Source organism: Silvanigrella paludirubra (assembly GCF_009208775.1).
Lineage (GTDB): Bacteria > Bdellovibrionota_B > Oligoflexia > Silvanigrellales > Silvanigrellaceae > Silvanigrella > Silvanigrella paludirubra.
The window spans coordinates 524,338-582,008 of the sequence record NZ_WFLM01000001.1 but is presented as its reverse complement, the minus strand read 5'-3'; the positions used below and the strand labels follow the sequence as shown (position 1 = coordinate 582,008).

General features: G+C 27.3%; 51 protein-coding genes and 1 pseudogene (2 of these 52 only partly in view). 20 read left to right on the top strand and 32 right to left on the bottom strand.

Annotation, left to right across the window (positions count from 1 at the left end):
• Nucleotides 1-173: the 5' end (the start) of a substrate-binding periplasmic protein gene (locus GCL60_RS02690; protein ID WP_153418322.1), read on the bottom strand. It extends 613 nt beyond the left edge of the window; only the first 173 of its 786 coding nucleotides appear in the window; its start codon is at nucleotides 171-173; the stop codon falls past the left edge of the window.
• Nucleotides 174-462: 289 nt separating this feature from the next.
• On the opposite strand from GCL60_RS02690, the gene GCL60_RS02685 reads away from it, so the two are divergent.
• From GCL60_RS02685 to GCL60_RS02665, 5 genes are all read left to right on the top strand, one after another.
• Entirely contained in the window at nucleotides 463-801 is a 339-nt protein-coding gene (locus GCL60_RS02685) for a PadR family transcriptional regulator (protein ID WP_161998050.1), read from the top strand.
• Nucleotides 802-811: 10 nt separating this feature from the next.
• Complete coding sequence (locus GCL60_RS02680; RefSeq protein WP_153418320.1) at nucleotides 812-1,720, top strand: HAAS signaling domain-containing protein; 909 nt, start codon at nucleotides 812-814, stop codon at nucleotides 1,718-1,720.
• Nucleotides 1,721-1,787: 67 nt separating this feature from the next.
• A complete protein-coding gene (locus tag GCL60_RS02675; RefSeq protein WP_153418319.1) occupies nucleotides 1,788-2,312 on the top strand; it encodes a ZrgA family zinc uptake protein in 525 nt (174 codons plus the stop codon).
• A 246-nt stretch (nucleotides 2,313-2,558) separates the two neighbouring features.
• Nucleotides 2,559-3,335, top strand: coding sequence for an SDR family NAD(P)-dependent oxidoreductase (locus tag GCL60_RS02670; protein ID WP_153418318.1), 777 nt, complete (start codon nucleotides 2,559-2,561; stop codon nucleotides 3,333-3,335).
• Nucleotides 3,336-3,384: 49 nt separating this feature from the next.
• Nucleotides 3,385-3,933, top strand: a complete 549-nt coding sequence (locus tag GCL60_RS02665; protein ID WP_161998049.1) for a carboxymuconolactone decarboxylase family protein — start codon at nucleotides 3,385-3,387, stop codon at nucleotides 3,931-3,933.
• Nucleotides 3,934-3,966: 33 nt separating this feature from the next.
• Here the strand turns inward: GCL60_RS02665 and GCL60_RS02660 are convergent, their stop codons facing one another.
• Both GCL60_RS02660 and GCL60_RS02655 read right to left on the bottom strand, forming a co-directional pair.
• Nucleotides 3,967-4,752 (bottom strand): substrate-binding periplasmic protein, encoded by a 786-nt coding sequence (locus GCL60_RS02660; RefSeq protein ID WP_153418316.1) that lies wholly within the window; start codon nucleotides 4,750-4,752, stop codon nucleotides 3,967-3,969.
• Between the two features lie 38 nt (nucleotides 4,753-4,790).
• A complete protein-coding gene (locus GCL60_RS02655; RefSeq protein ID WP_153418315.1) occupies nucleotides 4,791-6,284 on the bottom strand; it encodes a HAMP domain-containing methyl-accepting chemotaxis protein in 1,494 nt (497 codons plus the stop codon).
• Between the two features lie 234 nt (nucleotides 6,285-6,518).
• On the opposite strand from GCL60_RS02655, the gene GCL60_RS02650 reads away from it, so the two are divergent.
• Nucleotides 6,519-7,382: a leucine-rich repeat domain-containing protein gene (locus tag GCL60_RS02650; RefSeq protein WP_153418314.1), complete on the top strand. Its 864-nt coding sequence runs from the start codon at nucleotides 6,519-6,521 to the stop codon at nucleotides 7,380-7,382.
• 3 nt (nucleotides 7,383-7,385) lie between these two features.
• On the opposite strand, the gene GCL60_RS02645 is transcribed toward GCL60_RS02650, so the two are convergent.
• Together GCL60_RS02645 and GCL60_RS02640 are read right to left on the bottom strand one after the other, a co-directional pair.
• Nucleotides 7,386-9,767, bottom strand: coding sequence for a putative inorganic carbon transporter subunit DabA (locus tag GCL60_RS02645; protein ID WP_161998048.1), 2,382 nt, complete (start codon nucleotides 9,765-9,767; stop codon nucleotides 7,386-7,388).
• 11 nt (nucleotides 9,768-9,778) lie between these two features.
• Nucleotides 9,779-11,332: a proton-conducting transporter transmembrane domain-containing protein gene (locus tag GCL60_RS02640; protein WP_153418312.1), complete on the bottom strand. Its 1,554-nt coding sequence runs from the start codon at nucleotides 11,330-11,332 to the stop codon at nucleotides 9,779-9,781.
• 164 nt (nucleotides 11,333-11,496) lie between these two features.
• On the opposite strand from GCL60_RS02640, the gene GCL60_RS02635 reads away from it, so the two are divergent.
• From GCL60_RS02635 to GCL60_RS02620, 4 genes are all read left to right on the top strand, one after another.
• Nucleotides 11,497-11,826, top strand: a complete 330-nt coding sequence (locus GCL60_RS02635) for a helix-turn-helix transcriptional regulator (RefSeq protein WP_153418311.1) — start codon at nucleotides 11,497-11,499, stop codon at nucleotides 11,824-11,826.
• A gap of 221 nt (nucleotides 11,827-12,047) precedes the next feature.
• A complete protein-coding gene (locus GCL60_RS02630; RefSeq protein WP_153418310.1) occupies nucleotides 12,048-12,719 on the top strand; it encodes a carbonic anhydrase in 672 nt (223 codons plus the stop codon).
• A gap of 209 nt (nucleotides 12,720-12,928) precedes the next feature.
• On the top strand, nucleotides 12,929-13,444 hold the full coding sequence (locus tag GCL60_RS02625; protein WP_153418309.1) for a hypothetical protein: 516 nt from the start codon (nucleotides 12,929-12,931) through the stop codon (nucleotides 13,442-13,444).
• A gap of 82 nt (nucleotides 13,445-13,526) precedes the next feature.
• Nucleotides 13,527-13,817, top strand: coding sequence for a hypothetical protein (locus GCL60_RS02620; RefSeq protein WP_153418308.1), 291 nt, complete (start codon nucleotides 13,527-13,529; stop codon nucleotides 13,815-13,817).
• 6 nt (nucleotides 13,818-13,823) lie between these two features.
• Here the strand turns inward: GCL60_RS02620 and GCL60_RS02615 are convergent, their stop codons facing one another.
• The 6 genes from GCL60_RS02615 to GCL60_RS02590 form a co-directional block, all read right to left on the bottom strand.
• Nucleotides 13,824-15,815, bottom strand: coding sequence for an ankyrin repeat domain-containing protein (locus tag GCL60_RS02615; RefSeq protein ID WP_153418307.1), 1,992 nt, complete (start codon nucleotides 15,813-15,815; stop codon nucleotides 13,824-13,826).
• Between the two features lie 307 nt (nucleotides 15,816-16,122).
• Nucleotides 16,123-18,135: an amylo-alpha-1,6-glucosidase gene (locus tag GCL60_RS02610; RefSeq protein WP_153418306.1), complete on the bottom strand. Its 2,013-nt coding sequence runs from the start codon at nucleotides 18,133-18,135 to the stop codon at nucleotides 16,123-16,125.
• Nucleotides 18,136-18,150: 15 nt separating this feature from the next.
• Complete coding sequence (locus GCL60_RS02605; protein WP_153418305.1) at nucleotides 18,151-18,699, bottom strand: superoxide dismutase family protein; 549 nt, start codon at nucleotides 18,697-18,699, stop codon at nucleotides 18,151-18,153.
• Nucleotides 18,700-18,711: 12 nt separating this feature from the next.
• Nucleotides 18,712-19,734 (bottom strand): NAD(P)/FAD-dependent oxidoreductase, encoded by a 1,023-nt coding sequence (locus GCL60_RS02600; protein WP_153418304.1) that lies wholly within the window; start codon nucleotides 19,732-19,734, stop codon nucleotides 18,712-18,714.
• Nucleotides 19,735-19,802: 68 nt separating this feature from the next.
• A complete protein-coding gene (locus GCL60_RS02595) occupies nucleotides 19,803-21,986 on the bottom strand; it encodes a carboxy terminal-processing peptidase (RefSeq protein ID WP_153418303.1) in 2,184 nt (727 codons plus the stop codon).
• Between the two features lie 10 nt (nucleotides 21,987-21,996).
• On the bottom strand, nucleotides 21,997-22,473 hold the full coding sequence (locus GCL60_RS02590) for a hypothetical protein (protein ID WP_153418302.1): 477 nt from the start codon (nucleotides 22,471-22,473) through the stop codon (nucleotides 21,997-21,999).
• Here GCL60_RS02590 and GCL60_RS02585 point away from each other — a divergent pair.
• The 5 genes from GCL60_RS02585 (at nucleotide 22,472) to GCL60_RS02565 (ending at nucleotide 29,556) form a co-directional block, all read left to right on the top strand.
• Nucleotides 22,472-23,263, top strand: a complete 792-nt coding sequence (locus tag GCL60_RS02585) for a DUF3025 domain-containing protein (protein WP_153418301.1) — start codon at nucleotides 22,472-22,474, stop codon at nucleotides 23,261-23,263. The genes GCL60_RS02590 and GCL60_RS02585 overlap by 2 nt on opposite strands.
• Nucleotides 23,264-23,681: 418 nt before the next feature.
• Nucleotides 23,682-26,123 (top strand): bifunctional aspartate kinase/homoserine dehydrogenase I, encoded by a 2,442-nt coding sequence (gene thrA / locus GCL60_RS02580; protein ID WP_153418300.1) that lies wholly within the window; start codon nucleotides 23,682-23,684, stop codon nucleotides 26,121-26,123.
• An 11-nt stretch (nucleotides 26,124-26,134) separates the two neighbouring features.
• On the top strand, nucleotides 26,135-27,085 hold the full coding sequence (locus tag GCL60_RS02575; RefSeq protein ID WP_153418299.1) for a homoserine kinase: 951 nt from the start codon (nucleotides 26,135-26,137) through the stop codon (nucleotides 27,083-27,085).
• A 4-nt stretch (nucleotides 27,086-27,089) separates the two neighbouring features.
• Nucleotides 27,090-28,361, top strand: coding sequence for a threonine synthase (thrC, locus tag GCL60_RS02570; RefSeq protein ID WP_153418298.1), 1,272 nt, complete (start codon nucleotides 27,090-27,092; stop codon nucleotides 28,359-28,361).
• Nucleotides 28,362-28,419: 58 nt separating this feature from the next.
• The gene (locus GCL60_RS02565; protein ID WP_153418297.1) at nucleotides 28,420-29,556 is read left to right on the top strand and encodes a DNA alkylation repair protein; all 1,137 of its coding nucleotides are present in this window, start codon (nucleotides 28,420-28,422) and stop codon (nucleotides 29,554-29,556) included.
• Between the two features lie 12 nt (nucleotides 29,557-29,568).
• On the opposite strand, the gene GCL60_RS02560 is transcribed toward GCL60_RS02565, so the two are convergent.
• The 4 genes from GCL60_RS02560 to GCL60_RS02545 are packed head-to-tail and all read right to left on the bottom strand — an operon-like array spanning nucleotide 29,569 to nucleotide 34,128.
• Nucleotides 29,569-31,284, bottom strand: coding sequence for a ricin-type beta-trefoil lectin domain protein (locus GCL60_RS02560; protein WP_153418296.1), 1,716 nt, complete (start codon nucleotides 31,282-31,284; stop codon nucleotides 29,569-29,571).
• Between the two features lie 40 nt (nucleotides 31,285-31,324).
• Nucleotides 31,325-32,881 carry a multicopper oxidase family protein gene (locus GCL60_RS02555; RefSeq protein WP_153418295.1) on the bottom strand — a complete coding sequence of 519 codons (1,557 nt, stop codon included), beginning with the start codon at nucleotides 32,879-32,881 and terminating at the stop codon, nucleotides 31,325-31,327.
• Between the two features lie 15 nt (nucleotides 32,882-32,896).
• Complete coding sequence (locus GCL60_RS02550) at nucleotides 32,897-33,679, bottom strand: SDR family NAD(P)-dependent oxidoreductase (RefSeq protein WP_153418294.1); 783 nt, start codon at nucleotides 33,677-33,679, stop codon at nucleotides 32,897-32,899.
• A gap of 23 nt (nucleotides 33,680-33,702) precedes the next feature.
• Nucleotides 33,703-34,128 carry an acyl-CoA thioesterase gene (locus GCL60_RS02545; RefSeq protein WP_153418293.1) on the bottom strand — a complete coding sequence of 142 codons (426 nt, stop codon included), beginning with the start codon at nucleotides 34,126-34,128 and terminating at the stop codon, nucleotides 33,703-33,705.
• A gap of 108 nt (nucleotides 34,129-34,236) precedes the next feature.
• Between GCL60_RS02545 and GCL60_RS02540 the strand changes: the two genes are divergently transcribed.
• Nucleotides 34,237-34,842, top strand: coding sequence for a DUF3575 domain-containing protein (locus GCL60_RS02540; RefSeq protein WP_153418292.1), 606 nt, complete (start codon nucleotides 34,237-34,239; stop codon nucleotides 34,840-34,842).
• Nucleotides 34,843-34,875: 33 nt separating this feature from the next.
• Here GCL60_RS02540 and GCL60_RS02535 read toward each other — a convergent pair whose 3' ends face one another.
• Complete coding sequence (locus GCL60_RS02535) at nucleotides 34,876-36,510, bottom strand: APC family permease (RefSeq protein WP_153418291.1); 1,635 nt, start codon at nucleotides 36,508-36,510, stop codon at nucleotides 34,876-34,878.
• Nucleotides 36,511-36,818: 308 nt separating this feature from the next.
• Here GCL60_RS02535 and bfr point away from each other — a divergent pair, with 308 nt between their 5' ends.
• The gene (gene bfr, locus GCL60_RS02530) at nucleotides 36,819-37,295 is read left to right on the top strand and encodes a bacterioferritin (protein WP_153418650.1); all 477 of its coding nucleotides are present in this window, start codon (nucleotides 36,819-36,821) and stop codon (nucleotides 37,293-37,295) included.
• Here the strand turns inward: bfr and GCL60_RS02525 are convergent.
• The 6 genes from GCL60_RS02525 to GCL60_RS02500 all read right to left on the bottom strand — a co-directional run bounded on the left by GCL60_RS02525 (nucleotide 37,240) and on the right by GCL60_RS02500 (nucleotide 43,953).
• Nucleotides 37,240-37,479 (bottom strand): (2Fe-2S)-binding protein, encoded by a 240-nt coding sequence (locus GCL60_RS02525; protein ID WP_153418290.1) that lies wholly within the window; start codon nucleotides 37,477-37,479, stop codon nucleotides 37,240-37,242. The genes bfr and GCL60_RS02525 overlap by 56 nt on opposite strands.
• Nucleotides 37,480-37,608: 129 nt before the next feature.
• The gene (locus tag GCL60_RS17505; RefSeq protein WP_153418649.1) at nucleotides 37,609-37,896 is read right to left on the bottom strand and encodes a DDE-type integrase/transposase/recombinase; all 288 of its coding nucleotides are present in this window, start codon (nucleotides 37,894-37,896) and stop codon (nucleotides 37,609-37,611) included.
• 89 nt (nucleotides 37,897-37,985) lie between these two features.
• Nucleotides 37,986-39,080: a glycosyltransferase gene (locus tag GCL60_RS02515; RefSeq protein WP_161998047.1), complete on the bottom strand. Its 1,095-nt coding sequence runs from the start codon at nucleotides 39,078-39,080 to the stop codon at nucleotides 37,986-37,988.
• A 2-nt stretch (nucleotides 39,081-39,082) separates the two neighbouring features.
• The gene (locus GCL60_RS02510) at nucleotides 39,083-40,210 is read right to left on the bottom strand and encodes a glycosyltransferase (RefSeq protein ID WP_153418288.1); all 1,128 of its coding nucleotides are present in this window, start codon (nucleotides 40,208-40,210) and stop codon (nucleotides 39,083-39,085) included.
• Nucleotides 40,188-41,438, bottom strand: a complete 1,251-nt coding sequence (locus tag GCL60_RS02505; protein WP_153418287.1) for a lipopolysaccharide biosynthesis protein — start codon at nucleotides 41,436-41,438, stop codon at nucleotides 40,188-40,190. Before GCL60_RS02505 ends, GCL60_RS02510 begins: the two co-directional genes overlap by 23 nt.
• Before the next feature lie 493 nt (nucleotides 41,439-41,931).
• Nucleotides 41,932-43,953, bottom strand: coding sequence for a sulfatase-like hydrolase/transferase (locus GCL60_RS02500; protein WP_153418286.1), 2,022 nt, complete (start codon nucleotides 43,951-43,953; stop codon nucleotides 41,932-41,934).
• A 188-nt stretch (nucleotides 43,954-44,141) separates the two neighbouring features.
• On the opposite strand from GCL60_RS02500, the pseudogene GCL60_RS17500 reads away from it, so the two are divergent.
• Nucleotides 44,142-44,671: pseudogene (locus tag GCL60_RS17500) on the top strand (YceI family protein); the annotation flags it as partial.
• Between the two features lie 156 nt (nucleotides 44,672-44,827).
• Here the strand turns inward: GCL60_RS17500 and GCL60_RS02485 are convergent.
• Nucleotides 44,828-45,394: a uracil-DNA glycosylase family protein gene (locus GCL60_RS02485; RefSeq protein ID WP_153418283.1), complete on the bottom strand. Its 567-nt coding sequence runs from the start codon at nucleotides 45,392-45,394 to the stop codon at nucleotides 44,828-44,830.
• 20 nt (nucleotides 45,395-45,414) lie between these two features.
• Nucleotides 45,415-45,552: a hypothetical protein gene (locus tag GCL60_RS02480; protein ID WP_202613986.1), complete on the bottom strand. Its 138-nt coding sequence runs from the start codon at nucleotides 45,550-45,552 to the stop codon at nucleotides 45,415-45,417.
• Between the two features lie 210 nt (nucleotides 45,553-45,762).
• Here GCL60_RS02480 and hemG point away from each other — a divergent pair, with 210 nt between their 5' ends.
• The gene (gene hemG, locus GCL60_RS02475) at nucleotides 45,763-47,226 is read left to right on the top strand and encodes a protoporphyrinogen oxidase (protein WP_153418282.1); all 1,464 of its coding nucleotides are present in this window, start codon (nucleotides 45,763-45,765) and stop codon (nucleotides 47,224-47,226) included.
• Nucleotides 47,227-47,627: 401 nt separating this feature from the next.
• Here the strand turns inward: hemG and GCL60_RS02470 are convergent, their stop codons facing one another.
• The 8 genes from GCL60_RS02470 to GCL60_RS02435 all read right to left on the bottom strand — a co-directional run bounded on the left by GCL60_RS02470 (nucleotide 47,628) and on the right by GCL60_RS02435 (nucleotide 55,911).
• The gene (locus GCL60_RS02470; protein ID WP_153418281.1) at nucleotides 47,628-48,416 is read right to left on the bottom strand and encodes a PhzF family phenazine biosynthesis protein; all 789 of its coding nucleotides are present in this window, start codon (nucleotides 48,414-48,416) and stop codon (nucleotides 47,628-47,630) included.
• Nucleotides 48,417-48,678: 262 nt separating this feature from the next.
• Nucleotides 48,679-50,121, bottom strand: coding sequence for an ABC transporter substrate-binding protein (locus GCL60_RS02465; protein ID WP_153418280.1), 1,443 nt, complete (start codon nucleotides 50,119-50,121; stop codon nucleotides 48,679-48,681).
• Nucleotides 50,122-50,631: a YbaK/EbsC family protein gene (locus GCL60_RS02460; RefSeq protein ID WP_153418279.1), complete on the bottom strand. Its 510-nt coding sequence runs from the start codon at nucleotides 50,629-50,631 to the stop codon at nucleotides 50,122-50,124.
• Between the two features lie 25 nt (nucleotides 50,632-50,656).
• Nucleotides 50,657-51,421: an aspartate/glutamate racemase family protein gene (locus GCL60_RS02455; RefSeq protein WP_153418278.1), complete on the bottom strand. Its 765-nt coding sequence runs from the start codon at nucleotides 51,419-51,421 to the stop codon at nucleotides 50,657-50,659.
• A complete protein-coding gene (locus tag GCL60_RS02450) occupies nucleotides 51,418-52,707 on the bottom strand; it encodes an MFS transporter (RefSeq protein ID WP_153418277.1) in 1,290 nt (429 codons plus the stop codon). The genes GCL60_RS02455 and GCL60_RS02450 overlap by 4 nt, the downstream gene beginning before the upstream one ends.
• Nucleotides 52,698-53,963, bottom strand: a complete 1,266-nt coding sequence (locus GCL60_RS02445; protein ID WP_161998046.1) for an ATP-grasp domain-containing protein — start codon at nucleotides 53,961-53,963, stop codon at nucleotides 52,698-52,700. Before GCL60_RS02445 ends, GCL60_RS02450 begins: the two co-directional genes overlap by 10 nt.
• A 28-nt stretch (nucleotides 53,964-53,991) precedes the next feature.
• Nucleotides 53,992-54,882 carry a TauD/TfdA family dioxygenase gene (locus tag GCL60_RS02440; RefSeq protein ID WP_153418275.1) on the bottom strand — a complete coding sequence of 297 codons (891 nt, stop codon included), beginning with the start codon at nucleotides 54,880-54,882 and terminating at the stop codon, nucleotides 53,992-53,994.
• A gap of 24 nt (nucleotides 54,883-54,906) precedes the next feature.
• Nucleotides 54,907-55,911, bottom strand: a complete 1,005-nt coding sequence (locus GCL60_RS02435; RefSeq protein WP_153418274.1) for an amino acid--tRNA ligase-related protein — start codon at nucleotides 55,909-55,911, stop codon at nucleotides 54,907-54,909.
• 1,079 nt (nucleotides 55,912-56,990) lie between these two features.
• Between GCL60_RS02435 and GCL60_RS02430 the strand changes: the two genes are divergently transcribed.
• Nucleotides 56,991-57,671, top strand: the 5' portion of a protein-coding gene (locus tag GCL60_RS02430) for an alpha/beta fold hydrolase (RefSeq protein WP_153418273.1). Its footprint extends 141 nt past the window's final position; only the first 681 of its 822 coding nucleotides appear in the window; it begins with the start codon at nucleotides 56,991-56,993; its stop codon lies beyond the right edge, outside the window.

Genomic DNA, 57,671 nt, shown 5'->3' with positions numbered 1-57,671 from the left:
CCTTCTAGTTCAAAAGCTCTTTTTAATATTTCTGCTAATGGTCCATTATTGTGCAATTTTTCGCCTATATAAGGTTCCCAATCTAATGAAGTTAAAATAATTTCTTTTGTTTTTGCAAAGGAGTAATTGCTAAATAATAATAGAATAAATACAATTTGAAAGTATTTTCTCATTTTTCCTCTTTTAACTTGTTTCTATAAAGTGACTTCATTCTCTAAATTCTAATATAATTTTTGTTAGTTTAAAAATAATTAAATATATTTTGATAGTTCAATGATTTTTTAACTGTATTCTAAAACTTAACTTAGCTTATACTTATTCTAATATTATGACTTTCTATTATTTTATACAATTATTTCAAATATTTAAAATTTTAGCTTTCTATAAAAAATAATTCTTGCATCACATTATACATAGTGATACTAGGTAATATGTGGTGCATAGAATGATATGGAGCTAAGTATGGATGAACTTAATTTGGATAATTGGAAGACTCAAATTCGAAGAGGGTATTTAGAATTGAGTATTTTAATGATTATCAAATTTAAAGGGAGAGTTTACGGTTTTGAGCTTATAGATGAGCTTAAAAAATACGATTTACTTATTAAAGAAGGTACGCTTTATCCCCTTTTAAATAGAATGACTACCGATCTTTTGCTGTCCTCTGTTTGGGAAACAGAAAGTTTATCAGGACATCCTAGAAAATTCTATTCTCTTACAAATAAGGGGACGCAAATTTTAAATTTAATGCAAAACGAATATGAAAAAATGTGGTCTATATATTGCGAGTTAAAAAAGTAAGGAGTGTATTATGACAGATGTTAAGTTAGAAAAATATCTTCATAGATTGGATAAAGCTTTAGGATCGATATCAGTTAGTGAAAAAGCTGAAATTATAACAGAAATTAAAAGTCATATTTTAGAAGCATTGAGTCGAGATCCATCACAATCAATTGAATCAGTCTTAAATTCCTTAGGAGAACCTGAGCAGGTTGCTTCAAGATATTTGCTAGAAAAAGGCTTAAAGCCCAATAAACCACCGTTTCATCCTATTTTTAAATGGCTCATAATAGGATTTTTAGGTACTTTATTAATTTTTGGAATTTTTTCATCTGTTTTACTTTGGAAATTAAGTCCAAAATTTGTCATGAATAATAATATTGGATATTTTGAATTATTAAATGGATCTTTAAAAGTTAAATTTAATTTAAATAATGATGATGATACATCAATCTATTTTTCAAAACCAGATCAAAATCTTTCAAAATCTATTATTGTAGATAAAAATAAATTTTCTGAAATTAATTTGAATTTTGCACAAGGTGATATTTTTGTCACATATACTGATAAAAATGAACTTTTTTGGAATTGTGAAAATACTCATTCAGATGACAAAATAGATATTAATGAGTCGGAAAAAGAAAAAATTCAAATTAATATGAGAAATATTTCTTTTGCTAAATGTAAAATTCAGGTTCCTATAGTAAATAAATTAGTGATCAATGGTTTAAATGGTTCAATACACATTGAAAATCCTGTATATATAACAGAATCTACTCTTGAAAATGGGAAAATATTTATCAAACCTGACACTAAATTAAAATACAATTTTAATAATAAAATTGTTAATGGTTCTATCGATAAATTTTCATCTACTAATAGCTCAAATGCCATTGATTTAAAAACTTCTGTCACAAATGGAAATATAATTAAAAATTAGTTTTGAATTTGTTCTTTAGGAATTGTTTTTAAGGAACATTATTAGCCAAGCGAGGAGCAATATAATTATGTCTTTTTATTCAAAAAAACTTATGATTGGTGTTTTATCAACAGCACTTATTTCTGTTTCTTTTCAAGCTTTTTCTAGTTCATCTTCAAAAGAGTATATGTTAAATAATGGAGCTTATGTACAAATTGATATTTCTAGTACACATAATAACAAAGCTGAATTAGAAGTTAAAATGCCTATCATGAATGCTTATGGCAATGATGGAAAATCTCAAAAACCTGAAGATCAAAATATTAGAAATGATGTCGATAATTATTTAAAAAACAATATCTCAACTATAGTATCTTTTGAAAAAGATTTAGCTTGTAAATACGAATTTAAAAAATTTGAATATGATGAACAAGATAAAGAAATTGAAGTTAAATTTAATTTGATTTGTAAGAGCGATTTGCATGGAAAAAAGGTTAATTTTGATTTTTCCAACAAGTTTAAAAATATTCAAAAAATTTATTATGAACTAGAAGGAAAGCATGAGGTCAAAAACTCATTATCCCAAAATAAAGGAAACGCTGTAATTCAATAGCATTAAATTTGGTTATGGAAATCAATATGTTGTTGATTTTTATTTTCTTTTAGAATGTTCTGTTTTAACTAATACATAATAATTTAATATTGTTATGTATTTTTTTTATTTAAAAAAGTCAGAAAAATATTCTTGACAGGCAGAAGAACTTCAATTACAAACCATCTAGTCGGTAGAATTATCTTTCTTACCGGATTTTCTTTCAAATAAAAACAAACCAATTAGTTGGTAGTTAAGGAGCTCTTTATGATGAATTTTAAAAACAATAAATTATTAGTCGTTGGTGGAACGAGTGGCATGGGCTTTGAAACTGCTAAAAAAGTTCTAGAAAACGGAGGCCACGTAATTATTACGGGATCTTCAAAAGAAAAAACTGAAATTGCTGTTCAAGAATTAAAAACATTAGGAACAGTTGAAGGATATACAGTTAATCTTATGAAACAAAATGAAGTTTCATTATTTTTAGAATGGATTGATAAATCGCATGCGGACATCAATTTACTTGTTAATGCTGCTGGGGTTTTTTTACCAAAACCATTTATAGATTATAATGTTTCAGATTATGATATGTATCAGGAAATAAATAAATCTTTTTTCTTTATTTCACAAAAAATTGCCCTAAATTTAATTAAGCTAAATAAACAAGGTTCATTTGTGAACATAGGATCTATGTGGGGAAAACAAGCAGTAGAAGCAACTCCTTCATCTGCTTATTCAATGGCAAAAGCAGGTTTACACTCTTTAACTCAGCATCTTGCAATGGAACTTGCTAAATTCAAAATTAGAGTCAATGCAGTTTCTCCTGCCGTTGTACAAACTCCAATTTATGAAAGCTTTATTCCTAAAGATCAGGTTCATAGTGCACTTCAAGGTTTTAATTCTTTTCATCCAATAGGAAGAGTGGGTACACCATCAGAAATAGCAGAAGTGATTTCCTTTTTACTCTCAGAAAAAGCTTCATGGGTAACGGGTGCTATTTGGGATGTAGATGGTGGAGTAATGGCTGGTAGAAATAAATATTAATATAAATAAATTACTGTATAAATAAACAAAACAGAAAGCGAGAATGATTATGAGTAGAGAAATATTTGTTGAAAAACTTATAAATGAATTGGCAATGAATAGAAATGGATTAATCATAAAAGACTTAAAAACGAATTTAGAAAAATATGTATTGTCTGAAAATTTAACGGATGAAGAAATTGCTTTGTTAATGATTTCTTTAAGTAAAGTATTTCGCAATAATACATTAAATCAATTTGCTTTAGAATTTGCTGACCAGTTAAATATTGATAACAATATTATTGAAGAAGCAAAACAAATTCCTGGAATTAACGGAATGCTAAATTCATACCATAAATTTCGCCATTATATAGAAGTAAATGATAAAAATGCTTCTTATGAATATGGAAGTGTTGGTTTAAAAATGGGAATTTTATCTAAACCACTTATGAATCCAGGTACATTTGAAATTATATTTATATCTATAAGTATTATAAATGGCTGTGAAAAATGTGTGATTGCTCATGAAAATCATGCTACACACATGGGAGTATCTAGAAATAAAATTCATGATGCCGTGCGAATTACTTCTATATTAAAAGGGTTTAGTGAAATTTAAAAGCTCATATCAGATATATAAATTTAATATGAACTAATTATTTTGAATACCCCATTTTTTCTGTAGTGAGAAAAAAATATGATTTTCTTTTAATTCTTTAAGTCCCTCATTAATTTTTTTGAGAAGATCATCTCCAGAAATGAGGTTTTTATCCTTATTTTTGGAGATTAAAAAAAAGTATTTTTTTGGTTTTATTCCTTTAATTTCAAATTCTGCTAGCCCAGAAAAATTTAATATTCCAATATTTTTTAAACTTGAAAATGTTTCTTTTTCTCCAATTATAAAATCACAACGATTTGCATTTAATAAATTGATCAATTGATTCTCATTTTTTGCATATATTTTTATGTTTTTCTCAAAATTTAAATCTTTATAATTTCTTCCGAATCGAGCACAAAATGTAAACAAATCATAATCTTTTATATTTGTAATAATTGGTTTCTGAGGAAATTTACTTATCTTGTAATATAAAACAGTTTTTGTAGTAAAAATTAAATCAGAGAAAAAATAATCGTTTCTTCTTTCTTTGTTTTCAGTCGCTCCTAAAACAATTTGATAGTTTCCATTTTTAGTTAATTCTAAACATCTTTTCCAAGGTAATCCTTCTACAATTGTATCAAAATTTTTTATCTTTGCAATTTCTTGGAGTAAATCAATTACAAATCCTCTACTAATATTTGGCTCTTGAGCTTCTGCAAAAGTAAAAGGTGGTCTATTTGCTGCATCCCAACAAGCTGTAATATTTAGTAGAGAAAAAGCTGGATAAGGCATAATTACAAATAAGAATAACATAAGTTTCGACAAAAATATTTTATTCATTTTCTAACCCTTTAATAAAAATAAACGCAAAAGATATTTTATGAAACCTTACCTTTAATAAGTTCTTCAATTTTCATTGAAGTTATTTCAAGATTTTCACTTTGTTTAGATACTCCTTCAGAGGACTCAGAAGTTAAAACAGAGGTCTCTTGACTTTTTTGTGTTACTTTGTCAATTTGGCTCATAGCAGATGATATTTGACGAATTCCAACTTCTTGTTCATGAGTAGCTTCTGCTATTTGCTGCATAACACGAGCAAGTGATAGTATGTCATCAGCTATTTTTTGAAACGTTTCTTGAGCTAATTCTGTGACTTTTTTTCCATCATCAATTCGATCTTTAGTAATTCCCAATATTTTATTTACTTGTTCTTGGCTAGTTGTAATAAGATCTTGTATTTCTTGTGCAGATTTTCCACTAATTTTAGCTAAATTACCAACTTCTTCAGCAACTACGGCAAATCCTTTCCCATATTCTCCTGCCCTAGCAGATTCAATGGACGCATTTAGTGACAAAAGCTCAGTCTTTGAAACTATATCATTGATTACCGTTGTTTTAGATTGAATTTGTCCAATAATACCAGAGATATTTTGTAATTGTTTGTTTGATTCATGAATGGTTTCCATGGATTTAACAAGATCATTCATTATTTTTTGTCCCTCTTCCGCTTTTTGAGAAGAGTTTTTTGCAATTTCACTTGATTCTTTCGAATTTTCTGTTGTTCTATTTATCATACTTGTAATTTCATTAATTGCAGCACTTGTTTCATGAACTGAGGAAGCTTGCTCAATAACAGATTCTGAAAGCACTTTTGAGCTTGATTTTAAAGTACCACCTATTGTTTTCATTTTACTACTTTGATCCTTTAACTCTTTAATTGAAAGTTCTATTGAATAAGTAGTCTTTCTTATTATAATCATAACAATTATTAAAATAATAAAGGATAAAAATATTGTTATAGCGACTGTTATAGAAGTCATAAAGGTTAAATTTTTTCCTTTTTTAGTAGACTCAATCGCTCCTTTATTATTAATTTCTGTAATTTTATTTAAAGAGTTTTCAATCGCAAGTTGAAATGGTCTGCCTTCAATATTAAATAACTTATAACCTTCTGTTTTTAATCCTTTTTTGGAAAGTTCCACCGTTTTATTTAAAATAGCTGAAAATTCTTTCCAAGAAGTACTAAGTGTTTCATAAGCTGCTTTTTCATCTGGATCAGAGATAAATTTTTCATAAATTTCTCTCTCTTTCATAAAATCTTCAATTGCTTTATTTAAAATTTTTATTCCATCATCTCTATCTTTATCAGTTTCATCTAAAAGTATTCGAAGAGGTCTTCTACTAATGGAAGAAAAAACTTTTAACATTTTTTGAGAAGAAACTATGCTTGGTAGCCAATTATTTTCTGTTTCTGCAGAATATACCTGAGTTTTATTAATCATTAAAATAGAGTAAATTGAAATAAATAAAATGAGTAAAAATAATATAATCATGGACAAATTTAATTTAAAAGAAAGACTTTTATTATTCATCAAATAATTCCATTAAAAAGTTTAAACCATATTCAATCCTTATAATTGTCGGTTGCTTCAAAAAAAAATAAAGACAAAAAAAATGTATAAAATCATATTGTTAAGGACTTGATAGAGCTTTACGCCCTTTTTATTCATTTTATTATTTGCTATATCTTTAATGAAAAACCATCTTTTTTGAAGGTGGCTATTTGAAAATGTATAATATTTAATATTAAAAAAAAGGAATATTATTTGAAAAATAATAACACTCTCAATTTAGATTCATTAAATTTAAAAATTTTTCCTAAAGATATTAATCTTACTTTAAGCATAGAGCATTTAAGTTTTTTTAATAATGAAATATCCGATTTTCCTGAAAATATTCTTAATCTAATAAACTTAAAAAGCTTAAATATCGCATCAAATAAGCTTACTTGTATTCCAAAAGAAATTAAAAATTTAAAAAATTTAGATATGCTTGATTTAAGCCATAATAAAATATCAAGATTTCCAAAAGAAATATGTGAATTAGTTAATTTGAGTTCCTATTTGTATATGAGTAACAATTTATTTTCAGTTTTTCCAGAAGAATTATGTAGCTTTAAAAAACTAAAGTATTTAAACATAACAGATAATAAAATAAGTGAATTACCTATCGAAATTGGAAACATGTCTCAACTTATAGAATTTAGAGCCTATAATAATTTAATTTCTAAAATACCCGAAAGTATTTTAAATTTAAAATTAATAAGAGAGCTTTATTTCATGAAAAACAAATTAGAATTCTTGCCAAAAGAAATTGGAAACTTATTTAATTTAAGAATTTTAGATTTTACAGACAATAAAATTCAAAATATTCCAAAAGAAATATCAAATTTAAAAAAGTTAAAAATTTTAAGTTTTCGCAATAATAAAATAGATTTTATACCAAAAGAAATTGGAAAATTATCAGATTTAATGTATTTAGATTTAAGAAATAATTTGTTCAATGAACTTCCCGAGTCTATTTGTGAATTACCAGATTTAGAAAAATTGGATTTGCGTTGGAATAAAAATTTAAATTTTCCAAGCTGGTTAAAGCATTTAGAAAATAAAGGTTGTATTGTTTTAACTTAGCTTTTAATTAAAAATATTTTCAAATTTATTTTTTGAAATTCTATATAAGATATTTTTAGTTTCTTTTTCAATAACAAAAATATGTAACCATTGATTATCAATTAAATCGCTTAAAACCTTATGCTTATCAATTATTTTCTCTATTTCAATATAAGGCGCTTCTATAAAAACACTTAATCGCAATGGTTCATGAACTAAATTTTTTCCGTCATGAACAGATTGAAAGGGCAAACCTATTTTAAGATCTCCTCCATTTCCTTCCAAAACTCCAAATAAACCAACAATATTATGAATTGTTTTGTCGCCAGATCCAAAAGTATTTCTTTCCACAGCAGATGCATAATATTGCATGTTAATCCAATTTGTTACTATCATAGGTGCAGTCATGATAAGTTCTAGTGTTTTCATTCCTTCATCTTGATCAAAATGATAGTCATGTAAAAAAGAACGGCCTTCTAAATTTAAATTTTTAGTGCGTTCCCTTGGTGCAATTATAAAACATGCATTATTTACAAGAGCCCATTCGGGCCGCACTTCCGACCAATTTGTTGAACGTAAAGATGCAGATATAGAATAATTATTAAAATAATGAGATCGTTCTTTTTGTGAAGATTCTGCTATTTTTGAAAGTTTATTTTTCAAATTTAAAAGTGCTGGATTTTCAATTAAACTAATATCTTCTTCTAAAATACGAATTTCATCACTTACTGTCTCATGTAAAGCGGGTAAAAATAATGTTTCTTTTAATAATTTAAATTTATTTTTTTCAATTATTTTTATTCGCACTTCTTTATCATTCAAAGTTTCACAAATAACCCTAGCATTTAAATCTCCAGAATAGCCACCACAAGCACCGCAATTTAAAGATGAAGCAAAAGCATTATTTGTAGTTAAACTACCGTGTCCGCAAATAATAACGATTTTGCTAAATTCAGCAATTCCAAAATGAGTAAGAACAAATTCAGCAATTTCAACTTTTTTTTCAAGGTTTAAATTTTGATTTAATTTTGAATTTTTAAAATATTTTTTATTGAATAAAATATTTGATTTATTATTATTTGAGATTGATTTTGATAAAATTTTAAAACCAGATAGAATTCCAAATAATTCAACATAAGCAAATGAAGAAGCAAGACCTTGTTTTAAACCAGTTGTAAACTTATTTAATGATGTTATTCCTAAAGCTTTTTTTTCAAAATTTTCTTCAAGAATTTCATTTACGGCTATTTTAGGTTGCATTAAAACAGGACAGCGATAAGTAGAAATTTCATTAATAACCTGATTACATTCAAGTGATACTCCAAAAAAACCGGCAAATCCATGAGTTGAGACTTCAGGTATTGTTTCTTCTATTTTTCTTCGAATAATTTCAGAACGAACATCAATACAAAAGATCATTTGAATATCTTTTTTAATTATATCAGAAGAGTTAAATCCATTTTTTGTTAAGTTATGAGACAATTTTCTTTGATAAGATAGTTCAAAAGCTCTTTGCCATATACAAAGCAATTTAAAAATATGATCTACTTCGTTTTTAGAAAATAGACTTTCTTGGTGTGTTAAAAATTTAGCCCAAGCTTCATCCCAATGCTTTTTTGAATTTTTAATGACACATTCATATGCCATAAAAATTGCAATGATATCTTCTAATTTTGTTCCTTTATAGTTCTTATTTAATTCAAGATCATTTTGCCATATTTGGTATTTTATATGTGAACACCATCCCATAATGTGTTTACAAACTTTCATTAAATAATTTTTAAAATTATTTTCATTATTAATATTCAAAATAATAAGACATTTATTTATCATTTCTTCGGGATTATCAGGAATATTTTCTTCAATTAAAAAATTATTTTTATATCCTAAATAAGAAATTGTTTTATCGTAAATAATAAGTTCTTTCCACTCAGAATAAAGTCTTTTTTTGGTATTTTTAAGACTAAAAGCAGCTTGACCAAGGTCAAAATAAGAAGAACAATATTTTGTAATTTCATCAACAATAATTTCTTTTACGTTAATATTTTCTAAATTTCCCAAAAATTCACTATAAGTGTTAAAACTTAATAAGTGTTCTTGCTCTTCTAAACTTTCTCTTAAAAAGGACTGAATATCTTGATTATATTTAATATTAAAATGATTTAATAATTCAATAGATTTTTTAATATCATGATATGTTATAACTCCATTATTATATTTATCTAAGAAATAATTAATTGGTAAAAATAAATTTTCTCCATTTATACAACTCAATTCAGATAATGTTAGATAAAATGGTTTTTCTTTTAAATTCCAAAATGGGTTAACACCAACAAATGAATGTAAGGGCCAGGATGGGCTGACAACATTTAAAGAGTCTTTTATTATATTAGAAATAGGATTCATAATTGATAACCTCATTCTTTTTTAAATAGTTTTGATGAAATTGCTGGAATATAGCCTCCATTCCAAAAGAACACCCATATTTTTTTAGAATTAGAATTTGATATGTCTTGAATTAATTTTGCTAAATAAATACCAAATGAAAATAAAACAAATATAAATATGGTAGAAATCATATTTATAATTCCAGAGTCAAAGTCTGATGGAAATATGTATTTAAATTTTTTAGAAACTTCAAATTCAAAAAATAAATATAAAGAAATACTTATTACAAAAAATAGTCCCGAGTATAATGGGTTTTTTTTAAGTGCAAAAATAAGTTCTTTTCTTGAACCAATAACTTGTGTCAAAGCTAAAATTAGTATTCCCACATAAATAAATTGAGCTGAATTAAATGGGAGTTCTTTTTGAAAAAAAGCTATTAAAATGAAAAATAAAGAAACAGAATAAGAAAATATTAAACCAAAATTTGATAAATTTCTTTTAGGAGCTTTATTTTCCTCTAAAATACTAGGTGTTGATAAAAATGAATAGGCTTTATAAAAGCCGTGAGCTATCATATGAAATAATGCAAATGTATATGCACCAATTCCACATTGGATCATCATGAAACCTAATTGACTAATTGTGGAATAGGCAAGCTGTTTCTTTATATCTGTTTGAGTCATCATTACTAAAGCAGCAAATACTGCTGTAAATCCTCCAATGATAGAAAGAATTGTATGAAAAAAAGTAGCGTGAATTAATATAGGAGAAAAACGGAGAATTAAAAAACCACCTGCATTTATGATTCCAGCATGCATAAGTGCAGAGACTGGTGTTGGTGTTTCCATGGTTTCAGGAAGCCAAAAATGAAAGGGAAATTGAGCTGATTTTGCTAAAGCACCTATGGCAACAAAAACTCCAATAAAAGAAGAATATTTTTCATTTTGGAGTTGTGTCATTGCTTCGGAATTATGGGAAATCGATATAAGCTCAGAAAAATTTAAGGTGTTAAAAAAATAATATGTTAAAATAATCGCTATGAGAAGAGAGCAGTCTCCAATACGACTTACAAACCATTTTTTATTTGCTGCTAAAATAGCTTTGGGTCTATTAGGATAATATAGGAGTAATTTGTGAAGGCCATAACTTATTCCGTGCCATGCTAAAAAAAACATCAATAAATTATTAGATAAAACAAGAAGAACTACAAAAAAAATTGTGAACTGATAATCTTTAAAAAAACGATATTTATTTGGGTCACCATCAAAATATCTTATTGAATATTTAAATATGCAAAGTGATAAAAATAATATCATAGAAAGAATAACGACAGATAATTCATCCGCCCTTAAACCAAAATAAATTTGAAGTGTAGAAAAGAAAGTACCACTAAAAAAATTAAATTCAAACGATTTATTTAAAAACACATATAAAAGTAACAAAAAGCCACTAAAAAGCTCTATAACCCTTAAGGCCAAAGAATATTTTAAAAATTTATCACGAAAACAAAATACCCACCCCAAAATAAGGCTTAAAAGCGGAATGGACAATAAGGCAAAGCTAATTTCAAATGGAAAAGACATTAACTATTCTCCTCTGTTAAATAGAACAAAGGAATTATACGAAATTTTATTCGCTAATTCAAATTCATGAGTAATAAATTATGAATTGGTAATGTTTCTTTTCAATATGTCATCTGCTAAAATAAAAGTGAGTCCGTAAACAGAATTCTTGCTAGGCTAAAATAATGATTAAAATTAAGGCAGATACAACAGAGTCAAATGCAGAGCTATCCACAGATTCATCTAAAAGCTGGACTGTGTTTACTAATCATGCCCATGTCATGATTTTGCTTTCGCAAGACCCAAAAATGGTTCTTCGCGAAGTTGCATTAAAAATAGGTATAACAGAACGAGCAGTCCAAAAAATTGTAGCTGACCTACAGGAATCTGGATTTATTATTAAGGAAAAAACGGGGCGTTCAAATCATTACAAACTCATTTTTGATAAACCCCTAAGGCATCCAATTGAAGCTCATAAAAAAGTAAAAGAAGTAATTCAACTTATAAATTCTTAATAATTAATAGAAAAATGTGCTTTGACAATGAAAAAATCAATAGATTAAAGAAATATTTTAATAAATGATTTTTGACATAAGTCTTAAATCAATGTAAAAAAAGGATCCAAACTATTTAAAAAAATCTGTAAATACGATATTTGGTTGAATTTAAGTGCTTTTCCTATTGCCAATTCATTAGAAAAGTATTTTTAATTTAGAAGATTAATTAAAGGGCATTTATGAAAAAACTTATTAATGGTATAACTGACTTTAGACGCAATATTTTGCCTGGATATAGAGAAACATTTGCAAAACTTGCCTTAGGACAGTCTCCAGATGCCTTATTTATAGCTTGTTCAGACAGTCGTGTTGTTGCGAACTTATTTGCTTCTACCGATCCCGGAGATGTTTTTGTTATTCGAAATGTAGGTAATATGATACCTCCATGCAGTCGTAATGGATACTCTGTGGGAGACGAATCTGAAGCGGCTGCCATTGAATTCTCATTACTAACCTTAAAGGTTTCAAGCATTATTATCTGTGGTCATTCTGAATGTGGTGCCATGCAGGGAATTCTTCAAAATCGTCTTACAATTTCTTCGCCAAATTTAAGGTCATGGCTACAGTATGGTGAGTCGGCTTTAAAAAAATTAAACGATGGTTTTGAAATAAATAAAGGATTAAAACCTCATAATCAATTATCACAGATAAATGTATTAGAGCAAAAAATTCATATGGAAACATACCCAATTGTTCAAGAACTAATTAAACAAAATAAGTTAAAAATTTATTGCTGGTGGTTTGATATTGCAACGGCAGATGTATATTCTTATAATGAAAAGGAAGGAAAATTTAAAATTCTTGATGATGAAGAAGCTGCTTTAATATTAAGCACATTGGAAGTTAAGTGAATTCTAATAATTCACTGTTTTGTTTAATTAAAGAGCTTTTTTTATATCTTTTTTTATTTTTTAAGATTAAGTCAAATTTTTTTATAAATTATCTTTCCATTTTTAAAATTTTAGGATATCAAGATAAATGACACTAAAATATTTTTTTAACCAATTAAAAATCATAATGGTTAATTGCGAATATGATTTACTTGAATGGGGTTTCATCTTTGAGAAAAATATTGCCTGCATTTATCTTATTAATTTTAAATCTCTTTGTGATATCGTCTTGTGGCAAGAGTTCAAACTCAAATAGTTTTACTCAAGATACCCAAAAATTTTTTTATAGTAAAAATTCTAATTCAAGTATTCACGAACATTCACAACAGCCTACAAATTACTATATTGTGTCTCATGTTACCCCAACAAATAGCGCTTCTACTTATTTCCCCTCTGATGTTAATGAAATAAGCGATAATCACCAAAGTTATTTTTTAATTAAAATAAATGAACTTAATAATTCAAAAATTATAATTTCTTGTCAAAATATTATTTGTAAATTTAATAATAATTCATACCCATATGAAGAAGTAAAGGGACTTTCAAAGCTATTAATTAAATTAAATTTTCCAGACAAAATAACTGGGCTAAGTGACGAAAATGGTTATAAATACACAGCTACAAAAATAGCAGATTCAAACGAAATAAAAAAAATAAATAAAATTTTCACAAATTATAAGTCTTAATTTTATCAATATCAAATTCATCAAAATTTTAAATTTCTTATTTTATTCATTAATAAATATTAAAAAAAATTTTCTAACAATAATGAATAAATTCTTCAAAATCATTAGAGTAAGAAATGAATTAAATAGTCTAGATTATGATAAATTTCGTTTAGATGACCCAAGAGGGGCGAATCATAAATTAAAAATATTGAAAAGTGATAATGCTAAAAAATCAATAAATTCTATAATTAAAAATATTGTAAATAATTACAATAACGAGATTCAATATGATTTAAATAAAGTCAATTATAATGAAAAAACCTTAGAAGTTTTTAATATAATTATGAAAAATCTTGAATTTAATGCAAGTTTAATAGCAAATCGTTCATAAGTATTATTAATAAATTCTTTTAGAGCAAGCATCTTCGAATTTTTTTAAATAATTATATATTTCTCTTTTATCAAAACTAAAACTAATTAAATCTTTCGGAGTTCTGCCATGTTTATTTTTTTCGGTACTTAATCTTGGATTTTTATAAATTAAGGATCTTATAATTTCCATATTTCCACTTAAAGCGGCAAGATGTAATAAAGTATTTCCATCTATATCTTTCATACTAATATTTTCATTATCTTCAATGAATTTCTTTGTTGATTGAAAATCATTATTTTTTAATGATGATAAAGGATCCTTTTGATCTGCTTGTAAATTTCTAAATGAATCTATGTGAGTAAAATTCGTTTTTTTAGTTTCAGGTTTAGACGAAAGGGGCATTATCTCTTTTTTATTTTTATCTATTTTTTTAATTATAATATTGTTACTCTCTTCTTTTTTTGTTTTTTGTATCAAACTAAAAGATGAAGATTGATTGGCAAATTGAAAAACAGGGCTTTTCTCAGATAAATAATTTGCTTTTGTTATTTCATAATTTATATTTTTAATAGGAAAAGCAATTTCATTTTTAGATAATACAATTTCAACTTCTGATGCATATACTAATTCTTTTTTCATAAATGAGTTAGTATCCATTTTGTTATTTTTTGAATACTTAAATTTTTTATTATTAAAGTAATAATCTGTATATTTTATAATATCACCATTAAATGGAGCATCTTCTTCAGGATATATTTCATTATGTTTGAAATTTTTATAAAATGTTAATCTATTATAATTATTTTTCTTAGTAATATTGCTTATTTTAGGATGTTCTAATAATAATTTAAGGATGTCATAATCCTTAGAAAAAGCAGCACACCTATCTGCAAACTCAAACACTGAAATATTATCATTATTTTTATATATAAAATTAACGTCTAAACTAGGATGTCTCAACAATATTTCTAATTTATCTTTGATATTTTTTTTAATTAAATAATATAATATGTTAAAATTTCTTTCAGAATCAGTATAGTTAAGATCAATATTTTTTTGTGATATAATATAGTTAAAGGAATAATCGCATAAATTAAAACCGAAATAGCATAATAATTTATTTATATTTTGAACATAGTTAATATCTTGATTTTTTCTAAATCCAATGAATGAAGGTTTATATTTTTGAAATCGATCTGAATTAAAATTTGTTAAATTTATAAAATATATCGGTGTATTTTTTGTAGTTAAAATATAAAAACATGAAGAAATCATCGCCTTAATTTCATTAATTAAATCAGTTGCATTTTTTTTGACTCTATTTTTAAAAGGAGGTGAATTGGTATTTGGATCATAAAAAATAATGGCATATTGATTTGTATCAATAATTGGTTTTATATAAAGAGCCATAGCGTGTTGAGGTGAACAAACAAGAATTTTTAAATCAATATCCCCATTTTTTTTTATATAATCTTTAAATATTTCAGATATATTATCAAATAGAGGATTATTAGATTGATCTCTTGTAAAATTACAAACTGAAACGTCATTATAAATTAAAGATTCTCTCGTTAATTCATCAAAATTTTGTATATATTTTTTAAATCTCAAAATCTCTTGATTATGCTCTAAATTTTCAAACCTAATAAAACTTTTAGAATTATAATGATCTTTTATATATTCAATAGAAGAAAAAAACCAATCTAGACTCACTTTATTTTTTTTAAAATCTTCTGATAATTCATTTAAAATTGAAGATTGATTCTCATCATTTTTTAGTTTCAATTTTCTTTTTGTATAAAAAGCATCGTGTAAATTTAAATTTTTTAAATTGCCAATTTCATTTAAGCAGCATAGGATCCATACTAAAGATAAACCTGCGCAATATCCGTCTCTAATGCCAAAAAAATTTTGCAGAATTTGTCCTGAATTAATGCAATATCCTTCAGAAGAATCAATTTCTGAAAGATACTTAGTAAACCAGTTTTCCACATTTTTATTTTGATTTAAAGTCAAATTAAAACTCCTAAATTAACTGTGGATTCTTAACAGCCAAAGTGAAATTTTTCCTTTTAGATGGCTATATGAGTCATCAAGCAGGATCCTAATTCAGGTTATAAGATCTAGTTGCTATAAATTGCATCAATAAAGTGCGTTTTTGAGTAATATTTCATATAAGAGTCATTTTTGTGTAATATGGCACGAGATTTTATTCATGAGAAATGAAGCTCATTTTATCGAGCTTCATATATAACCTATAATAAATATTAGTAAATTTTATAGACAATATTATTTGCAGAAAATTAAGTATTCATCTTATAGATTAAAGTTTATTAGATAAAAACTTCCAAGCACGTAAAGTCTCTGCAACGCCCCAAGCTTGCGCAATACATCCTCTAGGTTTATAAGGACTTTCAGCATCAAATATTTCACTGATAAAACCAATTCCCGCTTCATTGATATGTTTTTCCAAGGGCTCTAAAAAACCTATAGCAACAGAAGCATTTAATGTTACATTATAATAAGCTATAGCATAATTTCCAAGTAACCAGCTCCAAATTGTCCCTTGGTGATAAGCACTATCTCTTTCAAAAGGGGTTCCAATATACTTATTTTTATAATCGTTTGAATTTTTTGATAGACTTTTTACACCAAAAAAAGAAACAAGATTTTTCCCACATATATCAATAATATTTCTTTTTTGATATTCGTTTAAAGGAGAATAATTTAAAGAAACAGCTATAATTTGATTTGGTCGTAAAGATTCATCATTTCCATTAGGCCCGTCAATGACGTCGTAACAATATCCTAAATTTTCATTCCAAAAACGTTCGAATCCCTGTTCAATTAAATTGCTTAATTGAGAATATTTTTTTTTATCCTGATTTAAAATATCTGCAAAATATTCCATATTTTTAATAGCATTATACCAAAGTGCATTTACTTCAATCGTTTTTCCAATTCGAGGAGTAACAACATAATTTCCAATTTTGGCGTCCATCCAAGTAAGTTGACATCCTTCTTGTCCTGCAAATAAAAGTCCATCATTGGGATCGCATTTAATATGGAATCGTGTTCCTTTTAAATGATGTTCTATAATATTTTCTAATTTTGAATAAATTTCTTTTAAAAAAGGAAGATCCTGAGTTAATTTAAAATAATTTGATATTGCTTCAAAGAACCACATAGTCGCATCAACAGTATTGTAGTCAGGTATTTCGGAGTCATCGGGAAAACGATTTGGCAGCATTCCTTCGCTAATATAATGCGAATAATTTTCAAGAATAGATTTTGCAATATCAAATTGTTCTGTTGCGCAGCATAAACCAGGGAGACTTATCATTGTATCCCTACCCCAGTCCCCAAACCAATGATACCCAGCAAGTATACTTTTTGCTTTTTTATCTTTTTGATTCGCTCGATTTACAATAAAAATATTTACAGAATAGATTAGTTGTTCAATCCATTTTGGAGTATATTTTGTGGTTTTTTTCCAATTTTGTAAAAGAATCTGATTTTGTTTTTTTATCTCTTGAATACTATTTACAGAATTAAAATTATTTTTTTCTTGATATTTATTTGTACTTATTTTTATTTCAGAAATTTCATTTAATTTTAATTTAGTATAAAACGAAGAACCTAATATATGGTTTTCAATATGATCAAAGCCTCTATTGAATTCTTCTTGAAGGTCATAATTTGAATATAAAATATTTTCTATTTTACTAGTTAAAAAATTTGAATTGATTTCAAATAAAAAATCATTTTGATGATTTAAAAAATCAATTGAATTTCCATTTTCAATTGATTTAATATTAATATAATTTAAATTTGAAAGGTGATGAAAATTTCTATTATTTACAAAAACATCACATTTTAACTTTATAACTTTATCGGTATTTGTAGATAGTAGTTTGTAAGTAATATAAACAATATTTTGTTCAATAGGAACTATTATCCTTTTTTCAATAAAAGTACCATTACAATTATAAACCCAAACAGGAATATTTTCATCTAAATAAAAACATTCTAAATGAATAAATCCTTTTGGAAATAAATTATTGTCACTTGCCCATTTATTTGAACTTAATAAAAATAATTGATTTTCTATTTCAATCGTTTCTTCAATTTTAGAAACATATAATTTTCTACTAAGTGGTGGTTTATCTGAATAGATAAATAAACCATGATATCTTTTATTTAAAATTCCAGAAATGGTTCCTGAAGCATAACTCCCTAAACCATTTCCGATAAGCCATTCCCGATAGATATCTTGTTGAATAGATTCTTTATTTAAGTAACAAAAATGCTCTGAATTTTTTTTAGGTTCAAGCATTAAATATCCTATGCTTTATTTAATCACACCACATAAAATTCTTTTGCCTGCATTACCAGCTGGAGCTGTTTTTTCATCGTCAGGATCGGCATGAATTACAAAAGCCTTTCCTGAAACTGTATATTTACTGTCTTTATTTAGAGTTAATGGAGATTTAACTGTGATATCAATCATGACAACACCCGATGGATTTGCTTTGATGTTTCCAAGATCTCCAGCGTGCTGGTGATCATATTTTCCAGCTGCAATTGAAGTGCCATGGACGTGTTCCTTATCTGGATTAAAATGTCCTCCTGCATTCATAGCGGCTGGATCGGAACAATCTCCTTTTTCATGGATGTGAAATCCGTGAACACTATTTGGCTCTAATCCAGTTACTTTACCAGTAATTTGAATACCACCTCCAGAAAGCTCTACAACAGAAAGCATTGCTTCTGCTTTTGAGCCGCTTTTTGGCATTAAAGTAACATCTTGTTTAAGTGAATCTCCCTTAGAAGTTTCACAAGATACAATTAAAAATGCTGTTGATATTATTCCACTAGCAAAGAGAAACTTACGATTCATTTCAAAATCCTTTCATAATGAATTTAGCCTTTTTTCTTTCTTTTCTTTTATTTCCATTATAGTCGTTGAATGTAATGGTTGAGCTTTTTCTTTTGGATTCATATATACTTTAGCAAAAGCTACTGCAATTGCCGCTTCTGAAAAACCAGTTACGATAAGATCTAATTTAGCAGAATATTTTGCAATATCGCCAGCAGCAAAAATACCTAGTAAATTTGTTTCCATTTTTTCATTTACACAAATGCCATTGCCAGACAAATTAAGTCCCCATTCTTTAATTTTTCCTAAGGAACTATTAAAACCAAACATGATTAAAGCATCATCAACTTGAATAATTTCTTCTCTATGATCATCTAAGCCTTTAACTAAAACTTCTTTTAATTGACTATCCCCATAAAATCCCGCAATTTCCGAATTTAAAATAACTCGAGCATTTGATTTTTGCAACTTATTAACAGAATCATCGTGAGCTCTAAATTTATCGGATCGATGAACTAATGTAACAGATTTTGCTATCGTAACGAGTTCATTAGCCCAATCTAATGCGGAATCACCACCACCTGCAATGATGACATTTTTATTTTTATAAATAGATTTTTCTATAACAGCATATGAAATGCCATTGCCTTCAAATTTATCGGCACCTGGTGCTTGATGTTTTTTGGGACTATAGGAGCCAACTCCTGCGGCAATGATTATCGTTTTTGTAAAATGAATTCCTCTATTTGTTTGGAGTTCCCATATTCCATCCTGATTTTTTGACAGACCTTCTGATGTTTCATTTAAACAAATTTCAGTTTGATATGGTTTTATCTGCTCAATTAAATTATCTACAAGATCACGAGCCAATATTTTTGGAAAACCAGCAACATCATAAATATATTTTTCTGGATAAACAGCGGTAAGTCTTCCACCTAATGCCGGCATGGAATCAATTATTTTACAACTTGCATTTCTCATTCCTGCATAAAATGCTGTAAAAATACCTGTAGGACCACCACCTAAAACGGTTATATCGTATATTTTTTCTGTCATATTAAATCTCTTTTAAAATATATAAAATAATAATTATATTAAGTTGTATAAAAAATAATTATTATTTTTTAGTCTTTTTTAAAGTTACTTGTTAAACGAATTTCATCTAACAAAATATTTGCAGCCTCTTTTAATTGAATATCATTTTTTCTTACAACTTTGGTAGAAAACTCTGGAGTATCTTCGTCTTCTGATAAAAAGCTTAGCTCTTCATTTGATGTCTTTAATTTATCAATTTTTTCTTTTTCTTTTTCTTTGGAAGCTGTATCCTTATTGTTTACTATTTTTTTCTCTTTCGTTTTTAAACTATTTTGGGCAACATTTTTCTCTTTATCTTTATCTTTTGTGTCTTTGTTCTCTTTTAAGGAAACTAAAGTATTTTTATCTTTACGGGCTTTATTAATAGCGTCTACAATTTTTTTAAATTCTGCAGATTTATCAACACGCTCTGAACTCATTTTTTGTAATTTAGATATATCCTCTTTTAAATCGCGCTCAGGTTTAAAATCACGTGAAGCCTTTATTGTTGTATAAGGTAATGCATAATCATTTTCTTTTTCACCAATGTCTGTGGCATCTATGATATCGGGAATAATGATATCGGATAAAACACCTTTTTCTTGGTTACTTTTACCACTAGGTCTAAAAAATTTAGCAATGGTAACATGAATAGCGCCATCGGTAGAACGACCACCCGTGCCAGGCACCTCAAATACCGTTTGCACAGTTCCTTTTCCAAAAGTTCTGGAGTCGCCTAAAATAAGACCTCTTCCATAATCTTGAACTGCTCCCGATAAAATTTCAGATGCAGATGCTGTGTATTTACTTACTAAAATAGCTAGAGGGCCCGTGTAGGCAGGTTCTTTAACTTCAACAGACAAAGTTCTTACATTTTTTTCTTTATCTTCTACTTGAGTGACAATAGGATCTTTAATAAATAATGCAACAATTCTTTGTGTTTCAGATAAATCGCCACCACCATTTCGTCTTAAGTCTACAACGATTCCGTCTACTTTAGATGCTTTTAATTTTTTTACTTCACGTAACATATCATTTGATGAACTGCGGCATGAGCTTGGATTATCTTGGCATCCTTTATAGTCAATGTAAAAACTTGGTAAGTTAATGATACCTATTTTTTTATTATTTATATTTAAAATATCACTTTTAGCTTCACTATCTTTAATTTGAACAACAGCTCTCTTTAAAGTAACTGTAAAACGATTCATTTTTCCATCAAGATCTTTTCTTAAGATAACTAACTTAACAATTGTGCCTTCTTTTCCACGAATAAGTTGCACAACTTTACTTAAGTCCATTTCAATCACATCTTGAATTCCAGACCCATCACCTGAATCAACGGCAACAATTTTATCATTCTTTTTTAAACGTCCATCTTTTGCAGCTGCTCCTCCAGGAACAATGGCATCTATAATGGTATAACCATCAATCCCTTTTAAAGTAGCGCCAATCCCTACAAACTTTAAACTAAAGTCCATTTGAAATTGCTGATTATCTACAGGCGTTAAAAAACTAGAATGAGGATCTAATGAAAGAGCAAAAGAATTTAAAAATAAAGAATAAATATCGTCCGTTGATTTACCCTCAACATCCTTTTTAATTAAGTCATATCTTTTTGAAAGACGTGTTTTTATTTTTTCAATTTCATCAGAATCTTTCATATTTAATATAATAAATTTAATTGTTTTACGCCAGCGATCCTTTAAGTCTGCAGGTGAGTTTGCCCAGTCCGTTTTTTTTCTATCGGTTTCAATAAATTCTTCTTTTGTGAAATCGGGTTTTTCATTAAGTGCTGATTTTGCCAATATAGTAGCTTCATTTAAGCGCTTTTTATAGCGTTCGTAAATTCCATTTTCACCCGTTATGAGTCTACAATCATAATTATTAATATTTTTAAATAAACTAGGCTCTTGTTTTGCAAATTCAGATATGTCTTCTTTTGTAAAATAAAGTTTTCCAGGATCAAGAAGTTTTATGAACATATCAAATGTTCTTTTTGATAATTCTTCATTAAAAGAACGAAAATCATAATGATTTTTTAAAAAGTCTTTCATTCTGTCTGATAAAGTCGAACAGGTTAGAAATGGGATTGTTGATTTTGTTGCTTTTTTAGGACTCTCTTCAGAGATAGCAAATTGAAAAGAAGGAATAATTTTAAAATATTGTCCTATTGGAACAACAATAGCTATCGCTGCGATTGTAAACAAAATTTTTCTTTTAGGTAAAGTCATTGAAAAGCTCTCACTTTCGTGTAGGAATTCTTAAATTCCTTCTTGAAAATCTTGATGGAATTGAAGACATATCTTCATCCTTATCTGTGTACACAATTGTTTTTTCCTGTGCACGAAATGAGCGAGTAATATTTGTTCCACTTTTAAACTCGCTTAAATTTTGTTCACTATATGCTAGACTATCATTTGTCTCAACAAATTTACCATTGAACCAGTAAAAAATCTGTCCTTGATGAAATCGAATTCGCGCTTCTCCAGCTGCATCGACTCTTTCATGAAGCTCATCTAAACGTGATTTAATTCTTTCATAATTATCATCAAATAAAGCAATAGCTAATGAAGTTTCTTCCTCATCTGCTCGAACCGTAATACGATGACTAAATTTTTGCTTTAATTTTTCACGAAGAGAGCGTAAAACGCGATCGCGATCTGTAACCATAATTTCGGGATCGAGATCAAGTACTATATACAATGAGGCTAAATACATGGCGCACCCTAATGAAGCAAGGGTTGAAAAAAAAAGAGAGCACGTCCCCCAACCTACAATCAGAAGCTGGGATTCGCAATTTTTGAGTTGCTCTGAGTTGTTCTTTCCTATTATGCCATATGGACAGATTTTTTCAAACAACTCAGATTGGCCTAATTTATACGATTTAAATGACAAAAAGCCAGAAGGAATCAAATCTTGGTCTGGGCACAATATACGGTTTGTTCTTCAAAAAGGAAGCCGAAGTGCAGAAGGGTTTGAAAGTCTTTATGAACCTAGAATTTTTTTAAAAGGAGAAGTTCGAACACGGCTTCAAAATTGGCACGATTTTTATAACGCTCAGATCTGGTATACTTTTCCTAAGTCAAAATCAGCACTTAACATGAGGCAATTTATTTCGTTTGATGAACATGCTGTATTCCCATGGAAAACCTCTCCTCCCTCGCGAATGAGGGAACAAGATTATATGACTATGTTTGATGAAGGTGGCTGTATTTTGGTTCAAAGCGGATCTTTTTCGATACCCTTTCTATTTGGCCATGCTGTTTATGAAAGGATGATTTTAGGAGACCATAATATATCTATGTGCGCTATAAATATCGAATGTGATGAAAGTTTTCTCAATCTTGAAATAAGGTTACAGAATGAGATATTAGATAAAACTCTATCTAATGTTCTTTCAAATAGAAAGACATACTATAATAACCCACCTTTTTATACTCTCCCTATGGAATCTGCTGTAAAATTTTATGACAACTTTAAAAAACGACTCGCAATAAATCAAAATTAATTTTTAAAAATGACATTCAAATGAACATTAAATGAAAATTTTAATTTTACTCTTGGAAATTTAAAAAAAATAGCATATATTTTGAAAACGTGCCTTCTCATATTTAAATTTTGTTGGCATTCATGATTTTTCTTTCAAAAGTTTGAAAGATTTATATAAATGGTTCCCTTTAGAAAGGTAAGCCACATGTATCACCTTAAGTGTTTGTGCAATTCAAAACGATCTTTATCTCATTCTAAATTATTAAATCTAAATACAATTTGCACAATTACGACCACCACATCAGGGATCACCCCTACATCTATTATTACGTTAAACTAATAACGTATCTTTATTTTTTCAATTAAATAAAAAAATAAAAAATAAATAATAAATTTTTATTTATTATATAAATCAATCTGCTTTTAAAGAGGAAAGTATGAATCATTATATTGTGCATAAATTTGGCGGATCAAGTCTTAAAAATGCGAAAAGTTTTTTTGAAATTAACAACATCATTCAAGAAAAAAATAGTATTATTGTTGTTTCAGCAACAAAAGGAACTACCTCCTCACTTCAATCTATACTTGAATTAGCAAAAGAAAATCACTCCTATCTTGAAATATTAGAGACTATTCAGAAGAATCATTTAATTATTTGTGATCATATTTTAACAGATAATAAACAAATTGTAAAAAACAATATATTGGAAGATTTCAATATTATTAGAAACATTTTAGAAACTGTAAAACAAATATCATTTTATTCAAGTGAAATTCAAGATTATGTGATTGGCTTTGGTGAAATTTGGTCAGCAAAAATTTTGAATGCGTATTTATCACAATATCATAAAAGTGAATATTTAGATGCTTCTAAAATTATTTTTACTTATTATAAAAATGAAATTCAATGTATTGACTGGGGTTTAAGCCAAACAAAACTAAATGAATTTTTAAAAGATAATCCATTTGACAGACTTGTTGTAACAGGATTTATAGCAGCTGATATTCATGGAAAAAGAACAAATTTAGGAAGAAATGGGAGTGATTTTTCTGCTTCTGTCTTTTCTAATTTATTAAATGCAAAAAAACTATATATTTGGAAAGATGTAGATGGAATTTATAACGCAAACCCAGAAAAAGTAAAATCAGCATTTCCGATTGCAAAGGTTTCCTATAAAGAAGCATTAGAATTAGCTTATTTTGGAGCTAAAGTAATTCATCCAAAAACAATAGCGCCTGCACTATTAAAAAATATTCCAATTTATATTAAAAACACATTAAATCCTAAAGGGGAAGGAACATTAATTTCAAATGATTCTGAAAATTCAAAGTATTTAATTAAAGGAGTTACAAGTATTGAAGATGTTTCTTTAATTAATATTGAAGGAGCAGGAATGATTGGTGTTTCGGGGATTGCTTCTCGTATCTTTGATATCATTCAACGTGAAAATATTTCAGTCATTTTAATTTCTCAAGCTAGCTCAGAATATTCAATTTGTTTCGCTGTTTCTCGTTTGAATTCTGAAAAAGCTTTAAAAGCATTAAATATCAATTTAGAATTTGAATTATCAAGAAAACAAATTGAAAAAATTTCTGTTAATAATCATTGTGCCATACTTGCTATTGTTGGAGAGCAAATGGTAGGAACTTTAGGAATTGCTAGTAAATTATTTTCAACTTTAGCAAATGCAAATATAAATATAACTGCAATTGCCCAGGGTTCTTCGGAAAGAAATATTTCTGTTGTAATAGACAAAAAAGAAGTAAACAAAGCTTTAAAAGCGGTTCATTCTGGTTTTTACCTATCTCATAAAACAGTCTCCATCGGTTTGATTGGTTGTGGCCTAGTTGGCAGTGCTTTAATTAATCAAATAAATGAAAATTGTAAAATATTAAAAGAAAAATATAATGTGAATTTTGTGATTAGAGGAATCATGAATAGTAAAAAAATGTTACTTTCTCATGATTTTATAGATTTAGAAAACTGGAATCTTCTTATAAAAGACAATGCAATCGAAGCAAATATGTCCGAATTTGTAAATCATATGATAGATGATGATGTAACACATTCTGTTGTGATTGACTGTACTGCTAATAATTTAGTTGCAAATGAATATTTAAACATGATGGAAAAAGGAATTCATATTATAACACCCAATAAACATGCTAACTCTGGCGATATTATTTATTATAAAAATCTAAAAAAATTAGCTTTAAGAAAAAACTCTCAATATTTTTATGAGGCAACTGTTTGCGCAGGGCTTCCTGTAATAAACACATTACAGGATTTAATTAAAACTGGTGATGAAGTCTACAGCATTGAAGGAATTGTTTCAGGAACTTTAAGTTATATTTTTAATGAAATGTCAAAAGGAAAACTCTTTTCTGAATGTGTATTAGAAGCAAAAAATCTTGGTTATACCGAACCCGATCCAAGAGAAGATTTATCCGGAAATGATGTTGCTCGTAAATTAATATGTTTAGGGAGAGAAATAGGACTTAACCTTTCATTTGATGATATTACTGTAAATAGTCTTGTACCAGAGCATTTAAAATCATGTTCTTTAAATGAATTTATGGAACGTATTTCAGAATGTGATAAAATAATGGGAAAATTTGTCGATAGCGCAAATCAAAAAAATGAAAAAATTTGTTATGTAGGTTCAATAAATAAAGACGGTAATGTAACAGTGAATTTAAATTCTTATGGAAATAATCATCCATTTAATCGCCTACAAGGAACTGATAATATGATTATTATAAATACAAAAAGATATCATAAACATCCTCTTGTTATTCAAGGCCCAGGGGCTGGTGCTGAAGTTACGGCAGCCGGAATATTTGCAGATATATTACGCTTAACTTCATCTTTAAATTGAGGAATAATTTTATGATTAAAAAAAATTTAAAGTCTGTTAGTGCGTTTGCTCCCGCTACATGCGCCAATGTAGCGGTTGGTTTTGATATTTTAGGATTCGCTATACATAATGTAGGAGATATTGTTACTTTAAAAAAAAGGGACGATAATCAAATTATCATTGTCGAAATAAGTGGAGAATCAAATATTCCGTTAGAAACCTCAAAAAATGCGGCTTCTGCAGTTGTAAAAAAACTGTGCGATGATCTTTCTATTTCAACTGGATTTTCTATTTATATTCAAAAAGGAATTGCCATTGGATCTGGAATGGGTGGATCCGCAGCCTCTTCCGTAGCAGCGTTGGTTGCTTTGAACGCATTTCTTGAAAACCCATTATCTAAAAATGAACTTGCAGAATATGCTCTTTTTGGTGAAGAAATTGCATGCGGACATAAGCATGCAGATAATATAGTTCCATCTCTTTTTGGTGGAATGACTTTAATTCAATCATCGAATCCCATTAATGTAGTTACATTACCTTCGCTTGAAATATATAATATAGTCATTCACCCACATTTAAGAGTTAATACTAAAGATGCTCGAGATGCATTACAAAATGATTTATCATTAAAGTTACATGTTAAACAATGCGCTAATTTAGCAAGCTTTATTTCGGCTATATATAAAAATGATCTTGAGCTTTTAAAAAAATCAAGTGAAGATTATGTAGTTGAACCACAGAGAGCTAAATTAATACCTAATTTCTACGAAGTAAAACAAAGTGCAATGGATTCGGGCGCAATTTCAGTATCTTTTTCAGGATCGGGACCAAGTCTATTTGCTTTTGCAGAAAATGAGTTTATGGCTAATAAAATAGCTAAAAATATGCAAGATAAATTTAAAGAATATGGAATTGAGTCTGATTTTTGGATTTCAAATTTTAAAGCTCAAGGTGCATACATTAAAGAAATAATTGAAGGATAAAGATATGTTGTTTATAAGTAGTCGGAATAAAAATTTAAAATATTCTTTAAGTGATTGCATTAAATTAGGACTTGCAAAAGATGGTGGTTTATTTATTCCAGAATATTTTCCAAAAATAAATTTAAATGACTTTAATGTAAAAATGAAAATTCCAGATTTTGCTGCGATGGTTTTAAATGGTTTTTTTGAAAATGATATTTTACAAAATAAATTATCTGAAATTTGTGATCAGGCTTTTTCTTTTCCTATTCCCCTAAATAGGATTAATGAGAGCACTTTTATTTTAGATTTATGTAAAGGTCCCACTCTATCTTTTAAAGATTTTGGAGCTCGTTTTTTGGCAGAATGTTTATCAAGAATAAATAACAAAAATAAAGTAACAATAATGGTTGCTACTTCTGGTGATACAGGATCAGCTGTAGCAAGTGCTTTTTATAAAAAAGAAAACATAAATGTTATTATTCTTTACCCTAAAGGAAAAGTATCTAAAAAACAGGAACAACAACTTGCATGTTGGGATTCAAATATTTTATCTTTTGCAGTAAATGGTACTTTCGATGATTGTCAAAAGCTTGTAAAAGATGCTTTTCAAGATGAATGGTGGCAAAATGAAATGCATATATCAAGTGCGAATAGCATTAATATAGGGCGTCTTTTGCCTCAAATTGTATACTATGCTTATTCAAGTTACCAATTCTTTTCTTTATATAATAAGAAACCAAACTATATTATACCTACTGGAAATTTAGGAAATGCTACAGCTGCTTTTTGGGCTAGAGAAATGGGTTTCCCTATCAATGAAATTTCTTTATCTACCAATGAAAACAAAGTGATTTGTGATTATCTTTCTTCGGGAACTTATCTACCTCAAAAGAGTATTTTAACATTAGCAAATGCAATGGATGTGGGGAATCCAAGTAATTTTGAGAGACTCTCTCATTTGTTTCCAGCCTATGAACTTTTTAAAAAAAATATTATGGCAATAAGTGTAGATAACATAAAAATATCGCAAACAATACAAGAAGTTTATAATAAATATAATTATATTATATGCCCTCATACGGCAACTTCATTTTATGTAAAAAATAAATTAAATTTAGATCCATCTATCGTTGTATCAACTGCAGACCCATGCAAGTTTGATGATATTATTGAGCCTATTATTTTAGATAAAGTTCCAATTTCAGAAGAATTAAAAAAATTATTAAACAAAAAACTTTCTTTTATAAATATTGAGCCAAACTTGACTGAGTTAAAAAATAATATTAATAAATGATTTTTAACAGATACCTCCTCATTTATTATATAATGAGTCATTCATTTTGGAAAAATATATGAAATCAGATGAAAATCCTAAGGCTCTTAAACATAAACTAGGTAAAAATTATTTTATACGAATGAATGAAGCGATTAGTCCCATTTATCCTAAATTTGATAAAAAATCGTTTTTAAAATATCATATATCTTTAGAAAATTTAACTTTAAAAGAAAGGGTTTCAAAAATACGAGATATATTATATGAACTTCTGCCAAAAAATTATAATGAAGCTATTTCAATATTAATGAAAACTTCATCTTCTCCAAAGCTCGAAGATTTTGATTTATGGCCTATAACAGATTATATCCAATTTTATGGCCAAAATGATAAAGAACTTTCACTTAAATCTTTAAAAGAGTTAACAAAATTATTTACAAGTGAATGGGCAATAAGACCTTTCCTTATTAATGATACACAAAAGACTCTTTCTTTTTTAATAAATTGTTCTGCAGATCAAAATAAACATGTTCGCAGATGGGCAAGCGAGGGATCTAGACCAAGGCTACCTTGGGGTGAACAACTTAAAAGTTTTATAAAGGACCCTAGCCTAACCCTGCCTATTTTAGAAAATTTAAAATTTGATGATGAACTTTATGTTCGTAAAAGCGTTGCTAATCACCTGAATGATATTTCTAAAGATCACCCAAATATTATATTTGAATTATTGAATAAATGGAAAAAAGAGGCTAATTCAGAAGAAAAAAAAGAAAAATTAAATTGGATTATAAGGCACTCACTAAGAAATCTGATTAAAGAAGGAAATCCAACTGCACTCTCTTTTTTAGATGTATCTACTAAATTTGATATTCATATTGAAAACATTTTTTTTAATTCAGACAAAATATATATGGGAAAAAATTTAGAATTTTCATTTATCATTTCCTCTAAAATGAAAAAACAACAAAATTTAGTTATAGATTATCGTATTCATTTTTTACGTGATAAAGGAAAATCTTCTATTAAAGTTTTTAAGCTAAAGAATATTTCAATTTCTCCTGCTGATAGAATTACAATAACTAAAAAACACTTATTTAAAGAGATTAGCACTAGAAAATATTATAATGGAGATCATAAACTAGATATTCAAATTAATGGAAAAGTAATAGAATCAAAAACTTTTAAAATATTTGGAGCAAATCAAATAAAAAAATAATTTTAGTAATATTCATGGTATAATAATATTATTATTTTTTATAACATTCCATAATTGTTTTTTATAACCCGTACAGGAGGATGAAATAATTAAATCATTACGAATTTCAAAACAAATAGATAGTGCATTATTTATAATAATATAATTATGTTCTCCCACATTTTTTATTTTAAAAATTTGACCCGCACTATTGCTGCTACATTTACTAAATGTTAATTTAGTATTTTCACTAAAAAATTCTGTTTGCAAACATTTTGATTCATCTATTGCACTTTGTATTTGGCCTGTTTGTAGAAAATTTAATAATGTATTTTCTGAGTCGCAAGAAGAAACAAGGACGGATTCATTATCTATTGCTAAACAGCTCTCATTATTTTCGGTATTTCTTATTTTTATATTTTTTAAAGAAGATAAAATTAAATTATTTTTATTATTTAATAAAATATTGAGATCTGTTCTAGATTTTGAACATTTTTCTAAAATTGCTTGACCTTCTTTATTATCTACACAATATCTTTCTCCCGTTTTTAAATTTAAATAACTTAATTTAGAAAAACCATCATATTGCCATATAAAATTTTGAATTGGTTCATAAGCTTTGGCACGAATCTGTCTATTAATAGCAAATGGAGTATTGATAATTTTGCCTAAATTTGCAAGATAGGCATTTCCATCTTTAGTGATTGAAATATAATTTGCTGAATTACAATCTTCTCCAAAAATAAAATCATTTTCATTATTTAATAATAAACATTTATTTGTATTACTATCTTTTAATATTTCTGCTATAATGTAATTATCTGAAGTGGCTTTATACATTTTACAAACCCAGCCATAGGGTGAATATATTTTCTTAAATTCATTTATACTATCCATACAGTCTATTTGGATTTTTGGTGAAATATATTGATATTCTGAATTATCTTTTCTTTTATAACTTGAAAGATATAATTTTTTTTCAAATATTTCATTACTCAATAAGTTTTTTTCTAGATTATTAATTTGATTAGTTTTAAAATAATATATTTTAGGAGAATTAATTCTTCCAAAATCTGAATTTTGGACTAATTTTGCTGATAAAATATGATCAGGATGCTGTCCTTCACGTCCATCTTCAAAAAAGACTCCATATGGGTCAGTTGCAAAAATAAATTGAGGATTCTCAAGTGAAAATATTGAATTTATATAATTTTGTATCTCTTTCCAATTATATTCTGTTTTTTTTCCATTAATTGTTCTAGTTGTTTTATTAGAATCATGAAATAATTCTGCTAAAGTTACTCCAAAATGAGAATTCGAACTTGAGCTTGAGCTACTTGGTAATCCTAAGTCTTGTATTTCTATCCATTGTCCATTTTGTTTCGTTAAAATAAATTTATGAATTTCTTTTCCATTTATATATTCCCAGCTTTCTAACCAATTTGGTGATGAAATACCAATCATTTGTGCATAAGCTGCTTTACTACCTTCTATGCTTTCAATATAATTATCATGAATATTATAACCTGCTGTTAAATGAACTACTTTTATACAAAGCCCTTTATCAATTTCTTTTTTAATTCTAGGATTCATAAAATAAAGATCATCATTTGCATGAGCAACAATTACAAATATTTTACCTATTTTATCACAGTAATTTTGGGCATAAATAATTTGAGGAGTTAATAATATAAATTGAAATATATAAATAAAACAGTAATTTGTGAAATTTTTAAAATCAATAACCATTGTCCTATCTCCAAGATAGGACTAGCTTATCGACAAAATTTTATTTTTCTTCTACATCAAATGTCATCATCATGCCTGAAGTCAAATGCTCAGCGATATGACAGTGTGACATCCATTTTCCAACATTTGAAGCTTCTAATAAAATTTCAACTGTATCTCCTGTTTTTACAAGAACAGTATCTTTCCAAACAAAATTTGTATTTTTAATACCTGAAGTACTTAACACTAAAAATCTTTGCCCATGAAAATGGATAGGATGCTGCATAGGGTGTTTGGATTTAGGATCATTAAAAATACTAATTTTATAATAATTGCCTTTTTTAAAGTTCCAATGGACATCCATATTTGTTTTTTTGGTATCTAAATCTAAAAGTTCCCAAACAACATCTTTTGATGTCATCATAGAATTCATTTCAGGCATAGTATCTTCCCATTCTATTTTAGGAGGATTTTCTTCTGCATGTTCCATTTCCATTTTTACAGTTAGTAATAATTTTTTGTCGATTGGTTTATCAAAATATGGTTTTACTTTTTCAATTTCAGCAATCATATCTTTATCATTATGAATTTCATTAAATATTTTAATATAACTATTTTTGCTTTTTTTGTTTGTTACTTTTATTTTACCTAAATTATAATTCTTCTCAGGACTTAAACTTTGAATTGGATATATTCCTTCTTTTTCAAATAGAACATCGACAGTATACCTTTCAGAAGGTGCAATAATAATACTTTTAACCCATTCTTCTTTTTCAAAAGAGCTTGCATCACCAGCAATCAGTTTCATTTTTGTATTTGGTATAGCAAATTGAAATGTCCTCGTATTTGCTGTATTTGTTAAATATAATCGGACAACATCTCCTTTATTAACGTCAGCTGAGAAATCAGAAATACCATTGATTAGCATGACATTTCCAAATCGACCCATGGCAGCATAATTAGCATAGTTTTTATAAAATGGTTGAGCATTTTTATCTAATAAAATATCATCTAATACAATAGGAATTTGTTTATTAAATGGTTCTTCTTTTTTCGCAATATCTTTAACAAAATAATTTCCATATAATCCCATGTCTTGTGAATAATCTTCCCTTACATGGGGGTGATACCAATATACTCCTGTATCTGGAAATTTAAGCTCATAGACAAAAGATTCACCTGGTTTTACAGGAGCTTTTTGGCCTAATCCAACAGCGCCATCATAACGATAATCTAATCGGAGACCATGAGAATGCAAAGTTTGATCACTATCGGTTTGATTTATAAATTTTATTTTAACATGAGATCCTTTAGTTACTTCAATAATTGGCCCAGGAATCATTCCATTATAAGCATATCTGCGAATTGTCTGACCCCCAATTTTTTGTTTCACTATGGAAGCAATTAATATAAAAGTTTCACCATCTTTTAATTTAACAACTTGTGCTTTTTTGACAAAGTTTAAATTTTTTATAGATTCTGAAAATTTTTCTTCATTTGAATTAGAATCTGATTTATTCATATGCATAGAATGTGCATTTTTATTTTCATATGCTAAAGCAAATTTAGTAATAAAAAAGAACCCTAAAAGAAAAAACGTTTTATTTATATAATTCATAAAATTCCTTATTAATTAAGTTACAGAATTAACGACATAACCACCATCTATAAAAATACATTCACCTGTAATATAGGTAGAAGCATTAGAAGATAAAAGAAATATTATTCCATTTAATTCAGAATATTCACCAATTCTTTCAAGAGGAATTGTTCGTTTTATCGTTTCTTGACCTTGTGGACTCAAAATATAATTTCTATTCATATCGGTTTCAAAAAAACCAGGAGCAATTGCGTTTACTCTAATTTTATATTGTGCGAATTCCAAAGCTAATTTTTGAGTTAAAGAAGCAACAGCAGTCTTTGAAATACCATACATTGGATTTCCAATTCTTGTTCTATTAGCAACAGTTGAAGAAATATTAATAATACTTCCCTGTATTTTTCGAGTAGACATATCTTTTGCTGTGATTTTAGTTAAATTCCATAAGGCTTTTAAATTTGTATTAAAAACCTCATCCCAATCGTCTAAATTTGTTTCAAAAATAGGCTTTTTTACTTTTGGAGAATAACCTGCATTATTAATAAGAACATCAATACCATTTATGCCCTGAAATAAATCTGTTAATTTAATATCGACAGAATTATAATCTAAAATATCTAAAGGTAATATAGTAATTTTACCAATTTTATCTTGAGCTTCATTTTTTAAATCTTGTAATAAATTTACTCTTCTTGCACAGGCAATAACATGAGCACCTGCTTCGACTAAAATTTTGGAAAAATGTCTTCCTAAACCAGTTGAAGCTCCTGTAATTAATATTTTTTTATCTTTAACAGAAAATATTTTATTTTGCATATATTTATTCCATAGAGATTAAATCATTCAAATTTGACGCCTACGGCATGTAACCATTCAGGCGTAGGATTTAAAATTTTTCTTGCTTCTAAATCAAAAAAGGCTAAAACAAAATTGGCTTCAGTACATATTTCGTTTTTTGAGTTTATTATTTTTTGGGTTAAATTTAGAATTTTCGATTTTGCATCAGTACAAATTGTTTCAATATTTATTTTTTCTCTTAATTTTATTTCTTTTATAAATTTTAAATTTGCCTCTAAAACAATGGGGCCTTTTTTTAATTTATGAATTTCATTTAAGCCATATCCATTTATAGTAATAAATTCCCATCGAGCTTCCTCAAATATTTGCATATAAACAGCGTTATTTACATGACCAAAAGAATCTAAATGATTTTCTTTAATGATCATTTCATAGTTAAACTTGGAAGCTTCTTTAATTTTAGTCATAAAACTCCTAAAAATAAATTATGGAAATCAATTTTGCCATAACCCCTATCTTCCTGTTATAACATTCGTAACAAACCGGAACAAGAACCGGTAATTTAAGGACTTAAGATGTTTAAGAAAAATAATTTAATAAAATTATGTATGGCAGTTTTATTTATTCAACACGCCAATGTTCAATGTAAAGAAAATATAGTTTTAGAAGTTAACCCCTTGCTTTTAATAAATCAAGGAATTGGATTAAATACAGAGTTTGCTTTAATTGAGAACTACTCTATTGGATTAAATTTAGAATATTTTAGGCAAAATCCTTATATGGCAAATGGAGTTACTGCAAATCGTTATATTTATACAGCAGCTCCCTTTTTACATTATTATTTTTTTACGAATAAAATGTATGGTCCTTTTGTAGGTGCAAAAATAAATTTTACCTATTCTCAGTCTAGTATCTCAGATTCTGATACAAATTTTCAATACAATATTTTTTATGTAGCCCCTGTATTACAAGCAGGATACCGTTTCATTAGTGAATCTGGATTTACAGTTTCTGCCTATGTTGGTATCGGTATTAAAAATAAAAAAAATACTTTTGATATTAGTGATTTTCCAAATTCAAAAATGGATAATTCAGATTGGAAGCTTGCTAATGAAAGATTACATAAAAATGTATCCCAATTTCAACCTGATTATGGGCTAACTTTGGGATACATGTTTTAATATTTATAAATAATATTTAAAAAAATCAGTTTTTTAATTTACTGAATAAGATTTTTCTTGAATTTCTACTTCTGCAATTCCACCATGACCTGACAAAATCAATTCAATATTTTTCTCGGCCATTTCTGATGGTAATTTTGTTCTTTGAGATAGATACATAATTAATATAGAAAACGCTGCTAAAACAATAAAGTCGTAGCCAACTGTGATTATTTTTAATCCACCTTCAAAGGATCCAAATTTAGTTAATACACAAAGACCAGCAAGGTAAACAAATATCCATGAAGCATTTTTCCAAGTTGAGATATTTTCTTTTACTTCTTTACGATAAATTAAACGAGAAAGATAAATAAAGAAACCAACAAGTACAGCAATAAATAACTTACTCATTATCTCCCAACCAGACCAAAAAAGCATAAGGTTACAAATATAAAATGCAACTAAACAAAATAATTTATGCATTGGAAGACGAAATGGTCTATGTAAGTCAGGTTGTTGCTCTCTTAACGCAACAATACAAATTGGTACAATGGCGTATCCAGCAATCATTGTAGAAGACAAAAAAGCAACCATTCCTTGCCATCCAGGAAAAGGTAAAAAAGCGAGCATTCCAAAAAAGAAATTTACCCAAACGCTTGTTATTGGAATTCCTTTTTTATCAATTTTCTTTATCTGTTCTGGAATATAACCATTTGCACTCAATGCATAGAGAACACGAGAACTTGATGCTGCGTAAACAATACCGGCCCCAAGAGGAGAAACAATAGCATCTACATAAAGCATATAGGCAACCCAAACGACACCAAGAGTAACTGCTAATCCAGCAAGAGGTCCTGCATCCCCTGCAAAAGCCAATCCTGACCATCCATTTTTTAGAGCTTCTTCAGGAATGGCTACTAAAAAGGAAATTTGTAATAAAATATAAAGTAAAGCCCCTAAGAGAACAGACCCAATAATAGCTTTTGGAATATTTTTTTGGGGATCCTTTGTTTCAGCTGCCATCATAATTCCAATTTGAAACCCATTAAAAGAAAATACGATCCCAGCTACAGCTAATGCAGAAAGAATTCCATGCCATCCATAAGGAGCAAAACCTCCTGCTGATTCTAATGTTAAATTATTTGTTCCTTTAGCGTTTAAGAAAAAGATAATTATGGCAATGGCAGGAACAATTATTTTCCAGATGCTAAATATTTTATTAGTATCTGACATGAATTTTACACCACGTGTATTTATATAAACCAGCAGTAGCATAAGTATTGTCGCAATAATATAACCACTTGCTGTTAAATGATGAATATTGTTTTCAACTCTTGTCAAGGAAGGAAAAAAATTAGTCATATATTGAATGGTTGCTTGAACTTCTATGGGTGTTAAAACTAAAAATGAAAGCCAAGAAATCCAACCAAGCAAAAACCCAGCTAATTTTCCATGAGTAAAAAATGGGTAGTTAGCAATACCGCCCGCAATTGGAAAAAGGGTACCTAATTCAGCAAACGTTAGAGCGATGATAATAATAAATACAGTTGCAATTAACCAAGACACAATAGCAGCAGGACCAGCGTGTTGGGCGGCATATAAAGAACTAAAAAGCCATCCGGACCCAACCATCGCTCCAATAGAAGCGAACATCACACCACCAGCACCTATTTGTCGTTTAAATTGCATAAATTATCTCCGAATCAAAAGTTTCACTAATGTAAAAACAACACATGGTTTATATGAAAACGAGTCTCTTGTCTAATGAAACTAGAGTCGCAATCATTTCATATAACCTAAATATAATAAATACAATAATTTAAGGTTTAATCTCTCTATCTATCTAGCATAAGTAAGAAATTAGGATCTTTTCAAAAAAGAATTTGGTGGTCTATACATATAGACATATTCAAGCTGCGTTGATAGTCTTTTATTGCATAGATAGATGCAAAGTATTTAAAATTGTTATTTATTATAATCATACCAAAGGAGTTCGAATGAAAGGTGACGTTAACGTTATAAAAGCATTAAATGAGGTTTTAACGGGAGAACTTACGGCGATTAACCAATACTTTTTACACGCTAGAATGTGCAAAAATTGGGGATATAATCGAATTGCAGAAAAAACGTATAAAGAATCTATTGAAGAAATGAAACATGCTCAAGATCTCTTAGATCGTATTCTATTTTTAGATGGTATTCCAAATCTTCAAAAACTTGATAAATTAAATATTGGCGAAACGGTTAAAGAACAAATTGAAGCCGATTTAGCATTAGAATTTATGGCTGTTGACCGTTTAAAAAGAGGCATCGATACTTGCAAAACGGCTCGTGATCACACAAGTGCCGAAATGTTAGAAGAAATTCTAGAAGACGAAGAAGAACACATCGACTGGTTAGAAACTCAGTTGAGTCTAATTAAGGACATTGGCTACGAGAACTACCTCTCACAACAACTGCATGAGCATTCGTAAGAGTTAATTCATTCTGTTGTTTATTTGCCTCTGACTCCACCATAAGTTTTAAAGCATCTAAACAACAGCCGCACCCTGTTCCTGCCTGGCATTCATTTTGAACACCTTCCGTAGTAATTATACCACTTTGGACAATTTTCTTAATTTCACTACATGAGATGCCGTAGCAAAGGCACATGAGCATAATCCCCGTTCCCCTTCTCTTCCGAAGTCCTTGGATGTCTATCGGAGTTAGATTATCTCAACTGAGAACTATTCTCAAGTTTTTGTGATAATAATTCTCATTATTGGTAAAACGGGTTCTGTTGCAAAATTACCCTTTTCTGAGCATGTGATGAACTTTTATTCCAAATAAGATAGCTCTCTCCGATTTCAATGAGCAGAAACCAAGCATAAGCTTCTTAATCTTTTTTATAAATCGATGGTCATACCCTACATGGTTATTTAAATATTTATTTTTTCTAATCAGGATATTATCTTTAGAATTAAAGCCTTCATTTATCGCCTTTAAAGCTGCCGTATTGGAGCCGCTTTTATTAATATTTACTTTCTCTAGAACTCCACAGTATCGGAATGCTTTTTGGAAAAAAAGTTTAGCCAGGTTTTATGGATCTTCTTCTTACACTTATGAATCTTTTTCAATAACTTACGGCTGTATTACTTTCAACAACAATGAATTAAAGAATATTTTTATTTAAGGACATATTGGAAGAACTCTTCACAATTTTTTTCAAATATTTCATTGGTAAAATTGTTTTTATAATATTCATAATTCCTTTGAATTGCTTTCTCAGAAAATTGAGAAACATTGTCTTTTAATATTTTATTTAGTGAAAAATAGTCTCCAGGTGTATAAATAAATTCAGATATAGTAAGATCTTTTAATTCTTTTATTCCCGGTAATATTAGAGGCTTTTTTAGAGCCATTGCCTCTATAGCAACGAGAGGTAGCCCCTCATAAACAGAAGTCATCAAAATAATATCTGCATTTAAATATAAGTCATTTGATGAATCCCATGGTAAAATTTTAATTTTTCCCGTTTTTACAGAGATATGATTTGATAAAAGTTCATAGTCTTGTCCATCGCCTACAATAAAAAAGTCATAGGCATTAATTAAATCAGGATAGATTTTTAAAGTTTCACATAAAAATATTTGATTTTTATATGAACAAAGTCTACCAATTAGAAAAATTTTTTTCTTATCATTAGAAAAATTATTTTCATGATTACTAAAGTTATTTGTTAATAAATTGTTTATTACATGGAAATTTCTTTTGTTTTTCTTTGTAATATTCATAAATACTTCTTTCCAGTATTCTGAAATTACAATAAAATTTATAGGTAATTTTAATATTAGTTTATTAATTAATTTATTAACAATATTTTTAGTTTCTGCATAAGATGGAATGTATGCAATTGAATTAATTTTCAACCTTCGGCAAGAAAAATGAATAATTGCAGACATTTTAACAGATCCTTGAATAGATATTACTGTATGAATATTTTCTTTATTCAATAGTTTTTTAAAATAATTATTGAATAAAAAGTGAAATATCCCTTTTAAAAAATCGACTTTAGAATAATTTATATCATGAATTATTATTTTAATATTAGGTATTTTATTTAATTCTTCGATGAATTTTACGTTATTTTTATGAGAGCATACTATTATATTTAATAAACTTCTTTTTGAAAAATTTTTAATTATTTTAAGCGACATTATTTCATGCCCACCAAATTCAATTGCTTGATTAAAAAATAGTATGTTTCTATATTCTATCATAATTAGATCTTTCCAGTAAGTATTTGATCCCATTTGGATATTATTTTTTCTTTGTCAAAATCTTTAATTCTATTGTATCCATTTTGAATATATTTTTCTTTTTCAAAATCACTTAGATTTAGAGTTTTGAGTATTGCATTTTCTAAAATAGAATTGTCGTATTCTTCAATAATTAAGCCGCATTTTCCGTTTAATAATACTTCATTAAATGGTCCATGTTTGTATTTATAAGCAGCTAAAACAATTTTTCCAAGATATAAAGCTTCTAATAAAACTAATCCAAATCCTTCACAATAGCTTGCATGAATAAATAACTTAGCGTTTTTTAAGTATTTAAAGACATTTTCATGAAAACCCATTAAAATAACATCTTCATTAAGGCCAAGACGATCAATTAGAGTAATAATGTTCTTGTAATCTGATCCATTGCCAAAAATAAGAAATTTTTCTTTAATATTATTTTTCTTTTTTAAATTATAATAAGCTGTAATAAGCGATGTATAATCTTTAGGGTATTCCACTCTTCCAATTGCAATTATGTATTCATAATTAATTTTATCTTCTTCTGGAATAGCTTCTTTACTTAAAAGATTAATCTTATCAAAATCTATAATATTATATATAAAATCAGATTTTTTATGTATAAAATTCTTCTTGAAAGATATAAGATTGCTATTTGAAACGCATATGGATATGTCAGTAAATCTGTAAACAAATTTTGATAAAATTTTAATATAAAATTTTTGATTTTTTAAATGTGATATTATATCTATATGTACCCAATTTATACATTTTTTGAATAGAATAATAGATAAAAATGTTGACAAAAACGTAGGCCAATATTCTAAAGCTCCAATTATTCTGTTAGAATTGAATGCTATTTTTATTAGTTTCAATAAAATAATGGGAAAATTAAAGTAAATATTTTTATCTTTCTCAATCCCATAATGAATTGTAACTTCTTCTGGTATTTCAGAAATATATTCAATGTGATTTTTAACTATAAAAATATGTATATCATATTTTTTTTTATCTAGCTCTCTTGTTAAGTTTAGAAGAACTCTTTCTGCTCCTCCGCTACATAAATTCATGATTATAAAAAGAATTTTATGTTTTTTTCTTTTTTCCATGGTAAATAACCTCGTTTTTTGAGTTAGGAGTATAAAAAATCATTGTGCACAAAAATATTTGTCCAAGAATATAAGAAATTATAGCTCCATTTACTCCTAGCTTAGGAGTAAGAATTAAGTTAAATAATATATTTAATATTATTGAAGATATTTTTATTATAGTTACATATTTTTCTTTTTTTAAACTAACTAAATAATCATTAAATGGAGCATATAATGCTTGGAAAATTAAAACTATGGACATATATCTTAGTATTAAATTTGTACCAGCATAATTTTCTCCTAAAATAAACTCAAGGAAAAATGAAAATATAACTAAACTTAAAAACGCAAATAAAGAATATTTAATTGTAATTTTTTGTACACTAAAAGCATGTTTTCTCGTTTCAGTAATATCTTTATTTGCTAATTCAAAGAATTTTTTATAAGATATAGTAAGTATTGAATTTAATGGCAAATAGGCAATATAAATAAATCTAAAAGCTGACGAGTATTTCCCTAAATCAGAAAACCCAATTAAAAATGCTAAAATAATTTTATCAAAATTAACATATAATGACTCTGAGAAAACTAAAAGTGCAAACCAACCACCATTCTTAAAATTAGAAATGATTGTAATTTTATTTAAAACGAACATGCCAAATTTTTTAATAACTATGTAATTAATTATTACAAAAATTATGATATTAGATAGTAAAATAAGCATGCACCAATAATCAAGAATTTTAGGGTTATGAATATTATAAATTGGAAAAAAGTACATTATTCCAGCAGCAATTGTTTTTGATATTCCACTAAGAATTTGTATCAGAGTTGATTTACTTAACATAGAATGTGCAATAAATAAAGATGAAGCATTTACAAGAGTTGTGGAGATAAATACTTCAGAAATAAGAAGAAATAAAAATGATAAATAATTTATTTCTTTAAACCAAATAAAATTTATTATAAGTCCAATAATAATTAAAAATATTGATAAAATAAATGAAATAAACAATGATGATGTGTATGTAGTTTTGGCTTCAATATTATTTGTTATATCTTTCATTATGAGCGGATAACCACCCCATCCAGCAATGCTAGAAAGAATAGCTGCAACACTTATGGCTGCAGTGAATTGTCCGAATAAAGTGGTTCCTAAGATATTCGTAACAATTAAAAATGAAAATATTTGGAAAAAATATCTAAGTATATAACCGCTTGATACATTTAATATATTAATAATCATAAAAATTTTATTTTATCCCTCTATTATTAAATATTTTATAATATATTTCAAATTATAACTTGTTAAAAAGTAGCAACTAAACATCATGAAAATTATTGTTGCAAAAGAGTAGAAAAAAATTCGATTCGAAATCATAAATTTAACACCAGATTATTCTAAAATTTGAATTATAAAATTCTAACTTTAACAATATTTTCATTTAATAAATTACATTTTGTTAATTATTTAGATAAAATAAAAAACATAAGCTCAACAAAAGTCTTTATATAAATATTTTATAAAATGCAAATAAGTTATTTTTTTTTAAATCTCTTATATTATTCGAATATTTCCTTAAATACATATAACTATATGTAATTTAAATTAAATTTTTTTAATACAAAGTTTAAACTGATGACGTATACACATGTTAATTAGGGTGTGTTGTCAAATATTGAAGAAGAGTTAACTTTTGGTTTTGTTGCAACTATGCTTTTGAATTTTATTAGAAGTTTTATAAATTCTTATTTTCAAGAGAAATAAGTAAGTTAACAAGACTATTTGCCATTTCTTGAACTGTTCCAGCATTGATCCAAGAAGGAAGATTTGATCTTGGAATTGGTGGAGATACTTTAACTTCTAATAAGTTAATTGCTTCATAGGGATCATTTCCTAAATGATACATTTCCCATTCTTCGTTTTCTATTCCTGAAGGATCAAAGTATCTAACCAATTTATACTCTTCAGTCCTGACACAGCGAATATGATTGGGTTGCCTTACAGATCCTGGTGATAAATCTGTGACCACTTTTCCGGGAACCATTCCTTTACGAATAGCATCAACAGTAGCATTAAAAACTTCAAATTCTTCTAACTTCAAATTTTCATAAGGCTGCCAAGATGTTTGTAAAGGAGCTGTAATTTCATCATCTGTTATAAATAAAACTCCTTGCCTTCTAGAACCATCTTTTTCTCTTACAATACCATCATGCTGATTATTTAAAATAAGAGGAGATAAATCAATTCCTGGAAATGGCGGTATTGGACGATTTTTTAGAAATTTATTTGCGATTTCTTGTCTTTTTTCTTCATTTATACCAGCTAATCCAAGTATTGTGGGCAAAATATCAACATGACTTGTTAAAGATTGAATTTCTCTCAATGCATCTTTTGAATTTGTATTCGCATGAATGGATGATGGAAGTTTTATTACTGCCGGTACATGTAAAACTTCTTCATAAGCAGTATGCCACTTTTCCATCATCATATGATGAGCAGCGCCACATTCGCCATGGTCTGTTAAAAAAACAACAATCGTATTTTCTGCTTGACCTGTTTCTTCTAATGTTTGCAATACTCTATTAATATGAGTATCCATGAGTGCATGTAAATAAGCATAAAATTGAATAAACTTTAAGGAAACTTGTTCTTTATTTTCTGCAAGTGCAAATGGAATTGAACTTCTTAATGCAACATTGACTGCATAATTTGTTACGTTATCTTGTGTGATCGCTCCATTTTTCTCCATATTTTTTGCTTCATTTAGTCCCATTTTAGAACTTAAAGATAGACCCATTTTATAGGCATAATCTTTTTGACAACTAGGTTTATCTTCTAATGTTTCATTATAAGTAGGAACAATTTCAGAATTGGCTTGGGGGAAACCCTTCTCATTTAAAGGAACTTTCATTGTTCCTCCTACTGGAAAAACAGATTTTTCTCCATGCTTAGGAACAGACAATGGTCCTAAAGGTGATTGTGTTACGTTATTATTATTTGATGATTCCGAATTTGCATTAGGAAGTGCTACAGCTGTAACTGCAGGATAAGTTGCAATATCATGCGGATTTACAAATGACACTACGGCAAACCAAGGAGGAGTTTCTGCTGGATTTGGTACGTTACCTAATGGATCATTTTGTTCTTGTTTTGCAAGTGAAATTCCAAATGGAGCACCAAGTCCTTCTCTTCGTAAAAAACTGCAAGCACTATCTGCAAAAATAGGATCGCGATAAATTCCTAAATTATTAACAAGAGAACCATGTGGTTCTGGGTATGAAAGTTCCCAATTATCAAAACCAAATTCTTTTAATGAAGAAATTGAAGGATGCGATAAATGCCATTTCCCAAAATAATGTGTTCGGTAACCTGCAGCTTGCATCCAGTTACCTAATGTAGGAATGCCATCTTGTTTTAACCAAGGAAACTGACTTGCTTCACCACTTTTAAATATTCCATCTGTTTGTGTTACACCTGTTCGAGTTCCATACTGCCCTGTAAAAAGTGCGGATCGACTTGGAATACATGCACTTGATGCAATCATATGATTTTTTAATACAACAGCATTTTTACGTAAGCGCATTAATCCAGGAAAAAATTCCTGATACGGATTTGCAGAAGTAACATCACCTTGAAAACCAAGAATCGATTTTAAATGATTATCAAAACCCTCTGTTTGTTCGGTAACGTTCCCAGGATGACGATATTGGTCTGCAATAATTAAAAGAATATTTTTAGGACGTGCTGAAGAACTCATGTTTTTCTCCAAAAATTAAATTGAGGTTACTAAAAAATGAGAATCGAACAGAAAACTAATTGGACTTACAAGAACAACTGGCTTATACAACTTATTAATTTATTTGACAATGATTTTAGAATAAGAATATACCCAACCGAATTTAATAATTGTTTTCTTGTGATTATTTATTTATAAGGGGAGTTAAGATGAACTATAAAATAGCACTATCTGTTTTGTCCACTTCAATTTTGTTACCTTCTTTTTCATACGCAATTGCATCAAAATATGAATTAGATCCTGTTCATACTAAAGTTGAATTTGGTGTACGTCATTTAGGAATTAATACAGTAAAAGGTGAGTTTAAAAAATTTACCGGCACGATTGAATATGATCCAAAAAATCCTCAAAGCACTAAAGTAAATGCTGAAATTGATGCAAGTTCAATTGATACTGGAAATTCAAAAAGAGATGAGCATGTTAAATCTCCAGATTTTTAGATGTTACGAAATTCGGTAAAATTACTTTTGTTTCTAAAAGTGCAAAAGCAAATGGTAAAAATGGATTAAAAGTAACAGGTGATCTTACAATTCATGGCGTTACAAAATCGGTTGTTCTTGACGTAACAGATATTGCAGGACCAGGAGTTAGTCCACTTGATAAAAAGCAACATCTTGGAGGCTCTGCATCTGTAAAAATAGTTCGCCAGGATTATGGTATTAAATGGAATGGAGATGGAATGACAGGAATTGCAGGAGAAGCTGCGGTTGGTAATGATGTTAAAATTCAAATAGATCTTGATTCCATTGAAATGGCATCTTCAAAATAATTCTTTGTCATTTCATTAAAATTTAATATTTTGTATTTTTAAAATTATTAAAAGACTTAAGTTTTTTTATAAATACAAAGCTACTTTTTTTCTTAGAACAGGTATAAGATCTTTTTCAAACCAAGGATTTTTTTTTAACCAAATATTATTTCTTGGTGAGGGATGAGGCAATGGAATACATGATGGTAAATACTTTTTCCATGCTTTAACAACGTCCGTTAAAGTTTCATTTTTTAATGAAAAATAATATTCTTGAGCATATGATCCAATAATAATTTTTAATTGAATGTTACTTAATTCTTCATGAATTTTTTCAAACCAAATTTCTTTACATTCTTTTCTTGGTGGTAAATCTCCAGATTTTCCTTTACCTGGATAGCAAAATCCCATAGGAACTATTGCTATTTTCTTTGGATTATAAAATATATCTTTATCTATTCCTAACCAATCCCTCAACCTTTCTCCGCTTTGATCATTCCAAGGAATTCCAGATTCATGAGCTTTGATACCTGGGGCTTGTCCAGCAATTAAAATTTTTGCACTGGCAGAAAAATTTAAAATTGGTTTAGGCTTTAAAGGAAGTTCATTCACGCAGTATTTGCACTGCAAAACTTTTTTTAGTATGGAAGTCAATTTATTTTTTCCCTATTTCATCAAATATTTGCAAAACTACCATCAGCCAAAATGTGAGAACCATATAGGTAACTTGAATCGGAAGAAGCAAGAAATAAAACAACTTTAGCCATTTCATCCGCAGAACCAAAACGTTTTGCGGCAAAAATTATTTTCAAATGGTTCCGATTTACATTAAATAATTTTATAACAAAACTCAAATTTTAATGTTACATTTAAAAAGTCATATTAAAAATCATTTCTTAATTTTTTCAAAACTTCCTTTTGGAAATTTATATTTAATACCTAAGATTATTATTGACGGAATTTAGAAAATAAATCATGATGCCCACGGTTTTTGAGATTTTTCTGTTATAAGGTCTAAATATATGAGTCAGAACAAAAGCATAGATATAGCTGTTATTGGTGCAGGAATATCTGGTCTAAGATCCGCCTATCTTTTATCTAGAAGTGAAAATAAAAATATAAAAAAAATAGCTCTTTTTGATAAAGAAGAAACGATTGGTGGTGTTCTTAAAAGCACATATATAAATCATTTTAGACTAGAGCATGGTGCTCAAGGAGTTTTATTAAATAGAGAATCATTTTTAAAATGCCTTCAAGATTTAAAAATAGAAAATCAAGTCATTTTACCAAACCAAAAAGAACAAAAACGTTATATTTTAACTCAAAAATTATGCGTGGCTTTAACACCAAATATTTTTAAATTAAAAAAGAGTGGATTATTAAAATTTAAAGATATTTTTAGAATATTTTTAGAAATATTTATTAAAAAACCTAAAACTATTAATTTAAATGAAACCCTTTATTCATTTTTTGAACGTCGTTTTGGAAAAAAATTTGCAAATACTTTTCTTGTTTCCCTATCTTTTGGAATTTGGGGTGGTGGATCAAGAAAGTTATTATTAAGGTATACTTTTCCTAAACTACAATCACTAGAAAACGGTTATGGTAGTCTAATAAAAATGGGTTTTATTCATTTATGCAAAAATTTGTTTTTAAAAAAGAAAAAATCCTCTCCAAAAGGATTGGCAAGTTTTTCGAATGGAATGGAATTTCTAGTAAATACTTTATTTAATGAATTAAAAAAAGAATGCTTAAAAAATAATATTGAACTTGTTTTAAATTTAAATTCTAATGTTAATTTAATAAAAAGAGAGTCTAATTTTATATCTGTAAATTTTCTAAAAGAAAATAATTTATATCAAGAACAATATCATTGTGTATTGTATTCAGGACAACCATGGAGAGATCAAAATATTTCCATTCAATCAATGGAATTAGAAAAAGGAGAATTAGAAAAATCCTTTCTTAAATTAAAAAACATTGAGTCACATAGCATTGCAATTATTGGATTAGGTTCCAGTAATATTCCAGAAAATACAACATCCATCAAAGGCTTTGGCGCTCTAGCAGGTGAATGGTCTAAAGATATTTTAGGAACAATTTTTGTTCATTCCACCTACCCTAGTCATGCCCCGACTAATTCTAATTTGTTCAGAGTTTTATTAGGCGGTGATAGAAATCCCCTCATAAATCAAAAATCAAATGAAGAATTAATTGAAATTTCAAAATTAAGATTATTGGAAACTAAAATTATTGATAAAAATATTTATTTTGATTTCACTCATGTTGTTAAATGGGATAATTATATTCCTTTAGCAACAATAGAACAAGACAAAGTTCTTGAAGCTATTTGGAAAATAGAAGCATTGGTTCCGGGTCTCTTTTTTACTGGCAATTATATAAAAGGTCCTTCCATTTCAGACTGTTTAGAACAAGCAGAAATAGTTTCTAAAAACATGCTAATCTATATAGATAATTTAAATTAATAAATATTTTTTAAATACGAAAATGATCTTATAAAAATCCTAAATTTAAATTTGTAAATTATGATAAAGTAAATCTATATTAATAATAAATTTAGTTTTTTAAATTATCAAAATAGAGCTTATTTCAAAATGACGAGAATAAAATTGTGGTTATTTGCATGAATCCCCTAGATCATTGGCATTAGGTTAAGAAATCTTGTAATATTGACCAATCATTTTCGCTGAATAGGGGTCTTGGGCGCTTTGATGCAAAAAGCAAAGATAATTCTAAATGAAAAAGGACTAAAAATATTTCATCTTTTTGGAAAGCAATTTTGAGCTAATTTCCAATTTTTTTTTTGGCATACTTTTGAAATATTAAAATAAAGGAATCAATTATATATTCTCATTTTTCATTAGATTTAAATTTGAACTAACCATTTACCTTCAAGAATTGTTATAGCTTTTCCATTTAATATAACTCTTTCATCGTTAACTAAAATTTTAATAACACCTCCTCTTTCACTTGCTTGATAGGCAATTAATTCTTTTTTATTTAATTTTTTACTCCAATAATCAGCAAGTTTACAATGTGCAGAACCCGTAACAGGATCTTCGTTTACACCTAATTTAGGAGCAAAAAATCTAGAAACAAAATCATATTTCGAAGAATGAGTTGTAACAATAACTCCTCTTGCATCAACCTCCAATAATCTTGAAAAATCTGGGGATAATTCTTTTACAATATCCTCATCCTTAACAAGAACTAAAACATCGTCAAATGCTTTTACTACTTCAAGAATTTCGTCATTTAATTGTAAAGCTTTTTTATAAAGCTCTTTAGATATGTTTTGACCAATTTTTTGTAAAGGAAAGTCTAACGAATATGAATCAGATATTTTATTTACCAAAAGTTCGTTTGATAATGAATCAAATATAATACTGTCACTTAAAATTAACTTCGTAGACATTAAAACATGAGCTGCAGCAAGTGTCGCATGACCACAAAGCTTTACTTCTGCAGTAGGAGTAAACCAACGTATATGAAATCGATTTCCACCTAGTGGCATTACAAAGGCTGTTTCTGATAAATTCATTTCTTTGGCAATTTGCAGCATATTTAGTGGAAATTCGTCTACAATCATCACTGCAGCAGGATTTCCTCTATAAGCAGTGTCTGTAAAAGCATCAACAATCCAAATTTTTGTCATACAGAACTCCTTCCAAAATTATTTTGGATATTTTATCAGTTATCTGAACTTTATATTTTTATAATACTTTTTATAAGGTAAAGAGCAATATTAATATGGAAGGTAATTTTAACTTATGTTCATCTCTAGATTATGTATTGTAATATAGAGGTTATTTGCAAGTCAATGGCATTCGGTTAATGTTATGAGTTGTAAGTTATGAGTTTTTTGTCATCTGCTGTTAACTTGTTTGAAAACTTGGGTTAACCAAAAAATAAAAGAGCTACATAAACTCATAATATGGATGGTATCCATGATAAAATATTTTTTTTGGATCCATTATGGAAGTATTGATACAAGCATATTCAAAAGTTTCGAATAGTGGATATATTAAACCTAAATTTATTAAATTTTCGTGAAACTTTAAATACAATTCTTCTTTTTTATCCAAATTATTTTCAATACCAGCTTGTTTTATTATTTTTTTTAAATTCAACAGATCAGAGTCTTCATAACGAAAAATTTCATTTGTATTTGAAAAAAATAAAGATAAATTATCTTGCACTGGATAGTTAAAACTTGAGCTTGCTAAAATAACATAATGCTGAATAGGATTTAAATCAAAATCAAGTGAGTCACAATATTTAATTTGTACAGGCAAATTAAAATTTTGCAGAGTTTCAAATAATAATATTTGAAGTTTATAGATAATAGATTCTTTACCATATAAATTATATACAACAATATTAATAAAAGGGATTTTTTCAAATTTTTCTAAAAATTCTATATATAATGAATTAAAATCATCCATTTTTTTTATAAAATTATACTTTTTTATAGAAGTGGGTAAAAATTGATTTGTTTCAATGGCCGATAAATTAGAATTTTCTATATAGTATTTAATAAAAATATTTTTATCAAGCGCAGAATTTATTAATTTTCTCAAAAATAAAAAATATTCTGTTGGTCCTGTATGATGAAAATGCTCAAGGGCAATAATCATCGAAAATTTAGATTCAACATGCAAAAAATTTGGATAATATGAATATTCTTGATCTAAAGTAATATCAGCTTTAAATTCAGAATTCGGTTGGCTAAAAATTATCTTTTGAAACAATGAGCTGTTAGTTGAAAAATGTAATGGAAATTTAATTAACTCTAATTGTACTTTATTATTTATATTTTCAATTACTTGAAATGCTCCCGTTCCAATAGGATATTTTTTCCAAAGCCAAGGTTTATCATCATCAAGTGCTTCATACGGAACAATACTTAAAGCAGACCTAGTAAAATAGATAGGAAAATGAGAACAAGGATATTTTAAAATAATATCAAATGTATAATTATTAATTAATTTAATTCCTGAAACACAGTCTTTATATATATCAGTAAAATCATCAATTTGATATGAACCTTCAATACAAAGTAAAATATTTTTAAAACTATTTCTTGCATTAAAAAGCATTCCTCTTTGCAAACTAAATTTAAAATCTTGTGAATTAACTTCTCTTTTATTATGAAAGTAAAGATTTTTTTTTATTTCAAAACGAAATATAGTAAAATTTTCATTTGCTGAGTATTTTTCAATTAAATATGGCTTAATATTACCATCATATAAAAACCAAGGCGAAAAGAGGGCTCGCGCTAAATCATAATCACCTGATTTTAAATAAAATGGAGATAAATCAAGTGAGATCAAAGGAGTTGATATCCTAAGTGTATTCATTTAAATATCCCTATTTGCTATTGAAGCGATAGTATAATTTTTAAGAACTTTTTTATATTCTTGTGGTTCAATTATAATTGATCTCGTTAATAATCCCGCATTAAAACCAAGAAGAGGTGCCTGAAAAATATCAGAATCTATGATAAAATGTTTAACAATAATAATTGGATTACCAAAGGGCGGAACACTACCAGGAACAAGGTTATAATCTCTTAACATAGTTTCTTTATCTAAAAATTTTAATTTCTTTCCATATCCAATAGCTTCAACTAATTTTTTTTCATTTAATTTTGAACTACCAGGAAGTATGCACAATACCCTTTCTCGTAATTCAATATCTTTTTGCAATAGTTCAAGTAATAAAGCTTTAGCACCCACAATGTTTTTATATCCAGCTTCAATTCTTACGCTCAAACTTTCTTCACTGGTTAATGTTGGTTTATGATCTAATAAGGAATACTTTGCAAAAGATTGATTTAAATATGAAATAAGATTATCAGAAACTAACATTTTTTTACCCTACATCTTAAAATTATTAATTAATATTTGCAAGTTTTGAATAATATATTACAACTTGTTTCGCTAAAATATCCATAGAATCAAAACATATTAGTTTTTGCTTAAATGGTAATTTATTAAGAAAAAATGACAGATCTGTACATGCTGAAAGAATAGATTTTGCACCTTTTGTAATTAATTCTTTTTCAAGAGAAAGCCATTTTTCAATTTTTATTTCATCAGAAAATTCGATATTTTTAATCATATTTAAAAGTGAATCAAATTTTTCTTGGATACTGGAATCTAATATAAGAGATAAGCCATTTTTATTAAATTCATTTTGATAAAGTTCTGAAGAAATAGTACTTGCTGTTGCAAGTAAAGCTATTTTTTTATCCTTAGTATTTTGTATTATAAAATTAACTGTTTCATCAATTATATTAAGTATAGGAATATTAGTAAACTCTTTATACTCTGTAAAATATTTATGAACTGTGTTACATGGTATTGCTATAAAATTTATTTTACTGTTTGATAAAGAATCTAAAGAATATTTTAAATCAAATAATGTAATATTTTTATCGATAGTTTCTTTAATACTAAATGGTGTTGGAAGTGAAATAATATTTATATAAGGAAAATCATCATCTTTTTGAAAATTTAAAATAGTTTGAAAATAAAATATTACTTTTTCTATAAATGGGCCAGTTGATTTTGGCCCCATACCTGCAATAATTCCAATTTTTGGTTTATTTATATAATGATTTGAATTAACTTGTGGAATGTAATTATCAAATTTCATGTTTTTCCTTTAAGCAAACTTGTAGTTTGTATTGTTTTAACTTCTAAATCTACTTGCATTTCACAATAAAACTTTAAAATTCTAAACGCAATAAAACCAAATAAAGAAAAAAATACAAGACATCCTATTAAAAAATATTTTGGATTAAATAATAATGAAGTTAAAGCTATGCATGATCCAACAATTGGAAAGCTCAATCTATTAATTACAACAATTGCACTTACAACTTGTGAAAATAATTCTTTATCTGTAAATATATTTCTAAAATACCTAATAAACACCGAAAACATAGGTAACAATGAAAAGATCATGCAATAACCAATAATATAAAAATGGTAACTTGTACTTGTGCAAATTACAAAGGCTCCAATCATTATTGAAATAAATGAGGCAATTCCTAAATACATTTTATTTATATTTACAAAAATAAATGAAATGATTAGAATAACTATACTTACAATAGCAGCATACGATGTTAAAATAAGAATATCTGAATTTGATTTTCCAAGTTCTGTTATGACACGAAATGGAGTAATAACATTAACATAACCATAAGTAAAATTTACACAAAGTGTAATAAAAATTATAAATAGTAAAGGCTTATTTTTTACTATATAAGAAATTGAACTATAGAGTTGTTTTATAACATTCGATTTAAAATTATTTATTTTTAATTTTGGCTCGTGAAAACGAGAGTGTTTTAAAAGTAAAGGCATTATAATTGAGGTTATCACAAAAAATGTGGAACAACCAAATAAAAAATAAAATATTTCACTTTTTTTAATAAAGAAAACACCTACAAGTGGGCCAAAAATAGTTCCTAACTGTTCAAATATTTGTAAAGTCATTTGGAAAGAAACAAATTTACTTCCAATAAATTTTGTGGCAAGAACTTTTTCTTGGCAGACAAAACTTAATGCACTTAATATTGCTAAAATCGAAGAACAAAATGCAATAAGAACCCAATTTAAATTAAATATAATAAAAATAGACAATAGTGAAATAATAATTGCTCTTAAAAAATCAATAAGAAAATACGAAACCTTGGTAGGAAATTTATCTAATAAAATTCCTGCATATGGTATAAGCAATAGTGTAGGAAGCCACTCTATTACAAATGAAATTCCCGAGAATGATGTGCGGTTTGTTAAAGAATATATATAAATAGGGATAAAAAAAAGTATCGCTTGTTCACAAAAAACGGTGAAACAGCGGATTGTTAAAAATGGTATAGAAAAACCATCTTTATTTATTTTTAATATTTGAGTAATGCTATTTAATGCCATACTGGTGAAAATACTCCATCTGTAGTAATAATTTTAATTTTACTTAATTCACTTATTACATTTGATTCTTCTCCTGAAACTAAACCAACCCATGCCCAATTTGTTTCACCCATTTTACACACTTTTGTATTTGGATCAATTGCATTGATATATGAAAGGTTATCATTTGATGTATAATCAAGAGAAATAAAAGTTGTACTTAAAGGAACTCCATAGCCTACACCCAAATAAGATTTACTTGAATTTAATGTATCATTAAAAGTATAAATATTGTCTTTTATTTTTATTTTTTTAAAATTTAAAAATTCATTACTTTTAAGGACAATAGAAAGATAGTTTTTAAAAAAATCTGTAACACTTATACCAAATGAATAACAAATAAGCTCAATTAAATTACCCCCTGGTGGCCTACCAATATTTGCATCAATTAAGTATATATCATTAGCAGTTATTATGAATTCAATATGAAAAAAAGATTTTTTTAATTTATAATGACTCTTAATTTTTAATAAACAATCATATATTTTATCTTTTTGAATTAAAGTAATATTTTTACTATAAGGAAAAACAAGTGAACATTCAGTGTCTTTTATCTTTCTTCTTCCTGTAAATTCAAAAATATTAACTTCATTATTTAAAAAATATCCTTCAACACTAACAAGTTCACCATGAATATACTGCTGCAAAAAGTATTGAGAAAAAAATTCTTCTGGAGTTAAAGATCTTTTTGAAATTTCTTCTAACAGAATTTCAAAATTATCTACAATAAAAAAACCCTTTCCTCCTGCTCCATATTTTAATTTAATACAAATTTTTTCATTATTTTTAAAATAATTACTAATTTTGTTAGAATAAAAATCTTCTAGAGAAAAATATTTTGGTGAATATTCCTCAATATCACGGCATATATTTTGTTTGTTTTTTGTAATTTGACATGAAGATTCAATTCCTTTTATATTTAAAAATTGAGATACTTCAGAGCATATATGAATTCTGCTATCTAGTAATGTTACAAGGCCTTCTATTTTTTTATTTTCATAAATTTCATGATAATTTTGTATTCCTGCAACAATTCCATCAAATGATGAGGTTTCGCATTTTAAATACGTTTCGTCTAATATTTGCTTTTTAGCATCTCCTTCTTGATTTGTTATTTCAGATAAAATAACTGGATTAAAGTTTAAATATTTTGCAGCTTCACATAAATATTTGACTCCCAAAACGGATGATTCAACTATAAATAATAAATTTTTCACATTAAACCTTTTATAATATAAAGTACTGTTACTTTTTTCTAATATAAATTCTTTGAAGCCATCTATCAAAACCATCAAAATTTGCTTGTATTTGATCTCGACCATGAAGAAAGCGATGATTATCAATTACAATTGCATGCCCTTCTTCTAAAAGAACTTCTTCTTTTAATTTATAAACATAATCTTTTATAACATCTAAAGCTTCATGACTTTTTTGAGATAGTGATACCATCATTCCATCTATAAAATTAAAAAAGAAGCTAAAATTATTATTTTCTTCTAATTCAATTGCTTTTATTTTTCGATAAATAGTTTCAGATTTAAAAGTTGCTGGTTGTCTTATAAAATAATCTTCATTTTGAATAATATTCCATATATGTTTTGGCACTGCCTCAAAAACTTTTTTCATATCACATAATAGGGTTGGTGATAAATTTTTTGACTTGCGAACGCAAATTAGAGAAATATAGTCTGGCTTAAACTTTGAAAATGCTATTTCAGTATGTAATGATAAATGATGTTTAGAGCCTAGACTGCTAGTATATTCTTGATGATTTATAGATGGAAATACATTATGAATTTTATTTTTGTTTTCATCTTCAAATGAAAATATTCTACCAATAATATAACCTATAAAAACGAGATTTATTTCACTTATATAATGTTTTTTTTGAATAATTTCATCTGGGGCATTTGGTGTATACGGTAATTCAAATTCAATTGGTAAATTTTTAATAACTAAATATCCATTTTTTTGAATTAATAATTTTATTTCATTAATTTCTTCAGAATGTCTTTTTTCAATTAAATTTACTGCAATCTCAAATTTCTCAGGATTAAAAAATATTGTATTATCTGAGAATTCACTCAAATTATTAATTTCTGATTTTAATTTATTTGATATTTCTATATAAAACATCTTTATATATACCTCAAAATTTATCTAATTTTCAAAAAAACTTTCACATATATTTTTATTTGGGCCATCATCGTGATATTGAACAAAATTTAATATTGAATTACTGTCTGTTATAAAGCGCATAAATCTTTCAATGCCTATTCCAAATCCTGCAGTTTGCACTTTACTTGTTTCTTTCCAGTCGGCATATGCTGGATAATATGATTTACCCAATGTAATTGATTGCTTTACAATTTCTTCTTTAGATTGAGGTCTAATACCTCCAGTCGTTAATTCACCAAATCCAAATGGAAGCATTAAATCATAAGTATCGAATGTTCCTTTTTCGTTTTCATGATAAATAGAATCTCTTACTCCAGCAGGGTAATCAAATATCCAAAATGGAGAATTAAAATTATTGGAAAGAATTGTATCTTCATCTTGCGTAAAATCTTGATTACAATTGGTAGATTTTCCAACTAATTTTTGTGCTTCTCTAAATGAAACGATAGGAAACTGTAATGTAGAAAGAGATTCTAAGTTTTTAAACGGTATATTTTTTTTATTTAAAATAGATATGATATCGTTATCACTTAACAGAATTTCTGCAGTTTTATTTAAAATTTTATTTGCTGTCAAAAACACTTCTTCCATACTTTCTGTTCGCCATTCAATTTCAAATTGAAAAAAATTATAAATATGTTTTCCAGATTTTTCTTCGCCATCCATTAAAAGACGCAGACAAGGAGCTACACAAAATGCTTTTTGTAAAAATTGAAGTGACATTTGTTTTTCAACAACATGGCTAACGGGTAAATAATAAGCTTCTTTACCTATTGCTGCTACAGATGAATCATTTTTTAAAATATTTGGTAATTCTTTATTTCCAAGAATTGCAATAGAATGCTTTGCTCCTGGTTCATATTTTTTTGAAATAATACAAGGTAGAATTTCTTTAAATCCCATTGAAATAACAGAGGACCTTAGTGAATTTATTGTTGAATGTGTTACTAAATATGTTTCTTCATATGAAATATTCTTTTTTGCCATAATATCTCGCCTATTCTTTAAATTGTTTATGATCTAAAAATTTGATATTCTTAATTATAAAGAAAGTCAATTTTAAATAAAATATATTTATTTTAATTTTAATAAATTAATTTACTAGTTTTATCTTTAATTTGAAAATATAAAATTAAATAAAAGGTTCTGTTGCAAAGAATCGAAGGTAACAAAGAATCTTGGAATGGATAAAGGTGATGCCACTGATATTTTACCTTGATGTAAGTCTAATCCATTCTCCAACTTCCATAGATGCTTTTCCTAAGCTTATAAAACTTCTTAAGTAATTTTGGACAGTATTCCACAATCTAACGTTGAATAGTCGTATGATCTACAAAAAATCCGCGCTCTGCCAAAAGTTCTTCTACTAGTCTGCAACTTAGGGAGTCAATGCCATTCAGTTAAGCTAAAGAAGAACGAGAATTAATTTTAAAAGCAAAAATAAAAATTAGGTTAATAATATATAATATGAATTCAAAGGAGTCTTATTTAGCAATATCAATTATAAATAAAGATATTTCAATTCTAGAAATGAAGAGAAAAAAACGGTCATTCTAAAAGCCTATGTTTTGAAAATTTTAGGTTATTTGATAAAAAAATCTACACTGAGGAAAAGAAACTTAAAGAAACATTAATTTTAAGAAAAAGTTCTTGGAATTTAAAAGTGAATATATAAAGTGCATTAAATATTATTTCAGATAATTTGATTCAATTAGTATCATTTTCATTGAATGAACTAAATAACTTACTAGAATATATAGGAACAAAAATATCCCGAGTTAATTATCGAGAAAGTAAAAATTCTTTTGGACAAAGAAAAAGAGTAAAATCAACAATTCTTTTATCAGGTTCAGCTTAACCGAGTAGCATTGCTCCCAAGTCACCTTAGTTGACAAAAAAAGTCTCATAATTTAAGCAGAAACTTGAAATTGACCTTCAATTTGTGTACTAAAAGGAGAACTCTTTTTGCAAATCATGCAGTTCTTATTGTTTTCATAAAGAGAATTTCTGAATTCAGTTCATTTCTCTCTTAAAAATAATACTTGTACCAGCGGAAAGCTAATTTTATGCTAAAAATATTTCAGTCAAATTTTGGCAATATTTCTTATTATGACATGAACTCAAATTCAAATAATTGCCTTTTATTAATTCATGGACTTTCTTGTAGCAAAGAGATTTTTCATTATTTAATAAATAATTTATATAGTAACTTTAGAATTCTATCCATTGATCTTCTTGGACATGGAGAAAGTGAAAATTCAAAAAATAAAAAACAATCCTATTCAATCTCTGGATTTGCAGACTCTATTATAGAACTATTAGCTGATTTAAAAATTAAAAATTTAAATATTTACGGCTGGTCTATTGGTGGCAATATTGCATTAGAAATACTTGATAAATATAATTTCATACAAAATGTTATTTTAGATGGATATTCACCTTGCTCTTATATTGAAAAAAACTTTGATAAGGTATTTATTTTTAATGAGGCAACGCCACTTATTGGTAAAAATAATTTAACAAAAAATGAAGCAAAATTTTACGTTTCAAATGGAGGCTTAAAATCAAATTCATATCAAAATGAATTTAAAGTTGATAAAATTGTGGAAAATGTTCTAAGAGCTGATGGAGAAATGAGAGAGTATTGGTATAAATCAGTCATGAATTTAGAAGGAATAAGCCCTAAAGAATGTGTTGAAAAGCATAGAAAAAAAATAAAGATTCTAATAGGTGAAGAGGATCCTGGC

Bases quoted from the DNA above. Each gene is read 5' to 3' on its own strand.
- GCL60_RS02550 (WP_153418294.1), bottom strand. From the start codon at position 33,679: ATGCAAAATAAAATATTTTCTGTTAAAGATAAAAAAATATTAATTACA.
- GCL60_RS02655 (WP_153418315.1), bottom strand. From the start codon at position 6,284: ATGAATAATAAAAGTCTTTCTTTTAAATTAAATTTGTCCATGATTATA.
- GCL60_RS02525 (WP_153418290.1), bottom strand. From the start codon at position 37,479: ATGCTCATGTGCCTTTGCTACGGCATCTCATGTAGTGAAATTAAGAAA.
- GCL60_RS02455 (WP_153418278.1), bottom strand. From the start codon at position 51,421: ATGAAATTTGATAATTACATTCCACAAGTTAATTCAAATCATTATATA.
- thrC (WP_153418298.1), top strand. From the start codon at position 27,090: ATGTTGTTTATAAGTAGTCGGAATAAAAATTTAAAATATTCTTTAAGT.
- GCL60_RS02685 (WP_161998050.1), top strand. From the start codon at position 463: ATGGATGAACTTAATTTGGATAATTGGAAGACTCAAATTCGAAGAGGG.
- GCL60_RS02545 (WP_153418293.1), bottom strand. From the start codon at position 34,128: ATGACTAAAATTAAAGAAGCTTCCAAGTTTAACTATGAAATGATCATT.
- GCL60_RS02500 (WP_153418286.1), bottom strand. From the start codon at position 43,953: ATGAGTTCTTCAGCACGTCCTAAAAATATTCTTTTAATTATTGCAGAC.
- GCL60_RS02675 (WP_153418319.1), top strand. From the start codon at position 1,788: ATGTCTTTTTATTCAAAAAAACTTATGATTGGTGTTTTATCAACAGCA.
- GCL60_RS02465 (WP_153418280.1), bottom strand. From the start codon at position 50,121: ATGAATACACTTAGGATATCAACTCCTTTGATCTCACTTGATTTATCT.
- GCL60_RS02560 (WP_153418296.1), bottom strand. From the start codon at position 31,284: ATGGTTATTGATTTTAAAAATTTCACAAATTACTGTTTTATTTATATA.
- thrA (WP_153418300.1), top strand. From the start codon at position 23,682: ATGAATCATTATATTGTGCATAAATTTGGCGGATCAAGTCTTAAAAAT.
- GCL60_RS02505 (WP_153418287.1), bottom strand. From the start codon at position 41,438: ATGATTATTAATATATTAAATGTATCAAGCGGTTATATACTTAGATAT.
- bfr (WP_153418650.1), top strand. From the start codon at position 36,819: ATGAAAGGTGACGTTAACGTTATAAAAGCATTAAATGAGGTTTTAACG.
- GCL60_RS02540 (WP_153418292.1), top strand. From the start codon at position 34,237: ATGTTTAAGAAAAATAATTTAATAAAATTATGTATGGCAGTTTTATTT.
- GCL60_RS02510 (WP_153418288.1), bottom strand. From the start codon at position 40,210: ATGGAAAAAAGAAAAAAACATAAAATTCTTTTTATAATCATGAATTTA.
- GCL60_RS02670 (WP_153418318.1), top strand. From the start codon at position 2,559: ATGATGAATTTTAAAAACAATAAATTATTAGTCGTTGGTGGAACGAGT.
- GCL60_RS02665 (WP_161998049.1), top strand. From the start codon at position 3,385: ATGAGTAGAGAAATATTTGTTGAAAAACTTATAAATGAATTGGCAATG.
- GCL60_RS02585 (WP_153418301.1), top strand. From the start codon at position 22,472: ATGGCGCACCCTAATGAAGCAAGGGTTGAAAAAAAAAGAGAGCACGTC.
- GCL60_RS02590 (WP_153418302.1), bottom strand. From the start codon at position 22,473: ATGTATTTAGCCTCATTGTATATAGTACTTGATCTCGATCCCGAAATT.
- GCL60_RS02460 (WP_153418279.1), bottom strand. From the start codon at position 50,631: ATGTTAGTTTCTGATAATCTTATTTCATATTTAAATCAATCTTTTGCA.
- GCL60_RS02565 (WP_153418297.1), top strand. From the start codon at position 28,420: ATGAAATCAGATGAAAATCCTAAGGCTCTTAAACATAAACTAGGTAAA.
- GCL60_RS02535 (WP_153418291.1), bottom strand. From the start codon at position 36,510: ATGCAATTTAAACGACAAATAGGTGCTGGTGGTGTGATGTTCGCTTCT.
- GCL60_RS02440 (WP_153418275.1), bottom strand. From the start codon at position 54,882: ATGTTTTATATAGAAATATCAAATAAATTAAAATCAGAAATTAATAAT.
- GCL60_RS02635 (WP_153418311.1), top strand. From the start codon at position 11,497: ATGATTAAAATTAAGGCAGATACAACAGAGTCAAATGCAGAGCTATCC.
- GCL60_RS02555 (WP_153418295.1), bottom strand. From the start codon at position 32,881: ATGAATTATATAAATAAAACGTTTTTTCTTTTAGGGTTCTTTTTTATT.
- GCL60_RS02640 (WP_153418312.1), bottom strand. From the start codon at position 11,332: ATGTCTTTTCCATTTGAAATTAGCTTTGCCTTATTGTCCATTCCGCTT.
- hemG (WP_153418282.1), top strand. From the start codon at position 45,763: ATGAGTCAGAACAAAAGCATAGATATAGCTGTTATTGGTGCAGGAATA.
- GCL60_RS02620 (WP_153418308.1), top strand. From the start codon at position 13,527: ATGAATAAATTCTTCAAAATCATTAGAGTAAGAAATGAATTAAATAGT.
- GCL60_RS02660 (WP_153418316.1), bottom strand. From the start codon at position 4,752: ATGAATAAAATATTTTTGTCGAAACTTATGTTATTCTTATTTGTAATT.
- GCL60_RS02600 (WP_153418304.1), bottom strand. From the start codon at position 19,734: ATGACAGAAAAAATATACGATATAACCGTTTTAGGTGGTGGTCCTACA.
- GCL60_RS02595 (WP_153418303.1), bottom strand. From the start codon at position 21,986: ATGACTTTACCTAAAAGAAAAATTTTGTTTACAATCGCAGCGATAGCT.
- GCL60_RS02605 (WP_153418305.1), bottom strand. From the start codon at position 18,699: ATGAATCGTAAGTTTCTCTTTGCTAGTGGAATAATATCAACAGCATTT.
- GCL60_RS02575 (WP_153418299.1), top strand. From the start codon at position 26,135: ATGATTAAAAAAAATTTAAAGTCTGTTAGTGCGTTTGCTCCCGCTACA.
- GCL60_RS02645 (WP_161998048.1), bottom strand. From the start codon at position 9,767: ATGAATCCTATTTCTAATATAATAAAAGACTCTTTAAATGTTGTCAGC.
- GCL60_RS02515 (WP_161998047.1), bottom strand. From the start codon at position 39,080: ATGATAGAATATAGAAACATACTATTTTTTAATCAAGCAATTGAATTT.
- GCL60_RS02630 (WP_153418310.1), top strand. From the start codon at position 12,048: ATGAAAAAACTTATTAATGGTATAACTGACTTTAGACGCAATATTTTG.
- GCL60_RS02450 (WP_153418277.1), bottom strand. From the start codon at position 52,707: ATGGCATTAAATAGCATTACTCAAATATTAAAAATAAATAAAGATGGT.
- GCL60_RS02610 (WP_153418306.1), bottom strand. From the start codon at position 18,135: ATGCTTGAACCTAAAAAAAATTCAGAGCATTTTTGTTACTTAAATAAA.
- GCL60_RS02435 (WP_153418274.1), bottom strand. From the start codon at position 55,911: ATGGCAAAAAAGAATATTTCATATGAAGAAACATATTTAGTAACACAT.
- GCL60_RS02470 (WP_153418281.1), bottom strand. From the start codon at position 48,416: ATGACAAAAATTTGGATTGTTGATGCTTTTACAGACACTGCTTATAGA.
- GCL60_RS02680 (WP_153418320.1), top strand. From the start codon at position 812: ATGACAGATGTTAAGTTAGAAAAATATCTTCATAGATTGGATAAAGCT.